Source organism: Mesorhizobium sp. CNPSo 4670 (genome assembly GCF_057784235.1).
Genome location: NZ_JBWJFQ010000015.1, coordinates 56,785 through 111,832, shown reverse-complemented (window position 1 = coordinate 111,832; position 55,048 = coordinate 56,785). Strand labels below are relative to the sequence as shown.

The window sequence follows — 55,048 nt, the reverse complement described above, 5'->3', positions numbered from 1 at the left end:
GCCGGAATGACCACGGCTGGTCCGTGATCGCCGCCCATGGCATCGATGGAAATCCTGATCACGCGGTATTCATCTCACGGTTAGGCGGCAGGTCGCTTTAGTGGTCGCGAAGGTTCGGCGAAAATAGCGGTTTTGGGCTGCCGCACAACCGACTTTTCCGTCGCGGGCATGGTTTTCAGGATTTTCCCAGCAAGGATCGCAGTTTTTGCTGAAATTCATTCTCCGCCGGTTCGCTCTCGCCGCCGGCATCCAGAGACGCGCCCTGCTTGCGCGGATATGGGTCGATCGCCAGTCCGAAGAACTGTTCGGCGAGCGCCCCGACATCGATCGTGTCGCCGGAAAATGTTTCGGGAGCGTCCGGTCCGTCCGCGTCGAGCAGGATCTCGCCGCCGTCATCGAAACCCTGCCGTCCGAGCTTGGAGTCCTCGGGCAGCAACAGCGCTTCGACCGGCTCGTCGATATGCGCTTCGACAGGATCGAGTGTGACGATGCAGGCCTGGGTGATGTCGGCTTCGACGCGACCGCTGACCTTCACGCCATTGCGCTTCCATGACGTCACCAGAAGCTCGGCGCGATAAGCTTCGACCGAAAGCAGCCCGTGCTCCTCGGCCAGCGCCGCGCGCTGCGCGGCGTCAGCCTCGATCACCACCGGCAACCCCTTCTGCGGCAGACGGGCGATGTTCGCGCGGAACGATACCGGGCTTTGCGGGTCAATGTGTTTCATCGATCAACCTCCGTTAGCGACCGGAAACGCCACCGTGCCGGAGACTATCGATTCGGACGGCTGGGCGGCCAGCTGATCGCGGGCGTCGGTGACATAGTTGGCCAGCAGCGACGCTTCCGGCCAGGCGCCGGTGTCGGGCCGGACATTGCGGGCAAGGGCCGCGGTGAGCCCGTCGTGGTCGTTTCTTTCCAGGGCATCGTCATAAGCGGCGGTTCGGCCATAGAACATTTTTGCCAGCTTTTTCATGCGTTTGGGCACGCCGACATCGCCAATACCCAATTCCCTCAGCGAATGATCGACATCGAGGAAGAACTCGTCGATCAGCACCTGCGCAACCTCTTGCGCCACGCCTTCCTCGCCGTGCAGCCGGTGCTGGAACAGGAACATGTGCAGCGACACCATCTCGAAGCGGCCAAGCGGCGTATCGGGCACATTCCAATGGGAATAAAACACAGTCTGCCGCGCCGCCGCCACGATTTGTGCGTAGAGCGCCTCGGTGATAGCGCGGTTGGCATGGCGTTCGCGGCCAAAAAAGCGCTGGAACATTGGGGATGGTCTCCCGGGGACCGTTTGTTGAAGTGGCCTTGTTGCATCGGCCTGCAAGCTGGTTTACCGGTTTTGCGGCCCAGCGCAAGTTGCGGCCAGCTAATGGAGTTGTTGTTGCGCGCGCTGAATTTCAAGTCGACCTTCTCGTCCCGGCCCGCCGGTGCGATCTCGCTGCTGGTGATTGTTTCGGCTCTGTCCGCCTGCCACACCTCCAAGATGATCGGTGACCTCAGCCCGAGTGAAACCCTCACCCAAGGCTACGTCATCGACCAGCAGGCGATCGATCTGGTGCCGGTCGGCTCGAGCCGCGAGCAGGTGCTTCTGGCGCTCGGCACGCCATCGACGACGGCAACCTTCGACAACGAGGCCTTCTATTACATTTCGCAGACGCGCAAGCGCTATGTCGCCTTCGACAAGCCGCACCTCATTGACCAGCATGTGCTGGCGGTCTATTTCGGCCCCGACAGTCGCGTCACCCAGATCGCCAATTACGGCTTGAAGGACGGCAAGGTGTTCGACTTCATCTCGCGCACCACGCCGACCGGCGGCAAGGACCAGAACTTCCTCAGCCAGATCATCAACGGCGCCAGCAAGCTGGCCCCCGGCATCCCGGGCGGCGGCACTCCCTGATCTCGGACCTGCCTTCCCTCGAGGAGAGCAGCACCATCTCAGGCGACCAAAAACCCGCGGGAGCGATCCTGCGGGTTTTTGTTATGGGAGATCAGTGGGCAAGGCTCGCAGCGAGGCCTCGCCAAAGGGACGAACTGAAGGGCGGCCGGCCATCGGCGCAACAAAAAACCCGCGGGGATCGCTCCCCGCGGGTTTTGTCTTGGGGCCAATGGCTCAGCCGTGCGCGAGCACGGCCAGCAGCAGCAACGCGACGATGTTGGTGATCTTGATCGCCGGGTTGACGGCCGGACCGGCGGTGTCCTTGTAGGGATCGCCGACCGTGTCACCGGTCACCGAAGCCTTGTGCGCTTCGGAACCCTTGAGGTGCTTGACGCCGTCCTTGTCGACAAAGCCGTCTTCGAAGGACTTCTTGGCGTTGTCCCAGGCGCCGCCGCCTGAGGTCATCGAGATGGCGACGAAGAGGCCGTTGACGATGACGCCGAGAAGTGAAGCGCCGAGGGCGGCAAAGGCGGACGCCTTCGAGCCCGAGATCAGCAGCACGCCGAAATAGACGACCAGCGGCGCCAGCACCGGCAACAGCGACGGGATGATCATCTCGCGGATCGCCGCCTTCGTCAGCAGATCGACCGCGCGGGCGTAGTTCGGCTTCGAGGTACCGGCCATGATGCCCGGATCCTCGCGGAACTGCTTGCGCACCTCCTCGACGATGGCGCCGGCCGCACGGCCGACGGCCGTCATGGCGATGCCGCCGAACAGATACGGGATCAGGCCGCCGAAGATCAGGCCGGCAACGACGTAGGGGTTGGAGAGATCGAAGGAGATCTCGCCCATGCCCTGGAAGTACGGATATTTGTCGCCATTGGCGGCAAAGAACTTCAGGTCGTTCGAGTAGGCGGCAAACAGCACCAGCGCGCCGAGACCGGCCGAACCGATGGCGTAGCCCTTGGTCACCGCCTTGGTGGTGTTGCCGACCGCGTCGAGAGCGTCGGTGGAGTGGCGCACTTCCTTGGGCAGACCGGCCATTTCGGCAATGCCGCCGGCATTGTCGGTGACCGGGCCGAAGGCGTCGAGCGCAACGATCATGCCGGCGAGGCCGAGCATTGTCGTGACCGCGATTGCCGTGCCGTAGAGGCCGGCGAGCTGATAGGTCGAGATGATGCCAGCGACGATGACGATCGCCGGCAGCGCCGTCGATTCCAGCGAGACTGCAAGGCCCTGGATGACGTTGGTGCCGTGACCGGTCACCGACGCCTGGGCGATGGAGTTGACCGGGCGCTTGTTGGTGCCGGTATAGTATTCGGTGATCACCACGATCAGACCGGTCACCACGAGGCCGACCAGGCCGCAGATGAACAGGTTCTTGCCGGTGATGGCCATGCCGGCAACCACGCCGATCTCGCCCCAGCCCAGGGTAACCGAGGTAGCGACGCCGAGGCCGACGATGGACAACAGGCCGGTGACGATCAAGCCCTTGTAGAGTGCGCCCATGATCGAGCCGTTGGAACCGAGCTTGACGAAGAAAGTGCCGACGATCGAGGTCAGGATGCAGGCGCCGCAGATAGCGAGCGGATAGAGCATCGCCGCCCCCAGAACGGCGGTGCCGCCGAAGAAGATGGCGCCGAGGACCATGGTGGCGACGACGGTCACCGCATAGGTTTCGAACAGGTCGGCGGCCATACCGGCGCAGTCGCCGACATTGTCGCCGACATTGTCGGCGATGGTGGCCGGGTTGCGCGGATCGTCTTCGGGAATACCGGCTTCGACCTTGCCGACCAGATCGCCGCCGACGTCGGCGCCCTTGGTGAAGATACCGCCGCCGAGACGGGCGAAGATCGAGATCAGCGAAGCGCCGAAGCCCAGCGAAACCAGCGAGTCGATGACGATGCGGTCATTGGGCTGAAGGCCCATGAAGTGGGTGAGTATGAGGTAGTAGATCGACACGCCGAGCAGCGCCAGGCCAGCGACCAGCATGCCGGTGATGGCGCCCGACTTGAATGCGATGTCGAGACCGGCGGCGAGGCTGTTGGAGGCCGCCTGCGCGGTGCGCACATTGGCTCGCACCGAAACGTGCATGCCGATGAAGCCGGCGGCGCCCGACAGGACGGCGCCGATCAGGAAGCCAACCGCGGCGGTGATGGAAAGCAGCCACCAGGCGAGTATGAGCACGACGACGCCGACGAGGGCGATCGTGGTGTACTGGCGCGCCAGATAGGCCTGCGCGCCCTCGCGGATGGCCGCGGAGATTTCCTGCATGCGTGCATTGCCCTGATCGGCCGCGAGGACCGAACGTGTCGCCCAGATGGCGTAGAGGACAGAAAGCAGACCGCAGGCGATGACGGCGGAAATAATTGTCATTGCCGGATTTTCCTCGATTGATGGCCCAAAAGAACCCCTCCCTGGGCCGTTGAGACAAAGACCGGACCCGTGCACGGAATCCGCCTCTTCGCAGCGGTGTATGCGAAACAGGGCTGCGAACGTCAAGATATTGTTCGGTTTTTGCCCGGCTTTCGCCCAAAAGGCATAGGGCCACGAGACCGTTGCCATCGGCATTGTCCTATTAGATCGATTGAAATCGATCTCGACGCGGCACTCGGCTACTCGACTTCGCGGCCCATGCGGCGCGCCGTGTAGCGTTCGACCGCCGAAAGACCGTCATAGATCAGCACGGCAAGGGCTGCCACGATCAGGCCGCCCTGCAGGACGAAGGCAAGGTTGTTGGACAACAGGCCGGCGATGATGACCTCGCCCAGCGTCTTGGCGGCAACGGTCGAGCCGATGGTGGCGGTGGCAAGGCCGATCACCACCGACAGCCTGATGCCGCCAAGGATGATCGGGGCGCTGAGCGGCAGTTCGACCTTGGTGAGCCTTTGCCAACCGGTCATGCCGGCGCCGCGCGCCGCCTCCATGACATTGGCCGGCAATGTCGTCAGGCCGGTCAGCGCATTCTCGAAGATCGGCAGCAGGCCGTAGAGAAACAACGCGATCAGCGTCGGTTTTTCGCCGAAGCCGACCGCCGGCACGGCGAGCGCCAGCACCGCCACCGGCGGAAAGGTCTGGCCGATGTTGACCAGGCTGCGCGACAGCGGCAGGAACTCGGCGCCGGCGGGCCTCGTGACCAGGATGGCCAGCGCGACAGCGACGATGGTTGCAGCCACAGTGGCGATCAGAACGATGCGTAAATGCAGCAAGGTCAGCGTCAGCAAGCTGCCCTGATTGTAGATCACCGGCGCATTGTTCTCGGTCAGCGGCTTCAGCAGCGGCTCGAACCAGCCGGGATTGGTGACGAAGGCAACGAGCAGCACCACCAAAGCCAGCCTGAGCAGCGAGGGAAGCCGGGCCTTCATGTCGGCCTCGCGGCGCGCTTCACCAGACCGTCCATGGTGACGCGGCCAAGCGGCTTACCGTCGGCGCCCTTGACCGGCAGCGCCGGCCGGCCCGACCACAACAATTCGGCCAGCGCATCGCGCTGGCTGGCGTCGCCCGGGATCGCCTCGCCTTCGGCGGAGCCCTTCTCCACGGCGTCGCGCACGCGGCCGAGCGAAAGCAATCGGAACGGTCTTTCGCTGGCGCCGACCAATGTCTCGACGAAGGCACTGGCCGGATTTGCCAGGATCTCCGCGGGTTTAGCGTACTGCACAAGCTTGCCGGCATCCATAACGGCGATCTTGTCGCCCATGTGCACGGCCTCTTCCATGTCGTGGGTGACGAGAATGATGGTGGTGCCGAAGCGCTTCTGGATCGACAGCAGATCTTCCTGCGCCTTGTTGCGGATGATCGGATCGAGCGCGCCGAACGGTTCGTCCATCAACAGCACGTTGGGCTCGGCGGCGAGCGCGCGGGCAACGCCGACGCGCTGCTGCTGGCCGCCGGACAGTTCGTGCGGGTAGCGTGGCCCGAAGGCTTCGGGATCGAGTTGGTAGAGCGTCATCAACTCGTCGACGCGGGCCTTGATGCGGGCCTTGTCCCAGCCGAGCAGCACCGGCACTGTGGCGATATTCTGCGCCACCGTGCGATGCGGAAACAGGCCGTGGCCCTGGATGGCGTAGCCGATGCTGCGGCGCAGTTCGTAACCGGGCAGCGAGCGATTGTCCGCGCCGTCGAGCTTGATGACCCCAGCCGTCGGCTCGACCAGCCGGTTGATCATGCGCAGCAGCGTCGTCTTGCCGGAACCCGACGTGCCGACAATGACGCAAACCGTGCGCGGCTCGATGACCATCGAGACGTCATCGACGACCGTTGTCGCATCGTAGCGCTTGGTAATGCCTTCGATCTCGATCATGCCGTTTCAACCCTGCGCTTGGTGGCGGTCATTTCGATCACTGCGTCGAGGATGATGGCGGCGGCGAAGGCGAGCGCGACCGTCGGCACGGCGCCGAGCAGCACCAGATCCATCGCCGTCTGGCCAACCCCCTGGAAAACGAACACGCCGAAACCACCGCCACCGATGAGCGCGGCGATGGTGGCGAGGCCGATGTTCTGCACCAGAACGATTCGGATGCCGGTGAGGATCACCGGAAATGCCAGCGGAAACTCGACGCCGAACAGGCGCTGCCGGTCGGTCATGCCCATGCCGCGCGCCGCGTCGTCGGCGGCGCGCGGTACGCCGGCGAGCCCGACCACCGTGTTGGCCACCACCGGTAGCAACGAATAGAGGAACAGAGCGACGAAAGCCGGTGCTGTGCCGATGCCGCGAATGCCGAGCGCGGCTGCCCCCGGCACATGCGTGGCGACCCAGCCGAGCGGCGCGATCAGCAGCCCGAACAGCGCGATCGAGGGAATGGTCTGGATGATGTTGAGCACGTTGAGGACGCCGGCGCGCAGCCTTTCGAAGCGATGGCAGAGGATGCCGAGCGGCAGGCCGATGATCACAGCCGCAGCCAGCGAACCGAGCGCCAGCGTCACATGCTTGGAGCCTTCGGCCCAAAAGCTGTCGGCGCGGTTGGCGTATTCCTTGAGGATCGACAGGTTATCCCAGCTTCCCGAAATCAACAGCAGGCCGATCGCCAAAGCCGCAACGACAAGCACGCCGATCCGTGCCAAGGGCGACAGGTTCAACCGTGTCAGCACATCGGCCAGCAGAAGCGTGAAGGCGAAGACCAGGATCCAGAAACCGGAGGCAGGCGACACTCTCGCAAGGGTGTTGCCGGCCGGCGTGAGAAATGTGCCGGCGACGCCAATCAGCAGCGCCAGCGCGGCAAGCACCACCACGCTGGCGGCAAGGCGCAGGACAAGCGGTGTCCTGAACAGCGCGACAAGTGCGGCGGCAACAATGATGGCGAGCAGCAGCGCCCCAGTCGCCGTCGGCAGCGCCTCGAGAATCGAGCGCGCCTGGCCGGGAACGATGCGGTTGGCGCGGAACGTGGCAAAGGGCGCAGCGAAAGCCGCGTAAGCTACTATCGCGGCGATGACCACGCCAAGCTTGTCGAACCGGATCTGCACGCCCTCCCCCGTCAGTCGATCCGGCGCACCACGGATGCGGCGCGCCGGAATCGTCCTACTTCAGGAAGCCGTTCTTTTTCAAAAAGTCCTCGGCCACGCCCTTGACCGGCTCACCGCCGACCTGCACGCGACCGTTCAGCTCTTGCAGCGTGACGAGGTCGAGCTTGGCGAAGACCGGCTTCAGCAGCGTCTCGATCTCGGGATGTTCCTTTAGCACCTTTTCGCGGATGATCGGCGCCGGCTGGTAGACCGGCTGCACGCCCTTGTCGTCCTCGAGCACGACCAAGCCGGACGGTGCGATGCCGCCATCGGTGCCGTAGACCATGGCGGCATTCGCCCCGCTGGTCTGATTGGCGGCGGCTGCGATGGTTGCCGCCGTGTCGCCACCGGAGAGTGTGATCAGCTGGTCCGGCTTCAGCGTGAAACCATACGTGGTCTGGAAGGCCGGCAGTGCGGCCGCCGAATTGACGAACTCGGCGGATGCCGCCAGCACCACCTGGCCGCCGCCCGTGACATACTTGCCGAAGTCGGTGAGCGTGGCGAGCTTGTTGGTCTCGGCGACCTCCTTGCGCAGCGCGATCGCCCAGGTGTTGTTGGCCGGCGACGGCGACAGCCAGACGATCTTGTTGGCGTCGTAGTCGAGCTTCTTGGCCGTCTCGTAGGCCTTGGCGGCATCCTTCCAGACCGGGTCGTCGGCCTTCTCGAAGAAGAAGGCGGCGTTGCCGGTGTATTCGGGATAGATGTCGATCTCGCCAGCGGTGATCGCCTTGCGGACAACCGGTGTGCCGCCGAGTTGGATACGGTCAGTGGTCTTGATGTTGTTGGCGTTGAGAACGAGCTGGATGATGTTGCCGAGCACACCGCCCTCGGTGTCTATCTTCGAGGAGACAACGACCTGGGCACTGGCGGAAGCCGCCGTGATGCCGAGCGCCAATGCCGCGCTGGCCAAAACCTTGACTGAAAACATTGTGAAATCCCTTGCTGTGAACCGGAATGCGGCGGCCGCATGTGAGCATGGCTTCAACGGCCAGTCGGGGCACACGGTTTCATAACATCTGGCACAGGCGCAATAATTTTGTTCGGGCGCGGCAGATTCGACCCGCACCATACTGACAGGGCGTGTCAGGCATGCGGCGACCGGGTCAGGCGTCGGCTTTGCGCAGACCCTTCAGCTTGAGCGCGCCGAGGGCGGCGAAGCACAGAACGGTGACCGGGAAGACCATCCAGTTCAGCATGGTCCAGCCCCAGGCGTTGTAAACCATGCCCGACATCAGGGACGCGCAAGCGACAGAGCCGAACAGGACGAAGTCGTGGAAGCCCTGGACCTTGCCCTTCTCCGACGGCCGGTAGCTGGCCGCCACCATCGCCGTGGCGCCGATGAAGCTGAAATTCCAGCCAAGGCCGAGCAGGATCAGCGACGTCCAGAATTGCCACAGCGCCAGGCCCGACAGCGCGACGATGGCGCAGCCGATGAGCAGGATCAGGCCGGCAGCGACGATGCGTTCGGCGCCGAAGCGATGGATCAGCGAGCCGGTGAAGAAGCTCGGCGCGAACATCGCCATGACGTGCCAGGAAATGCCGAGCGTCGCATCGTCCTCCGACAGGCCGCAGCCAACCATCGCCAGCGGCGCGCCGGTCATGACAAAGCTCATCAGCGCATAGCTGCCGACGGCGCAGAACAGCGCCGCGACGAAGCGCGGATGGGTGACGATTTCGACCAATGGTCTGGCGTCGCTGTCGACGGTCTCCACCTTGCCCGATACCTTCGCCGGCAAGCGCAGGAACGACAGGATGATGGCGCCGACCGCCGCCAGCGGCAGGATGGCGGCGAACGAACCGGCAAACATCACCGGCGCGAAAGATTCACGGGTGAAGATGACGATCTGCGGCCCGAGGACGGCGGTGACGATGCCGCCGGCCAGCACGAAGGAGATGGCGCGCGCCTTGAACTGCGGCGGCGCATTGTCGGCGGCGGCAAAACGGAACTGCTGGACGAAGGCGCCGCCGACGCCGATCACCAGCAGGCCGAAGGCGAACAGCCAGAAACTGCCGTGGAAAAGCGCTGCTGTCGCGACCAGCCCGCCAAGCGCAGTGACGATCGTGCCGGTCATGAAGCCGCCGCGCTGGCCCATGCTGCGGATGATGGCCGCAGCCGGCAACGCGCCGAGCGCCACGCCGATGTTGAAGCCGGTGATCGGCGCCGTTGCCAGCGACTTGTCGGGACCAAGCAGATACTGCCCGGCCAGCCCCCCCATGGATATGGCGATGGGAGCCGCAGAACCAATGATCGCCTGCGAGGCGGCGAGGATCAAAGCGGTACGCCGCGCATCCTTGCCTGCCTCGATGGCGATTGCCGTCATGATGCGTCCTTGCCGCGCCCCTCGCCACGCACCCGGCGAGACACACGGTCAAGCACAGCATTGACCAGCTTCGGCTCGTCTTCCTCGTAGAAGGCCTTGGCGATGTCGACATATTCGGAGACGATGACGGCGACGGGGACATCCTCGCGCTTCATCAGCTCGTAGACGCCGGCACGCAGAATGGCTCGCAACGTCGAGTCGAGCCTCGACAGCGGCCAGTCCTCGGTCAGGGCCTGGCGGATGATCGGATCGACCGTCTTCTGATTCTCGACGACACCGGCGAGGATGGCGCGAAACCATTGTGCGTCGGCCTCGCGATAAAGCGCGCCGTCGACTTCCTTGCCGAGACGAAACGCTTCGTATTCGGCGGTGATCTCGAAGACGCCGCTGCCGGCGACATCCATCTGATAGAGCGCCTGCACGGCGGCCAACCGGGCAGCGCCGCGCTTGTTGGCCTGGCGCACCGGTGGTCGGTCGTTGTCTCCGGATTGCGTCACGCCGATCAGGCTCCGAGCCGTTTCTTCACGGCGATCATGGACAGCGCGGCACGGGCGGCAAAGCCACCCTTGTCGCCCTCCGTGCGCCTGGCGCGAGTCCAGGCCTGTTCGTCGTTTTCGGTGGTCAGGATGCCGTTGCCGATGCAGATCGATTCCTGCACGGACATATCCATCAGGGCGCGTGCGGATTCATTGGCGACGATATCGAAATGATGCGTCTCGCCACGGATGACGGTGCCAAGCGCGACAAAGCCGTCATAATCGGTGCCCTCACCCTCGGCGGCATCGAGCGCGAAGGAGATCACGGCCGGAATTTCCAGCGCGCCCGGCACGGTGACGACATCGTATTTGGCGCCGGCTTCGTCGAGCGCACCCTTGGCGCCTTCGAGCAGCGCGTCCGCCAGATCATCATAGAAGCGAGCTTCGATGATCAGCAGCTTGAGTTTCTTGTTCCCTGGCATTTTGCGTCACGTCTCCGGCGGAGCCGGTGACTTAGGCCGAAGCCGACGAGTTCGCAAGCTTTGTCCGAAGGACAGGTCCAATTTCCGAACTGCGGCTCAATGCCCTACCGATCCTCTCGCGTGTGCCAAAGACGCAGCACGTAGATAGTCGATTTCTGGATCTCGTAGCGCATTTCATGATTGCCCACCAAAAGACGGCGGACTTCACGTGACTCGAACTCTTCCAGTCTCTCGCCGATCCGCGGATGTTCGATCAGTCGGGCGGGCGCAGCAGTCAGAGATTGTACCGTACGTGCCGCTGCCCGGTTATTTACCGGTGCGAGAAAATCGTGAAGGCGCACCAGATCGGACAAGGCCTTGCTGGTCCACTTCAGCTCCATCAGCGTGGTGACGGCAGTGGGTTTTCCTTGTCCAGGCTGTCCGCCCATGCCTGCACTGCCTGATGGTCGATAACGCGGCCAGCATCGACATCAGCAAGTGCTTCGAGCGTCAGTTGCCGGCGCTCTTCCTCTTGGTCAACCCAAGCGGCAAGGGCCTGCTTGACGATCCAGCCTCGCGGCCGCTCAAGGCGGGCCGCCAATTGGTCTACCTTTTCCGCCAGCAAAAGAGGCACATGCGCCGTGATCACTTTGGTGTCCATCACAACCTCCTAATCGGCATTAATCATAGTGATTGAAACTGATTAAGTCGAGGATGAAGGAATTTTGCGCGTCAAAGCCCCTCTTTCGCGGCCTCCACCAGCCGCGCCGCGTAGCGGGCCATGGTGTCGATCTCGAGATTGACGCGGTCGCCAACCCTGCGCTCGCCCCAGGTGGTCACGGTCAGCGAGTGGTGGATCAAGAGCACGTCGAAGCGCGTGCCTTCCACCTTGTTGACGGTGAGCGAGGTGCCGTCGAGCGCGACGGAGCCTTTCGGTGCAATGAACTTCGCCAGATCGCGCGGCGCTTCGAGGGTAAAACGCACCGCGTCCCCTTCATCCCTACGCTCGATGATCTCGGCCATGCCGTCGACATGGCCCGAAACGATGTGACCACCAAGTTCGTCGCCGATCTTCAGCGCTCGCTCCAGATTGATCCGCGTGCCCGATTTCCAATTCGTCGCCGTCGTCAGCCTGAGCGCCTCTTCCCAGGCCTCGACCTCAAACCAGCGGGCGTTCGTGCCGCTGTCGGGCAAGGCGGTGACCGTCAGGCAGACACCACCGCAGGAGATCGAGGCGCCGATGGCGATGGTTTCGGGATCGTAGGCGGTGTCGATGCGTAGCCCCACCCCTTCCCTCAGCGGCTTGACGGTCGCGACGGTGCCGACATCGGTGACAATTCCAGTAAACATCGGTGATCCTTCCGTTTGACCATGATCCTGTCCGAAAACCGGGCCCCACTTTTCAGGATCATGGTCTAAATGTCTCTGATCCACTCGGCGTAGCTGTCTTCACCGAAACGCATGTCGCGGAGCTTTCGAAATCCTGCCGGGATATGGTCGGCATCAATGGGCGATGCAATGCCATCAGCGCCGATTGCTTCCGACCCCTGGAACAGCACAATGCGATCGACCAGCCCCTCGGCCAGGAAAGCGCTGGCAACCTTGGCGCCACCCTCGACCAGAACACTGGCCATGCCGAGCGCGGCCAGATCCTCGAGCAGTTCCGGCAGTGCGACGCCTCCCTCATGCGTTTCGGTGCCGATGAAGCGCACCCCGGCGCGTTCCAGCATGGTCCGCCGCTGCGGATCGGCCTCCAGGCAAGCGGCGACATAGAGCGGCACCCGGTCCACCCCAGAAACCAGCTTCGAGGCCTCCGGCAACCTGATCTGCCGGTCGAGCACAATGCGTGCCGGCGACCGGTTCTCCAGTCCCGGCAAGCGTACCGTCAATGCCGGGTCATCCTCAAGGGCGGTGCCGATGCCGACCAATATGCCGTCGGCCTCGGCCCGCATCAGATACACTTCGCGACGGGCGACATCACCGGTGATTGACACTTGCCCGCCGCCTTGCCTGCCGATCTTGCCATCGTTGGAAAGCGCAAGCTTGAGAATCACTTCGGGGCGTTTTCTCAACGACCTGATCAAATAGCCGGCCATCTGTTCGGCTGCTTCCACCGCCAACACCTTCTCGACCACCTCGACCCCGGCGGCGCGCAGGATCGCATAGCCCTTGCCGGACACGCGCGGATCGGGATCGCTGGCGGCGCCGACGACGCGCGCGACACCGGCGCTGACCAGCGCATTGGCGCAAGGCGGCGTGCGGCCGTGGTGGGCGCAAGGTTCCAGCGTGACATAGGCGGTGGCGCCTCGCGCCAGCGCGCCGGCCTCGGCCAGCGCCTCAGTCTCGGCATGCGGGCGGCCACCGACAGCGGTGACGCCGGTGCCGACGATCATCGGGCCATCGCCGTCGTCGCGCACGATCAGCGTGCCCACGGAAGGGTTGGTCGCGGTGCGCCCGGCATGCTTTCGCGAAAGGCGGAGCGCCGCTGCCATGAAACGGCGATCAAGGCCGGCCTGTCTGTCGCTTGCGGTCATGCTCAGCCGGCGTCCTCTTCGCCCTTGATTTCGTCCCCCTTGAGCTCGCCGAGCAATTCGTGGAAATCCTTGGCCTCGCGAAAATTGCGGTAGACCGAGGCGAAGCGGACATAGGCGACATCGTCGAGCGACTTCAGCGCGTCCATGACCAGCCGGCCGACCTCGCCGGAGGCCACTTCGGTCTCGCCGGAGCTTTCGAGCTGGCGCACGATGCCGGTCACCGCGCGGTCGATGCGTTCGGGATCGACATTGCGCTTGCGAACGGCGATCTCCACCGAGCGCAGCAGCTTGTCGCGGTCGAACGGCACTTTGCGACCGGATTTCTTGACCACGACGAGGTCGCGCAGTTGCACACGCTCGAAGGTCGTGAAGCGGCCGCCGCAATCGGGGCAAACGCGCCGCCTGCGGATCGCGGCACCATCCTCGGCGGGGCGCGAATCCTTCACCTGCGTATCTTCTGACTGGCAATAGGGACAGCGCATGGAGAAGCCTTTGGTTGGCGAATCTGGTGAAGCGAAAGGCTTAGAGGTTTTTGCAACGATGGCAAAGCAGCCCCTCGCCCCTCAGAGCCGCTCGCCTGAGAGATAGCGAGCTGCAAGCAAGATTGCCAGCGCCGCCAAGCAGCCGGACAGCGATGCCGTCAGGGAGCAACGTCGGCGGTTGCAAACCCGCACGATGCGCCGAGGCTGCGATAGGCCTTGGTGAAGCCGTCCATCGATATGCTTCCAACCGGCGCGTCGCCAAAGGAGACATCAAGCACCGATGCACGGCGCATGACGCGCAAGAGCGCCAGGCTGGTCTTGGCCTGATTGTCCACGGTCCAGCTGAGCCGGCCGCCCACGGCGTCGGAATGGAGCTTGGCGGCGACGTGGCCCTTGTCATCGCCGAAGGTTGCCGCGACCGACTTGCCCGTTGGCAGCGCCGTGTTGTCGACCGCAATGGTCAGGGACGGATAGGCAGCCGGCGGCAGCGCATCGCCGTTCGTGATGATAAGCGTCAGAGTGCCGCTTTCGCCGCCGGCGCCGACAAAGGCGGTCGAGGCGGCACAGGTCTTGCGGATATCCTCGCCGGTATCGACTTCGTCGACCAGGGTCGACCATCTGCCGAAGGTTTCAAGCTTGGGCGCCGCCGGGGCGGGTGCCGCGGGTGCGGCCCGGGCGGGTGCCGGTTGCGCAGGAGCGGTTTGCGCCGAGGCGATGCCGGAGAGCGGCAAGACAACCAAGGCGGCCAGGACGCCGGCGATGGCAAGGTCGGCGAGACGGACAATTCGCATCAACAAGGCTCCTGTCGCAGCCTTGCCGCGAACGACGCTTGTCCGTCGCGGCAAGGTTATGAGACCTCCTATCTCGTCAGCCGAGATAGGGATAGAGCGGGAAGCGGTCGGTCAGCGCCACAACCTTGGCCTTGACCGCCGCTTCGACAGCGGCATTGCCCTCGTCGGAATTGGCGACCTTGAGACCATCCAGCACTTCGGCGATCAGCTTGCCGATCTCGCGGAACTCGGCCTGGCCGAAGCCGCGCGTTGTGCCCGCCGGGGTGCCGAGGCGCACGCCCGAGGTGACGAAAGGCTTTTCCGGGTCGAACGGAATGCCGTTCTTGTTGCAGGTGATGTTGGCGCGGCCGAGCGCTGCCTCGGCGCGCTTGCCGGTGGCGTTCTTAGGGCGCAGGTCGACCAGCATCAGATGGTTGTCGGTGCCGCCGGAGACGATATCGAGGCCGGTTTCCTTGAGGCTGGAGGCGAGCGCCTTGGCGTTGGCGGCGACGCTCTCGGCATAGACCTTGAAGCTCGGCTTCAGGGCTTCGCCGAAGGCCACCGCCTTGGCGGCGATGACATGCATCAGCGGGCCACCCTGCAGGCCGGGGAACACCGCAGAATTCATCTTCTTGGCGATGTCCTCGTCGTTGCACAGGATCATGCCGCCGCGCGGGCCGCGCAGCGACTTGTGCGTGGTGGTGGTCACCACATGGGCATGCGGCAGCGGCGACGGATGCACGCCTCCGGCGACGAGACCGGCGATGTGCGCCATGTCGACCATCAGATAGGCGCCAACCGCGTCGGCGATCTCGCGAAAACGCTTCCAGTCCCAGACACGCGAATAGGCGGTGCCACCGGCCAGGATCAGCTTCGGCTTGGTCTCATGGGCGGTCTTCTCGATGGCGTCCATGTCGAGCAAATGGTCGTCCTGGCGCACGCCATAGGAAACGACCTTGAACCATTTGCCGCTCATGTTGACCGGCGAACCGTGGGTCAGGTGGCCACCCGAATTGAGGTCGAGGCCCATGAAGGTGTCGCCGGGTTGCAAGAGCGCCAGGAACACCGCCTGGTTCATCTGGCTGCCGGAATTCGGCTGGACGTTGGCGAAGTTGCAGCCGAACAGCTTTTTCGCCCGCTCGATGGCAAGTTCCTCGGCGACGTCGACGAACTGGCAGCCGCCATAGTAGCGCTTGCCCGGATAACCCTCGGCGTACTTGTTGGTCATGATCGAGCCCTGCGCCTCGAGCACGGCGCGCGAGACGATGTTTTCAGAGGCGATCAGTTCGATCTCGTGGCGTTGGCGACCGAGTTCGTTGCGGATGGCGCCGAAAATCTCCGGGTCGGCATCTTCCAGCGTGGTTTCGAAGAAGGATTCAAATTTGTTCGACACTGCCGCTGCTGATGCCATGGCCTGAAATCCTTGGGTTCGGGGGCAATTTTGATTTATGCATGTCGATGTCCCAAAACCGCTGCACACTTTTGGGCGACATGCATTCGCCGCGCCATTAACACAGTTGTTTTCGCCCCGCCACGTTTGCGGCGCGAAATTTGCTGGCCGGTTTGCGCCAGCGAGGCAACGAGCGTGCTATTTTCACGCCTGCCGTCCCTTCAGCAAGGCCTCGGTAAGCGTGATCTCGGTGAACAGCGCCCGCGCCGCATGGTCGTTGATCTCGCCGCTGCGCAGCATGGCGCGCACGGCGCCGCGCTCGGCCTCGATGCCTGCGAGCCTGAGCTCGAGTTCCAGCCGGCCGGCCTCCCGCGCTTCGGCCCGCGCCTCGTCGGCTTCGTCGGAAGCGGCGATACGACGACGATAGGCTGCGACAATCCCGTCTGCCGCGGCAAGCCGGGCGCCGGGCACCTCGCCTCCCTCTTCGGTATCGGTCGCGGCGAGCAACTCGATGCGGGCGATTGCCGCCTTGGCCGCACCGACACGTGCCAGGCGCTCCTCCGCGGCACCGGCATCCCCACCGGGCTCGACCAGCCCCCTGGCGATCGTCGGCAAGGCGAGACTGGCGAAGACCAGAGAGCAGATGATGACACCGGTGGCGAGGAATATGACCAGGTCGCGCGCCGGGAACGGCGACCCGTCCGGCATGGCGAGCGGCAGCGACAGGATGCCGGCGAGCGTGATCGCGCCGCGCACGCCGGCCACCGACCCGGCGAGCCGTACACGCAGCCCGAACGGCTCAACCTTGCGCTTGCCCAGACGCGCCGCGATGCCCGCCGCGATATCGCCGACCCAGATCCACAGGAAGCGCAAGGCGACCAGACACAGCGTCAGCGCGATGACGGTCGCGACCGGCTGGATGACCGGATGCAGGATCATGAGTTCCGGCGGCACATGGCGGATGATGTCGGGAAGCTGCAGCCCGAGCACGATGAAGAGAGCGCCGTTGAAAACAAAGGAAAGCGTCGTCCATAGCGACATCGTCTGCATGCGCGCCGAGACGCCGAGGAACCGAAACACGCCGGAACCACCGGTGAGCAGGCCGGCGGTGACCGCCCCGAGGATGCCGGACGCTCCGATGTGTTCGGCGCCGAGGTAGGCGATGAACGGCAGCAGGATCATCACCAGCACCTGCGCCTCGGCCGGCACGCCGCCGATGCGGTTGAGCAATTGCAGCACCTTGGCGGCGACGAACAACGCCGCTACGCCGATGAGGATGCCGGCAGCGACGGCATAGAGAAAATTCAGCGATGCGGCGGCCAAGGAAAAGCTGCCGGTCAGCGCCGCCGCGACGGCAAAGCGGAACATGACCAGCCCGGAAGCGTCGTTGAGCAACGACTCGCCTTCCAGAATGTGCAGCAGCCGCGCCGGAACCAGGTTCCTGTCGACGATCGAGGACACGGCTACAGCATCGGTCGGCGACAGCACCGCGGCGAGCACGAAAGCGACGACCAGCGGGATGCTCGGCACCAGCCAGTGCAAGGCGTAGCCGAAGCCGACGATGGTGAAGAACACCAGCCCGATGGCAAGGTGCAGTATCGGTCCGCGCAGCGCGATCAATTGACGCTTCGGCGCGCGATAGGCATCGCCGAACAGCAGCGGCGGAATGAACACCAGCAGGAACAGTTCCGGATCGATCTCGACATGGATGCCGCGCACCGGCCAGGCGAGTGCGGCACCTAAGGCAATCTGCAGCACCGGCAACGGCACCCGCACCAGGCGCACCAAGGCGCCGGATACGGCGACGAAGACGAGCACAACCAGAATGAAGACGGCGACATCCATGGTCCGGTTCCAGACTTGTCCGCCGACCATGCGCAAAGTCGGCCGATCCGTCCAGCCGCCCTCCCGCGAAAAGGTGCAGGCAATCCGAGCAACGAAAAGGCCGCCTTAACCGGCGGCCTCTTCTGGTAAAAAAATCAGTTAGTTAAAGCGAAGACGTGATCTGCAGCTCGTTGGCACCGTCTAGCGCGTAGACGTCGTCGCGGAACTGCACGACGCCCGGGCCCGTCGACCAGGCCGAGAGATAGAGGAAATGCACCGGCACCGGGTTGGTCACCTGGACCGGCGTGTTTTCGCCGGTCTTGATCGCCGCCTCGAAATGCTGACGGTCCCAGCCGGGCGTGTCGCGCAGGATCCAGGTGACGAGATCGCGCACATTCTGCACGCGCACGCAGCCCGAGGAATCGAAACGCATCATCTTGCCGAACAGGCTCTGCTGCGGCGTGTCGTGCATGTAGACGCCGTCCGGGCTCGGGAAATTGATCTTCACCGACGCCATGGCGTTGCCCGCGCCGGGATCCTGGCGGAAGCGATACTTGGCAGCGTCGTCGGTCGACCAGTCGACATTGAGCGGGTCGACCTCGCTGCCGTCCGGAGCGAACAGCCGGATATGGCTGTCCTTCAAATAGTTGGGATCCTTCCGCATCAGCGGAATGATGTCCTTGCGGACGATCGAGACCGGCGCGTTCCAGTACGGATTGACGATGATCTCGTTGATCTTGGAATTGACGATCGGCGTCTGGCGATCGATCTTGCCGACGATCGCGGTGTGGCGAAGTACGACGCGGTCATTCTCGACGGCTTCGATCTGCGCCGCCGGAATGTCGACCAGCACGTAGCGGCTGCCAAGCGTGCCAGCCTTCTCCTTCAGCCGCTGCAGGTTGGTCTGCAGCTGGCCGAGCCGGATCTGCGCCGAAACGTTTATCGCCAAGTAGGTGTACTTGCCCATGGAGCCGTCGGCGGGCAGGCCGTGACGCAACTGGAAGCGCTTGACTGCCGAGTCGACATAGGAATCGAAGGACGTCGAAATGCCGGCACTTTGCGACAGGTCGCCAGAGACCATCAGCCGCTTGCGCAATGGCACGACATCGGGATCATCGACGCCAAGCTGCAATTTCTTGGTCGCGGGGACCTCTACCCAGCCGCCCTGGCTGACGATGTTCTGGTATTGCGCCACCGCCTGCTCGGTAAAGGCGACGGTCTGCGGGCTGAAGATCGGCAGCGTCGAGGCCACTTTGCCGCCCTCGCTGGCGCGGGCGTCGAATTGGTCGTCCCAATTGCCGCGCGCCGAGGATTTCAGGATGTCACCGATGACATCCTGCGCATTGGCGCCGCCGGCGACCATCGCGGCTGCGAGCGCGGAGGCTCCGGAAAGGAAAAAGCGGCGGCTGGTTCTCATGGACATTCCAGACATTCTTGTAGCGTTCGATCTGCTGCATTCGGTTTTCAGGGCGATGTTGCCCGCACTCTAAAGTTGGCAATCTTAACAATTAGCCAACCATGTCCGTATCGGTTCGGCCACAAACGCTTGAGCCGCGACACGGGTTCCGGGTGAACGCACGGCCTTCACCACAACATCACCGGCATCCTCGGTTCCATTTGAATATGGCGGCAACGTGGCCTTGGCCCGCGATTCGCGTCGGGCGATGCAGCGAAATGAAAAGCCCGTGCTTTTTCGGCACCGATCCGCGGTCGCCGGCCGCGATATCGACCGGTTACCACGAGCCCTTGATGCTACACTGACAAGCTAGTCCAACGCGAGGAACGAGACCATGCCTGGTGTCCTTTCAATCGTCGCGGCCTTCGCCTTGGCCGCAGGCCCGAACGGCAGCACCCCGACGCCGGAGGAAGCGGTTGCCTATTTCGTGCACGGCCTGGAACAGGGCGCGATCCCCAAATACGGGCAGCAGACCGACGAACCGCTGAAGCAGGTGTCCCGATCGCCGGCTGTCTTCACCAGGACTGGCCCGAACGAGGTCGGCGACAGAACCGAAACGCTGAGGTTCATCGTGACCCGGCTGGACGACTGCACCTACAGAGCCGAACAGCAGTTCGAGGAGGACGGCGCCATCTACTACCGCCTGAGCTACGAACTGCGGCTTAGCGGCGTGACCGGCCTGTCGTTCGACAATCCGCCGGCAACCATCGCGCTGAAGGGGCTGGTGAAGACATGCACGACCGACACCGAGGGCAGCTGCGACCTGACGCGCGAGCCCGAAGCAATCGGTCCGTTCTTCGGCGAGCCCGGCCAGGCCGAACAGGCGCTTGCCTATTTCCACGAGAAATTTTGCCCGCTGAAGCCGTGATCCTATCTCACGATCTCAGTGCGGATTTTCAACATTTGGGGCCGGACTTGGCTGCGCCCTCAATTCCGAACATCTTTGCAACACCTCATGCTGGGGATAGCGCAGAACCTTGTTGTCCTCCAGTTTGAGCAACAGTTCCCGTCTCTTGTCTGTGCTCTCACCATCGGTACACGACATGTCCAGGATGACGACATCCAGGCGGTTGATCTTCTGAATTTTGTCCAACTTACAGCCGACCTCCCACATCTCGACTGCGTTGTCGGTAAACGTCACGATCGAGTCATTGTTGTCACATGGGGCGCTGCCTTCCGCGGCGAAAGAATCCTTCCACCACTCCTCGGCGAAAGCCATTTGCGGGACCAACAAAAGCACTGCGGCAACCGAGCAGATCTTCGAGCGTTTTCCCAGACCCATCATGCGCCCCCTCCGGGCCGTGACATTAGGCACTGCTGCAGCGAAAGCAAACCTGGCGGAATAGTGCCGACCGGGCGCCTGGGCTTCTGAATCAGGAAAAGAAAAGGGCCGATGCCTCTTGGCACCGGCCTTGACCAGAGGTCGACATTTCGGCCGCGCTTCTGTGGCGCGGGCCAGATCCGATGCGCCGGCTTACATCCGGTAGGCGATGGTGTCGTTCCAGAAGCGATCGAGCCGCTGCAGCGCGCGGTTCATCTGCTTGAACTCGTCGGTGTTGATGCCGCCAACCTGCTCGATCGAGCCGACATGGCGCTCATAAAGACCTGCGACGACGTCCGCCACCTCGTTGCCCTTCGGCGTCAGCGAGACGCGAACCGACCGGCGGTCGATGCGCGAGCGCTGGTGGTTGATGAAGCCGAGATCGACCAGCTTCTTCAGATTGTAGGAGACGTTGGAGCCGAGATAGTAGCCGCGCGAACGCAGCTCGCCGGCGGTCAGCTCCGAATTGCCGATGTTGAACAGCAGCAGCGCCTGGATGGCATTGATATCGGAGCGGCCGTTGCGGTCGAATTCGTCCTTGATCACATCAAGCAGGCGGCGGTGCAGCCGCTCTACAAGCTGCAGCGATTCCATGTACAGCGAGCGGATAGCCTCGCGGCGGTCGTCGGATACGTTGGCGGTCTTCGCCGCCGGACGCGAATTGATCATTGTCTTTGCCTCTCGTTTGTCGCCCTGGTGATTTTTTGTTTTTCACCTTGATCGCGACACTATCGAATACTCATAAAATTCGACTTAAACGCTAGGGCTAACAAGAGCTTACCGGTAAGAGGTTTCGAAAGAGGCTTAACGAACGGTCTCCCGCGCAAGGATAATTAACCTAAAGATTTAGCCAACAATTGCGGGGCTGAATTGAGGCAGCCGCCAGGGCGCCAATGGCCTCAAGGGGTTAGTGCCGAACCGGTCGTTTCTGCAGCCAGATGATCACGCGGAAAGCGATATAAAGCAGCGCCACGACCGCATGCGAGACCACGATGAGCATGCGATGGCCGAAAAGCTCGGGAAATCCGGCATACATGACAGTCTCGGTCACCGCGCAGATGAACCAGATCACCGGCCCCCAGGACGCCAGCATCCACAGGCCGGCGGCGGCGAAGGGGAAAAACACGGCGAGCACCACTGCCGCCACCTGCCAGTGCACCGGCATGAGGTCGAAGCGCCACAACGAGCCCGGATAGAAGCCGATCAGCTTGATCCAGTAGAGAATGCCGAACAGCAGGCAGTAGCCGGCGACGACGCGCTGGAACCAGGCGAAGATCAGCTCCACGCCCGAGGGCTGCAGCACGACGCGTCTGGAGGTCACCTCGCTCACAGGTCAAGCTCCCGGTCGCCGAGCGAGGTGAAATAGGCGTCGACATCCGCCTCGCTGACCGCACCAAGGTTCGCCGGCCGCCATTGCGGCTTCGAGCCCTTGTCGATGATGGCGGCACGGATGCCTTCGTAGAAATCGTGGCCGGCCAGCATCCGGTTGAGGATGCGGAACTCCATCTTCATGCAGGCGTCCATGGACATGGTCAGCCCGGCGCTGATCTGGCGCCAGGCGACGCGCAGGCTGGTCGGAGAACGCGTCCGGATCGTCGCCAGCGTCTTGGCCGCAAATTCGTCGTCGTCTGCCGCCCGTTCCAGGCTGTCGATGACAGCCTTGAGGGACGGTTGCGAAAAATGACGCACGATCGCCTCCAGCGTCGGCCTGTCGGTTTCACGTCTTGCCTGGACGAAGAAACCGCGCAGCACCGATTCCGGATCGCCGGTCAGCGTCAGACGGTCGAGGAAGCCGCCCTGGTCGGCGGCCTTGATGGTGTGGGTGGCGAGCCCTGACCACAGCGCGTCGCCATAGCGGATGCGATTGCCGGTCAGCGCCAGATACATGCCGAAGGAGCCGCCGAGATCGGGCAGAAGATGGCTGGCGCCGACATCCGGGAAAAATCCGATGCCGACTTCCGGCATGGCGAACTGGGCATTCTCGGTCATCACCCGGTGCGAGCCGTGGAAGGAGATGCCGACGCCGCCGCCCATGACGATGCCGTCGATCAGCGCGACGTATGGTTTCTTGAAGCTGTTGATGCGGGCGTTGAGCCGGTATTCGTCGGCGAAGAACTCGACCGGCGGCTTTCCAGCCCGGCCGGCCTCGTAGATATGCAGGATGTCGCCGCCCGCCGAAAACGCCCTGCCCTCGGCCTTGACGATAACCACATCGACGCCCTGGTCGGTCTCCCAGGCGCAAAGAGCAGCGTCGAGCGCCCGGATCATGCGGTGCGTGACTGCATTGAGCGCCTGCGGTCGCGTCAACGTGACGACGCCGGCCCGGCCCAGATGTTCGAAGCGGATCTCGTCGCCTCCGCCAAAATCCATCGTGAAAGAATCCCTCCCCCGCGCCGTCGGGATTGAAGTGCTAAAGCGTGGCGCATGGGTGCGTCAATGCCAAGCCGGCTGGTGTCGGGTCAGTTTGCATTTCGAGAGAGGTAAGCGCCATCCTTTGCGTCGCGGCCAAATGGGTGCAACCATCCGTCGGTGAGGCTATCGGGAGACTATTTGGCGATGCCGCGGGAGTTCGACCCGGACGATGTTCTCAGTCGCCCGCTGATGGCGAATTTGGCGACCGTCAGCGCGGATGGCGCGCCGCGCAACGCGCCAGTATGGTTCCTCTGGGAGGACGGTGCGATCTGGCTTCTCGGGTCATCGGATGGAAGTGCGGTAAAGCATCTTGAAAGAGACCCGCGCTGCGCGGTGGAAATTGTTCACTTCGACAACAATGGCGGCATCTTGCTGCACCTCGGACTGCGCGGCACCGCAACCATCGAACCGATGTCGCCAGACCGCTTCAAACGGCTCCTTCACAAATATCTCGGCCCCGAAGCAAGCTGGAACGAGTGGTTCATCGACAACGTGGCCCAGATCGAACATCCGGACGGGCGCATGATCAGGCTTGCCCCAGCCAGCATTTTCACCAACAACGTATCGTTCTTCAGAACCGGCCCTGACCTTGCATGGCCGCCATATATCGACGACGGGTCTAGAAGCGAACGGTGAGCCATGCCGCGGTTTTTGCGCCTCACACTTGTTCTGGGCGGCCTGCTGACCTTCTGGGCCATCAATGGCCTGGCCAGGGCGGCCGATCTTGAGGATCTCTATCAGTCGCAGACCATCGTCAACGGTAAGTATGAAAAGCACCGCGAGGTCGGCTTCAAGTTCTGCCTCGACGCGGTCCTGGTCCGGGTTTCCGGCGATCAGCGCCTGCCGGCGAAACCAGAGATGACGGCCCTGCGCGACAAGGCCGGCAGCTTCGTCGCCAGCTTCCGCTACCGCGACCGCATGGAAGGCATTCCCAACCATGATGATCAAGGCACGTACGACCGGCCTCACAATCTCTATTGCCAGTACAGGCCGGAGGTGATCGATCCGGTGCTGGCTTCGCTCGGCAGCAGGCCGTGGCTGACCGAGCGGGCACGACTGGCGGTGTTTTTGGCAACCGAGCGCGACATCAGGCATTTCGCGCTCGATGCCGATGACGAGCGAGGCGTGCTGATGCGCGAATCGTTCAGCAATGCCGCTGCGCCGCTCGCCATGCGGGTGACTTTTCCCACGGCAGCGCTGCTGTCGGTGGCTGGACTGGACGACAGGACGCTGCGCGACGCGGACATGGCAATGCTGAACATGGTTGCGAAAAAGGCCGGCGCCGATCAAGCACTTTCCGGCAGCATCGTGTGGAGCGACAAGGAGTTCGGCTGGATTGCCGACTGGCGGCTGGCCATGGGCGGCAAGACCTACACCTGGCAAGTGCGCGGCGTTTCCTTCGACGAGGCTTTTCGCGTCGCCATGAGGGGCGCGGCGCAGATCCTGTCGGGCAATGGGCAACCGGAATAGACCTCGACCTGATCGCTGGCACAAACGTGTCGCATTGGTCAGCGGCAAGGGCTCGTGGTAAAAGCCGCCGAACGAGAGTTTTGGCGATGAACAAATTCACCCCGACGGCGATGAACAAATTCACACCGGCAAAGCCAGCCGGCGCGCGCAGCGTCGACGACATCACCGGCAGCCGCCGCTTGCGCCGTATGCGCAAGGCCGACTGGTCGCGCCGACTCGTGCAGGAGAACCGGCTTACGGTCGACGACCTGATCTGGCCGATCTTCGTTGTCGACGGCAGACAAGTGCGCGAGCCGATCGCCGCCATGCCGGGCGTCTTCCGCCTGTCGATCGATCTCGCCGTCAAGGAGGCCGAACGCGCGGCAAAGCTCGGCATTCCCGCACTCGCCACCTTCCCCAATGTCGATATCTCGCTGCGCGACCAGACCGGCTCGCACATTCTCGACCCAGACAACGTCATCAACCGCGCCACCCGGGCAATAAAGGACGCGGTGCCTGAGATCGGCATCATAACCGATGCCGCGCTCGATCCGTTCACCAGCCATGGCCATGACGGCATCCTGCGCGACGGCATCATCGTCAATGACGAGACGGTGGAACAGGTGGCCGCCGCGGCCGTCATCCAGGCGGCAGCCGGCGCCGACATCATCGCGCCGTCCGACATGATGGACGGCCGCATCGGCGCCATCCGCGACGCACTCGATGCCAACGGTTTCCAGGACGTGGCGATCATGTCCTATGCGACCAAGTTCGCCTCGGCCTTCTACGGTCCTTATCGCGAGGCGGTCGGCACCGCCGGCCTGCTCAAGGGCGACAAGAAGACCTATTACATCGACCACGCCAATTCCGACGAGGCGGTGCGCGAAGCCGAACAGGATATCGCCGAGGGCGCCGACATGCTGATGGTCAAGCCCGGCCTGCCCTATCTCGACATCATCCGGCGGCTGAAGGATGAATTCCAGATGCCGACCTTCGCCTACCAGGTGTCAGGCGAATATTCGATGATCAAGGCCGCCGGCGCCAATGGTTGGATCGATGGCGAGAAGGCGATGCTGGAATCCTTGCTCGCGTTCAAGCGTGCCGGGTGCGACGGCATTTTGACCTATTTCGCGCCCGAAGTGGCAACTATGCTGAAGGGATAGTTTTCTCTTCCCACCGATGGCCGGTCGCAGCGGGCAACGCCGGCGACCTCCTCGATATACATGAACAATTTCCGGCTTCCGGACGGGATCCCGAGCGAAGGTCGTTGGACCAATCGCCAGGGGTTTGCTGCATCCATATAAACCGCTTGCATTTCGCAATCAGTTTGCTACTCCTTTGCACGACTGGTTATGGAGGAGGCTTTCATGTCCAAACTTCGCGTCAATGCTTTCACACTGTCGCTCGACGGGTACGGCGCCGGTCCGGATCAGGATCTGCAAAATCCGCTCGGTGTCGGCGGGGAAGCCCTGCACAAATGGGCCTGGAGCACCCGCACCTTCCGCACGATGTTCGGCGAAGAGGGCGGCGCGACCGGCACTGACGAGGACTTTGCCGCGCGCAGCTTCGAGAATGTCGGCGCCTGGATCCTCGGCCGCAATATGTTCGGACCGATCCGGGGCGAATGGCCTGACGATAGCTGGAAGGGCTGGTGGGGTGATAACCCACCCTACCATGTGCCGGTTTTCGTGCTGACCCACCACAAGCGGGCATCCCTGCCCATGGAAGGCGGCACGACATTCCATTTCGTCACAGACGGCATCCATTCGGCGCTTGAACAGGCGAAAGCGGCGGCGGATGGCAAGGACGTGCGGGTTGGCGGTGGCGTCGCCACCATCCGGCAATATCTGCAGGAGAAACTGATCGACGAGATGCATCTGGCGATCTCGCCGCTGCTGCTCGGTTCGGGCGAGAATCTCTTTGCCGGCCTGGACATGCCCAAGCTTGGCTATCAATGCAGCGAGCAGGTGGCGACAGCGCTCGCCACGCATGTGATCGTCAAGCGGGCTTAGGTTTCAGACGCGTAGCCTACGCCGCGATCCTTCGCGTGCCCCTCTGTCCTGCCGGACATCTCCCCCACGAGAGGGGGAGATTTAGCAACCCCAGACAGTCAATACTTCTCAGGCACGTAGAGTTCGCGCGGCAGCGTCTGGCGTTCGTATTCAGGATTGAAGACGCGCTCGGGCAGCGTGATCTCCTCGTGCGGCACCTCCTCATACGGCAGCTGCTTGAGCAGATGGTCGATGCAGTTCAGCCGCGCCCGCTTCTTGTCGTTACCCTCGACGATGAACCATGGCGCCTCGGGAATGTTGGTGCGGGCGAAGGTCTCTTCCTTGGCCTTGGTGTACTGCTCCCAGCGCACGCGCGACTGCAGGTCCATCGGCGACAGTTTCCACTGCTTCATCGGATCGTGGATGCGCATCAGGAAGCGCATCTGCTGCTCCTCGTCGGTGATCGAGAACCAGTATTTGACCACGGTGACGCCCGAGCGGACCAGCATGCGCTCGAACTCCGGCACGTCGCGGAAGAATTCTTCGACCTGATCGGGCTCGGCAAAACCCATCACCCGTTCAACACCGGAGCGGTTGTACCAGGAGCGGTCGAACAGCACGATTTCGCCGCCAGCCGGCAGATGCGGCACATAGCGCTGGAAATACCATTGCGACTTCTCGCGCTCGGTCGGTGCCGGGAGGGCGACGACGCGGCAGATGCGCGGATTGAGCCGCTGCGTGATGCGCTTGATGACGCCACCCTTGCCGGCGGAGTCGCGGCCCTCGAAGATCACCACCAGCTTCTTCTTGTGATAGGCGACCCATGACTGCAGTTTGATCAGCTCGGACTGCAAGGTGATCAGGTCGCGAAAATACTGCATGCGATCAATCGATGGCGGATGCGAGTTCTTGTAGATCTTGGCGATCTCCATCGACAGCGCCGGCTCCGACATTTCGAGCTCATAGTCCTCGTCGAGCGTGTCGGCGAGCTCGGCTTCAAGCCAGTCCCTGGCTGGAGAATTCTGTTTTAGCTCGGTCATATCAGCTGCTCCGCTTGCAAGCCGTGTCAATCCACGTCCGGCGCCCCAACCCCTGGCCTGCGTCCCGGAGTCGCAACACCTGAGCCGACTTCAATATAGGCCGGCAATGACGGTTTTATTGCAGCCTGGAGCGAGACTGCCGCCACCGCAACTTCCGCGAGGCATGATCGATCCATCGTCGTGGCATGGCGACAAGCGGCTCGAATTGTCCTACAAATGTGGCAGGCCGTCCGGGCACTGCCTTTCAACAACAAATCGCGAGGACTTACATGGAATACCGCACCCTCGGCCGTTCCGGCTTGAAAGTTTCGACCTTGACCATGGGCACCATGACCTTCGGCGGTGCCGGCGCATTTTCGGCTGTCGGCAAGACCGACCTCGACGAGGCGCGCCGGATGATCGATCTCTGCATCGATGCCGGCATCAATGTCATCGACACCGCCAATGTCTATTCGAACGGTATCTCCGAAGAGATCATCGGCGAGGCGCTCGGCGGCAAGCGCAAGGGCGACGTGCTGATCGCCTCCAAGGCACGGATGCGGATCGGCAACGGTCCCAACGATGAAGGCCTGTCGCGCTATCATCTGATCCGCGAATGCGAGAAGAGCCTGAAGCGGTTGAAGACCGATGTCATCGACATCTACTTCCTGCACGAATGGGACGGCACGACACCGCTCGAGGAAACCATTGCCGCGCTCGATACGCTGGTTGCCCAGGGCAAGGTCCGCTATGTCGGCTGCTCCAACTATTCCGGTTGGCAGGTGATGAAGGCGCTCGGCATCAGCGACGGCCATCACCAGCCGCGCTTCGTCACCCAGCAGATCCACTACACGCTGGAAGCGCGCGAGGCGGAATATGAATTGCTGCCGATTTCGATCGACCAGGGGCTGGGCGTGCTGGTCTGGAGCCCGCTTGCCGGCGGATTGCTGTCCGGCAAATACCGACGCGACAGCCCGACTGCCCGCCAGCTTGCCGGCTGGTCGGAACCGCCGATCCGCGACGAGGACCGGCTCTGGCGGATCGTCGATGTTCTTGTCGAGATCGGCACGCAGCGCGGCGTGTCGGCGGCGCAGGTGGCGCTGGCCTGGCTGCTCGGCCGGCCGGCGGTCAGTTCGCTGGTGATCGGCGGCAGGACCGTAACGCAGTTTCGGGACAACATCGCGGCGGCAAGCCTGGTGCTGACCGGCGAAGAGCGTGACCGCCTCGACGCGGTCAGCCGGCCACCCGTGCTCTATCCCTACTGGCACCAGCAACTGACGGCAAAGGACCGTTTTGGTCCCGCCGATCTGGTGATTGACCGCAGCGGCGTGTGACCACGGAGATTTCCGGGCAGAGCTCGGCGGACGAAGTCCGCACTTAACCCGTGATATAGCGCCTGCGGCGCGATATCGCGCACGACGTTTCGCGCATAATAAAAAACCCTTTTCGTCGTTCGTTGTATGGTGGCCATGGTTTCACTTGATCAAAACAAACGCGCGGATTGCGACGCGTTGGCGCCCCCGGTCCCCTACACCATTGTGCCGCGCATCTTGCAAGCCCGGACCATCATCGACGCGAACGGCCGGGCACGATCGCTTCAGCTGTTGTATTTGACGGCTAATGCTCCTAGGCAGGGTCAGAGCCGCAAGGCAGTGAAAAGGAGCCGATATGGCGCGACCACCAAACTACGATCAGGAACGCAAGGAACGCGACCGCCAGAAGGCGGCCAAGAAGGCTGAAAAGCTGGCGGCCAAGGTTGCCGCGCGCGAGCGTTCGAAGCCTGAAGACGAGACTGAAACCGAAACCGAAACGGCAAAGTGACGGCAAAAGGCCCGCGCATGCGGGCCGTGCCTCATTCCAGATTGTCGCCTTGGATCAGGCCGGGGCCTTGTCGCTGACAAAGACGTCCACTTCGCGCGCTGCCGCAATGAAGGCGCGCCTGGCGTTCATCGCCGGCTTGTCGCCGGCCAGCGCATCGTGACAGGCCTGCAGGGCCGCGCGATGCTTGGGGCTGCGTTTGCCGGGCCAGCTGTTGAGCAGGTAATCGGAAGCCTCACGAGCCGTACGCAAGAGCTGAGTGCTCCCCGCCGTGACTGACTTGACGGTCACGGGTGTTTCAAATCGGTTGTTTTCCATCGCCGCTCTTACGCCATCGGTGTCCGCGAAGCGAGGCCGAAAGTGCACGGCGCGCCCGGACGTCGCCTTTTGCGCGGCGCGTACCGCATGCCTTAGGCAGCGATGACGGCAAAACCCCTGGCGCGAAGACCGCGCCGGTCGTTGGCGAGCGACGTCACCAGCCGGTCGCGACTGCCGACGATGTGGGCCGAAAGCAGGTGCGCGGCCTCATCGCCGTCGCCGAGGCGTGCCGCGGCCAGAATGGCGCGATGTTCGGCCCAGGCACGTGCAAGGGCCGCCTCGTCGCGAACCTCCAGCCAACGCGCCCGCGACAGGCGCGTCATGGCATCGCGGACCGCCCGGAACAGGAATTCGTTGCCTGACAGGCGCGCCAGCTCGATGTGAAAATCCATGCCGATACGATGCCATTCCTCGCGGGGTGTCTCGGTATCGCAGGAGTCGAGCATCGCCTCGATGACATCGACCGCGCTGCGATCCGCCAGGGCACATGTCAGGCGAAGGGCTGCAACCTCGACCGCCTCCCGGTAGACGGCGATCTGCTCGAGTTCGGCAAGGTTGATCGGCGACACCGTCCAGCCACGGCCGTCCCTGCCGACAAGACCCTCGGTCTCGAGCCGCAGCAGCGCGGCCCTGACGGGGGTTCGCGACGCGCCAAAGCGGCTTTCGATCCAGCGCTCGGTGAGTTTCTCGCCGGGACCGATCTCGAGCCCCAGGATCATCTGGCGAAGCTGTTTTTCGACGCTCTGCATCTGCGACATTGTCGTTCCCGTTTTTCTGACCGTTGGCTGGTGATCGGTTTTCTGGCCGCGTTTCCCGATCACGTTTGAGAGGGTCGCATTGACAGCACCCACGCTTGCGTCCATGACGGATACCATCTTGGTATCCCAAAATGGTATCCGCAGCAACCACCAACACGGCATTGCTCGGACAGGACTTATGACATGCAGAACACGCCCCCGACGACCGACAGCACCTATAATATCCACTGGCGGCGCAATCTGTTCGTTTGCTTTGCCGGTTCGTTCTCGACACTTATCGCCATGACGCTGCTTTTGCCGTTCCTGCCGCTCTATATCGAGCAGCTTGGCGCTGAAGGCCACGCGGCGATCGTGCAATGGTCGGGGATCGCCTATGGCGCGACCTTCTTCGCGGCGGCACTTGTGGCGCCGCTGTGGGGACGTCTCGGCGACCGCTACGGCCGCAAGGTGATGCTGGTTCGCGCCAGCTTCGGCATGGCCATATGCATGTCGCTGACCGGCATGGTGCAGACTGTCTGGCAGTTGGTGCTGCTGCGGCTGCTGATCGGGTTTGCCGGCGGCTATTCCTCGGGATCGACCATCCTGGTCGCCATGCAGACGCCCAAGGAGCGTTCCGGCTGGGCATTGGGCCTGCTGTCGGCCGGTATCACCGGTGGGGCACTGGTCGGTCCGCTGGTTGGTGGCGCCCTGCCGCCGCTGATCGGCATCCGCGCCACGTTCCTGCTGTCCGGCGGCGTCATCTTCCTGGCATTCCTGGCGACCACCTTTCTGATCAAGGAGAACCCCCGGCCGAAAGCGACGGACGCCGCATCGAAGGGCAAGCCGAAAGGCGGCTGGGCACAAATCCCCGACAAACGGCCTGTCATCGCCATGCTGGCGACCGGCATGCTGTTGAGTTTCGCCACCATGTCGATCGAGCCGATTATCACCATCTATGTGCAGCAGCTGATCGAAGACCAGAGCCACGTCACGCTGATATCCGGCGTCGTCATGTCGGCGGCGGCGCTGGGCGCCATCCTGTCGGCTTCACGCCTGGGCAAGCTCGCCGACCGCATCGGCCATTGGAACGTCATCATCGGCGCGCTTGCCGTCTCGGCGCTGCTGCTGATCCCGCAAGCCTTCGTCACGCAGAGCTGGCAACTCATCGGCCTGCGCTTCCTGATGGGCCTGGCGCTGGGCGGGCTCCTGCCCTGCATCACCAGCGTCATCCGCCACAATGTTCCCGACGGCGTCGGCGGCAATGTGCTCGGGCTCTCGATCTCCGCTCAATATGTCGGACAGGTCGCCGGCCCCTTGCTTGGCGGATTTGCCGGCGGCCATTTCGGCATGCGCTCGGTGTTTCTGGGCACATCCATCTTGATGGCCGGCGGCGCGGTCTATAACTGGCTGGCGCAATCGCGCCGCGAGCAGGACATGCTCGCCAATGCCGGCAAGCCCTGACTAGTTGGGTCGTATGCCTTGAACGTCACGGAGCCCCAGACATGAGCACGGCCGAGCAATCTTCCGTCAACAGCGGCCGGATCCTCGTCCTGGCCGGCGGCCTCTGTGGCGCCGCCGGCGTGGCGCTGTCGGCCGCGGCGGCGCATCTGGGCGGTGCCTTTGTCGGCACTGCCGCATCCTTCCTGCTCATGCACGCGCCGGTCTTCCTCGCGACCGGACTGCTTGGCGCGAACCGGACGCTGCGCATCGGCAGCCTGATCCTGCTGGTTGGGCTGCTGTTGTTCTGCGGCGACCTGCTGGCCCGCGATTTCCTCGGTTCGCGGCTGTTCCCGCTGTCGGCGCCGATCGGCGGCACCTTGCTCATCGCCGGCTGGCTGGTTATCGCTGGCTCGGCGCTGGTGCGCGCACGTTCCTGACAGCGCTGGACCCGCAGCCCTTATCGATGTCTCTGGGGGCGATGTCTCCGGGCGCCTTGCCCGGGACTGGCCCCATTCGCGAAAACCGACGTGATCCTGTCACACCGCGTTTGTCGATCGATCAATCCTGCCGGCGCTCGGGCTTATCGAGCACTTCGCGATCGTGCCGCCGCAGCTTCGCCAATAGACGCCTCTCCGGCCGTTTGGACGCCGGCGCGATGCCCCAGTAGTGGCGGTAGATGTCTTCGAACAGATAGCTCACGGGATGCATGATGCACTCCTTTCAAGATTTGAATCGATCCAATCGGTACCCACAAAAAAGCTATCCCGATTAGCTCCGTCTGCGCTCCACGAAGAACCGCAGTTCGCGAACCCATGGGCTGGCATTCTCTTGGCGCCTCTGTTTCGTGGCGGTCGAACCGATGCTCCAGTCGTTGCGGTAGATGTCTTGGAAGAGATAGTTGACGGGATGCATGACACATCTCCCTTTGCTGATATTGAATCGATCCAATCATATGGACCTTTGTTCCCTTGGATCGATTCAAAGATACACCTCGCCGAGTCGTTGTTCAAGGCAGAATTTGAACCGATCCAACGAAAGTGTTAGATGGGATGAATTCAGGAGACGAAGATGGCCCCGTTGAGCTCTGGAAAGACAAGACCGGTCCGGCTGGCAGACATTGCCAAAGCGGCCGGCGTGTCGCACGGCACGGCGTCCAACGTGTTCGCCCGCCCTGAGATCGTACGCGAGGAGGTCCGCGAACGCGTCAAGGCGGCAGCCGAGGCAATGGGATATGGCGGACCCGACCCCAAGGGTCGGCTGCTGCGCGCCGGCAAGGTCAATGCCATCGGTGTCGCGACCGCGGAACCGTTGTCCTATTTCTTCAACGACCCTTTCGCCCGGGTCATGATGGCAAGCATCTCGCAGGCTTGCGACGCGACTGGTGCGGGGATCTCGCTGGTCTCCGCCGCCAACAACGAACAGCTCGCCTGGAACATCCAGAGCGCGCTGGTCGACGGCTTCATTGTCTTTTGCATCGAAGGCGGCTCAAGGCTGGTAGAACTGGCGCGCGAACGCAAACTCCCCTTTGTCGCGCTCGATCTTGATTCGGACGACGACGATGCGGTCGCGGCGATCGGTGTCGACAACATCGCCGGCGCCGGTCTCGCGGCGCGCCATCTGACCGAGCTCGGGCATCGTCGCTTTGCCGTGCTTGCCCTGCCCTGTGCCGACGCCGGCTTCGGCCCAACCACGCAGGCGCAGGTGGAGAAGGCCCTCTATTCCGGGACGCGCGACCGCCTGCGCGGCTACTTCGCCGAACTCTCGCGCGTCGACATCGACGTCTCGAAGGTGCCGATCTACGAAACCGTCAATGACGAGGAGAGCGTCTGGGCGGGCCTCGATCATATTTTCGCCGGCGCCGAGACACCGACCGCCATCCTGGCAATGTCGGACAGGATCGCCTTGCATGCGCTGGACTGGCTGCGCCAGCACGACATCACTGTCCCGGGCGAGGTTTCGATCGTCGGCTTCGACGGTGTCCCGGAAGGAGCGGTTTCCAAGCCGCCGCTGACTACGATCGTCCAGCCGATCGCCGAGATGGGCCGCCTTGCCGTCAAGGCGATCCTCGAAAACGACGGCACATTCAGTCGGCAATCGCTGCCGGTCGACCTCGTGGTGCGGGCCTCATCCGGCCCCTCGCCCGCCTGACGCCTCAACGCCCCATTCTTGTTGCCATCGACGACATGACGAAGGACGCCTGGACCGGCAGTGCGGCGTTTTGCGCCGGTCTGCTTTTCCCGGACTTGTCAAGGCTCGAAAGCCATTCGAGATAGTAGGCAAGCGCAAACTGCATGGCGATGCCGGCGGCAATCAACAGGCTGTCATAGGCCAGCCCGCCCGGGTTGATCAGCTTCAGCACCTGCGCCGTCAGGGCGAGCACCGTGCCGGCAATGAAAACCGGCAACGATCGTTTGCCCAATATGGCAAGCGGATGATCGCGCCCGGTGCGGAATAGGTTGGAGACGGCCGGGAATGCCGCGATCAGATAGCTCACCGCCAGGATATGCAGCAGCCTCGGCAGCGCCAGAAACGTCTTGTCGAAGCCGGTCAGCACCGGAGGCAGGCCCAACCAGGAAATCTGCCCCCAGAGCGGACTGTGCACCCAGACCAGCGCCGTGGCGGTGTAGGCCAAAGCCGCGCCAACCAGCCAGCGATTGACCGGGATGGTGCCGCCACGACGGACATGCAGCGTACCCGCCAGGCCGATGTTGAACAGGAACTGCCACGACAGCGGGTTGAGAAACCAGAAGCCGGGCTCGGGATAGTTCGGCGGCGCGATCTGGTAGATCCCGGCGACCAGCCACAGCGCACCGGATGCGACCAGAGCCGGCAATGGCCGGTAGCTGACGAAGAGCAGGAAGACCGGCGCCAGCAAGAGCAGCACGGCATAGACCGGCAGGATGTTGTTGTAGCCGAGCTGATGGCCGAGCGTCACGATGCCGACCAGCACTTGCGGCGTATTCTTGATCAACGGCTCGATGTTGATCATCGTCAGCAGCTCAGGTCGGCGGGCGAACACCGCCGCCGCGCAAAAGATCGCCATCACCACCATGGTGGTAACGATGTGGGCGGCATAGAGCACGCCAGCGCGGCGCCACATCTTCAACGTTACCAGCAGCCGGTTTCCAGTCTGGAATTTCTTGCCATAGGCAAGCGCGACCGAGATTCCGGAAATCAGCACGAAGACCTCAGCCGCGTCTGAAAAGCCGAAATTCTTGTAGGTCAGATATTCGAAGGCGGTGCCCGGCACGTGGTCGACAAAGATGGTAAGCAGAGCGAGAGCACGCAGCACATCGATGCGCGTGTCACGCTCCGAGACGCGCTCGGCGCGATCCGGGATACGCATCTCGCGATCCGGGATACGCATATCGCGATCCGAGACGAGCGCATTGCGGTCTGGGACACGCGTGCCGCTGTCCGCGATACGCGTGCCGCGATCGGGGACACGCGTGCCGCGGTCCGGGGAAAGTTGGGTGGTCATCGACAAAAGGCCTCAAAGCTGGTTGTTCATGCCGGCAATGCGACCCCCGGCGCACCGCTTCGATTCCTCCCGCAGGAATATATCGGCGAAGAAACGGACGGTAATGCGCCCGGTTCAATCAACTTTCGCGGAGCTTGAAAATATTGCGTTTTGAAGCCGGCAAACTGACCGGAACCGTCATGAAATCAAAAGGATGAGGCCATGACCGAACAGACCTCACAACATGGTGCGTTGTTGCGTGATCTCGCCTTCCGCTACCGTCTTTGCAACCCTGCGGATTCAACTGGCGAATGCTTCTTCCTGCTGCATGGGTCGGGTGTCGACGAGACGACATTGGTGCCGCTGGCACGAGAGATCGCGCCGCGCGCCACACTGATCGCCGTGCGCGGCCGCATCGTCCAGGAGGATGGTTTCCGCTGGTTCGCGCGCATCACGCCGACGCGTTTCGAACAGCAGAGCATCCGCACCGAAACCAACGCTTTTGCGGGCTTCGTCACCGATGCGGCCAGACGCCACAATATCGACCTCTCCCGCACGGCGTTCCTCGGCTATTCGAACGGCGCCAATCTGGTTTCGAGCCTGATGCTGCTGCACCCGGGCCTTGTCGAACGCGCCGCGCTGCTGCGGCCGATGCCGGTGCTTGACGACGTGCCGGAGACGGATCTGTCAAGCGTGCGGGTGCTGATTGTCGCCGGCGCTGCCGACCTTACCTATGCGCCCTTCGCGCCGGCCCTGGTGACGTTGCTCAGTCAGCATGGCGCCGACCTCGACGCCCGGATTGTTCCATCGGGTCATGAATTCGGCAGCGCCGACGCGGCAATCGTCAGGCAATGGCTGAAGGCGGTTCCGGCAACAGCCGCCTAGCTGCTGACTGCCCTTGCTGACCAGCATGCCGGCGGCGGCGCTGACTACCCTACCCTCGCCCCATCCGGTTCCAGGCATCCAGCCCGGCGATCTTGTAAGCTTCGGCGAGCGTCGGATAGTTGAAGGTGTTGTTGACGAAGAAGTCGACGGTGCCGCCGAGATTGATCACCGCCTGGCCAATGTGGATAAGCTCTGTGGCGCCCTCGCCGATGATATGCGCGCCGAGCAGCCGGCGCGTTTCGATCGAGAACAGCAGCTTCAGGAAGCCGGTGTTGACGCCCATGATGTGGCCGCGCGAGGTCTCGCGGAAACGCGCCACGCCGACCTCATAGGCAGCGCCACTTTCACGCACCTGTTCCTCGGACTGGCCGACCGTCGAGATTTCCGGCACCGCGTAGATGCCGTAGGGAAAGGTTTCGGGTGGCGGCGGCAAGGGCACGCCGAAAGCATGACAGGCTGCCACCCTGCCCTGCTCCATCGAGGTCGAGGCCAGGCTCGGAAAGCCGATGACGTCGCCGGCGGCGTAGATGTTGGGCACGCTGGTCTGGAACGACTGGGGATCGACCTTGATTCGCCCCCTGGAGTCGGCGTCGATGCCGACGACATCCAACCCCAGGCTGCCGACATTGCCGGTGCGGCCGGCGGCGTAGAGCACCACCTCGGAGCGAATGGTACGGCCATCGGCCAGTTCAACCTCGGCGGCGTCCGGCTTGGACCGGATCTCCTTCACGGCGCTGCCGAGCCGGATCGTCATGCCGCGATCGCGCATCTGATGGATGAAATCGTCAACGATCTCGCGGTCGACGAAATCGAGGATGGAGTTGCGCGGCTCGACCAGCGTCACCGGCACGTCGAGCGCGGAAAAGATCGTCGCATATTCGACCCCGATGACGCCGGCGCCGATCACGGTCAATGTGCGCGGCAAACGGTCGAGCTCCAGCATCTCGTCGCTGTCGAAGATTCGGGTCCTGTCGAAAGGCACGTCGCGCGGCCGGTGCGGCCTTGTGCCGACCGCGATCAGCGCATTGGCAAAACCAACCTCGCTATAGTCTCCGGTGTCGGTGGTCAGGCTGACCTTGTTTGGGCCAAGAAACTTCACGTCGGCGCGGGCGCTCTTGACAGTGTTGCGCATGAACTGGTGCTGCAGCACCTCGACCTCGTGGTCGAGCGTCTTGTGCAGGCGCTCGACAAGATCGCCGACCGAAATATCCTGCTTGACCCGGTAGCCGCGCCCATAGAAGCCGCGCTCGCGCCAGCCCGAGAGGTTGAGCACGGTTTCGCGCAGCGTTTTCGATGGAATGGTGCCGGTATGCACCGAGACGCCACCAAGACGCCGGCCGCGGTCGACCACCAGTGCCGATTTTCCGAGCTTGGCCGACTGCACCGCAGCGCGCCGCCCTGAGGGACCGCTGCCGATGACCAGCATGTCGTAGTCCATAGTGCCCCGTCCCTCTGCCCCTGAGCGCTTTGTTGCGCCGCAGCAAGCTAATGCCATCCGCGCCGCAAATTCAACCGATTCGGATTGCGTCTTATGCAGCTCGCGCCTTGCGCGCCGCAAAAAGCTCGATCTTGATTCCGCCGCGGGCCTTCACCATTTCATTACCGAGCGGCTCGCACCCTATGTCGGGCCTTGTTACGAGGAAATGACATGAACGCGCGCGTTCTCGACGGCGAAATCATCCCGACCAGGCTCGACGATGTCAGGGCCTATGACGGCGTGCGCACGCGGCGCATCCTGGCCTTCGTGCTCGACTATATCATCGTCGCGCTGCTCACCATTCCGTTCGCCATCCTGGTGTTCTTCCTCGGCATCTTGACCCTCGGCCTTGGCTGGATGCTGTTTGGCGCCCTAGTGCCGGCCGTCGCCATCCTCTACATCTGGAACACGCTGGGCAGCGCCGACCAGGCCACCACGGGCATGAAGCTGATGGGCATCCGGCTCGACCGGCTCGACGGCAGGCCGATCGACGGTCTCACCGCCGTGGTCCATTCGGTGCTGTTCTGGGCCGGCAACGTCATCCTGTCGCCGCTGGTCCTGCTGGTGACCTTGTTTGCCGATCGCAAGCGCACGCTGCACGACCTTTTGCTCGGCACCGTGGTCAGCCGTACCGACCGCTGAAACGGCCCCCTAGAGCGCAGTCACGGCCGATTGAGTGTAAATGTGAAGGCGTCTAGTCAACCACGCCCTCACAATCCTGTTGAATTTTTCGCCATCCGCGCCAAAGGTAGAGCGATTCGAAGGAGTGTTTCCAAGGCTCGATGACGCAGCATCCGACCCAGTCGCCGCAGTTCTTCCTGACCGCGCCGTCGCCGTGCCCGTATCTCGACGGCCAATTCGAGCGCAAGGTGTTCACGCATCTGGTCGGCGACAAGGCGGCGGAGATGAACGACCTGCTGACGCAAGGCGGCTTCCGGCGCTCGCAGAACATCGCCTACAGGCCGGCATGCGAGACCTGCCGTGCCTGTGTTTCGGTACGCATCCTCGCCCAGGAATTTGCCGCCAGCCGCAACATGAAGCGGGTGCTGCAGCACAATGCCGACCTCATCGGCCACATGCACAATGCCGAGCCCTCGACCGAACAATATTCTCTGTTTCGCAGCTACCTCGACGCCCGCCACCGGCGTGGCGGCATGTCCGACATGACGGTGCTCGACTATGCCATGATGGTCGAGGATACCCATGTCGACACCAAGGTGATCGAATACCGGCGGCGCGGGCCTGATACTTTCATCACCGGCAAGGGACAGGGCGAGCTGATCGCGGTGGCGCTCACCGACAAGATGGCCGACGGCCTGTCTATGGTCTATTCCTATTTCAATCCCGATTTCGAGGAGCGTTCGCTCGGCACGTTCATGATCCTCGATCACATCGCCCGCGCCCGGGCGATGGGCCTGCCCCATGTCTACCTCGGCTACTGGGTCAACGGCTCGCGCAAGATGAATTATAAGATGCGCTTCATGCCGCAGGAGCATCTCGGCCCGAAAGGCTGGGAGCGCTACACCAACGAAGCGGTTTCACGCTGAGTTTTCCCACGATCCACCCATAACTGTTTCAAGGCGGGGGATGCTGGTCTTTCAGCCGCTTGGCTGGAGAGTGCGCCATTGCGCCGGTCCACCTGCATTTCATTGCGAAAGTCGCTGCATGTCCTCCCACAATGACCACCAGAAGGGCCTTCTGATAACTGCCATCGGCGGCTTGACGCTGACCGTCGACATCCCGCTGATCCGGCTCGCCGACGGCGGCGCTTGGACGATCCTGTTGCTGCGCACCGGCACCACCTTCCTCGCGGCCATGATCATCTGGTCGATCTGGCGCGCGCTCAGCCGGAACGCCCCGCAACTCATCCCCGGCTGGTCCGGCCTTGCCGTGGCGATATGCTACGGGCTGACCTCGATCACCTTCATCACCGCCGTCTTCCACACCTCGACCGCTAACCTGGTGTTCATCCTGGCCTTCAACACCGTGTTCGCGGCGTTGCTGTCCTGGATATTCCTGAAAGAGAAGCCGCGGCTGATGACGATCGTGGCGATGCTGGTCATGATCCTTGGCGTGCTGGTCATCGTCGGCGGCTCGGTCGGCACCGGGCACCTGTTCGGCGATTTCATGGCGCTGTGCTCAGCCTTCTTCATCGCGGTCGCCATCACCATCTCGCGCGCCAGCGGCAAGGATATGGGATTCACGGCTCTGGTCGGCGTCCTCCTGCCGCTGGCGCTGGCGGCTTTCATGGTCACCGGCGAAGGGTTTCAGGTGAACGCGCCATGGTGGATCATCTTCAACGGCGCGGTGATCATGCCGATCTCGTTCTTCTGCCTAGCCAACGGTCCGAAATACATTTCAGGTCCCGAAGTGGCGATGTTCTATCTGCTCGAAACCGTGCTGGCGCCGGTCTGGGTGTGGATGATCTTTGCCGAGACACCGACCCGCAACAGCCTGATCGGCGGCGTGATACTGATCGTCACCCTGATCGCGCATTCGCTCTGGCAGTTGCACGACGGACGCAAGCGCCGTGGCGACCTTGCGGTGCATCATCCGGCCTAAGGTATGTCGATATTCAGGTGATGCCGGCCTGCAGACGGGGCTTCCTGCGCTTCCGGTTCTCACGTGTGAAAAGTACGCTCCGCTCCGGTTCTCGAAAGCCGCCGTTTTCGGCTCGGCCTAACCTGAATCTCAACACACCTTAACGCGAACCGGATCGCAGAATCAGGCGCTGGCTTTCTTCGCCACGCTGGGTTCGGGCAGAACCTCGATCTGTGGGCCAGCTTCGATTTCAGCCGGCGAACCCGGCAGGATTTCGTCGGTCAGTTCCACCTCGCGCAGCCACTCGCGCCAGATCGCGACCAGCAGGGCCATCAGCACCGGGCCGATGAACAGGCCGAGAAATCCCATGGTCTTGACGCCGCCGATCAGGCCGAAAAAGGTCGGCAGAAAGGGTAGCTTTATCGGTCCACCGACGAGCTTAGGGCGCAGCGTCTTGTCGACGATGAACAGCTCGACCGCACCCCACAGGAACAGCGCCAATCCGGCCATCGGCGACCCGCTGGCGGCGAGATAGATCGAGACCAGCGTGAAGGACAGTGGTGCGCCGCCGGGGATGAGCGCCATCACACCGGTCAGAGCGCCGAGCGTTACCGGCGACGGCACGCCGGCCAGCCAGTAGGCAATGCCCAGCACCAGCCCTTCGCCAATAGCGATGACGGTCATGCCGGTCACGGTCGAAGAGATCGTCGCCGGCACGACACGCGAGATCCGTTCCCACCGAGCCGGCAGGATGCGCTCGCCGAGGCGGTCGATCTGGCCGGCGAAATGTTCGCCGTCGCGATAGGCGAAGAACAGCGCGATCATCATGAACAGCAGCGTCAGGAGCAGGCCGAAGGCACTACCGCCGGCGGCAAGCACGCCGCGATAGATACTGCCGATGTTGGCGCCGCTGACCAGTTGGATCAGTTCGCCGATGCCGCCAGGATGGCCAAAATTGGTCGTCCATTGCTCATTCAGCCACTCGCCCACGACAGGCATGGTGGCGATCCAGTGCGGCGTCACGGCACCGTGCCGGTTGGTCTCGATCGCCCAGCCGACCCACTCGCGCACCTCGTTGATGGCGTAGGTGCCGGCAAGCGCGATCGGCACCACCAGAAAGGCGAGGATGAACAGGATGGCAAAGGTCGCGGCGATGGTGCGGTTGCCGCCAACCGCGACAAGCAGGCGCCGGTAGAGCGGCCAGCTGGCAAAGGCGATGACCAGCGCCGCCAGCACCGGAAACAGGAAGCCGTGGAAGAAGTAGACACCGGCGGCGACGATCAGCACCAGCAGCCAGCGCGCCGCCGACAGCGGCGGAATGACGGCCGACCGCAGCGGCGTCGACAGGCCGAACAGGCGCTGCTGCCGTTCCGGTTTCTGGATTTGTGCTTCCTTCAAACGCCTGCCTCTCCCGAACACCTTTCCTGCTTATGCACTGGCATAGTGCAGCAATCGTGACGATAGTCCAAATGATGAAGCTGCCGATCTTCGGGGAGGTGGCCGGCAGGCCAGAGGGGGCGCGAAGGAATGCCGTTCTTGGGCGTTGACTGTGACCAGCCGAGAACTGAGACGAATACTTAGTTGTGATTGATTGAGGGACGGCGCCCCCTTCTGCCCTGCCGGGCATCTCCCCCACAAGGGGGGAGATCGGCAGCTTTATCCAAACTTCCCCGTCCTCGGAAAGCCCTTCGGCACCATACGGCCGGCCGAGGCACGGGCGCCGATCCATTCGGCCAGCTCCTCACGCGACCGGATGAAGGTGCGGTCGGCCGAATCCTGCCAGGACAGGCCGCTCTCGAGCATGAACGGCTTGAGATCGAGAAGGCCGCCGTCCTTGTATTTCTGCAGGCGAACGCCCTTGCCGCGTCCCATCTCCGGGATGTCGGAGAGCGCGAACACAAGCATCTTGCGATTCTCGCCGACGATGGCGAGATGGTCGCCGGTGACCGGGATGCAGCGCTTGGCCTCGTCGGGCGCCTTGACGTTCATCACCTGCTTGCCCTTGCGGGTGTTGGCGACGACTTCCTCCTCCGGCACGATGAAGCCATTGGCGTCATACGAAGCCAGCAGAAGCTTGCGCTTCGGCTCGTGGACGAAGGCGGTAACGATGTCCTGGTCGTTGTCCATATCGACGATGATGCGGATCGGCTCGCCATGGCCACGGCCACCGGGCAGCCGGTCGGCGCCGATGGTGTAGAACTTGCCGCCGGTGGTGAAGACCAGCACCTTGTCGGTGGTCTGGGCATGGAAGGCGAGCTTGAGGCTGTCGCCCTCCTTGAAGGTCAGGGTCGAGAGATCGGCAAGATGCCCCTTCATCGCGCGCAGCCAACCCTTTTCCGAGACGACCACGGTGACCGGCTCGCGCTCGATCATTGCGTGTGCGATGTCGGTCAAGTCATGCTCGGGCGCATCGGCGAACTGGGTGCGGCGTTTGCCGAGCTCGGTCTCCGGGCCGAACTTGTCGCGGATGTTGGTGACTTCCCACTTGATCGTCGCCCATTGCTTTTCGTTTGAAGCAAGCAACGCCTCGATCTGCTTCTTCTCGGCGCTCAGACCGTCGAATTCCTTGCGGATTTCGAATTCTTCCAGCTTGCGCAGAGCGCGCAGCCGCATGTTGAGGATGGCTTCGGCCTGGGTATCGGTGAGCGACCAGCGGGCCATCATCACCTGCTTGGGCTCATCCTCCTCGCGAATGATCCTGATCACTTCGTCGATGTTGAGATAGGCGATCAGGTAGCCGGCGAGGATCTCCAGCCGTCTTTCGATCTCGCCGAGGCGATGTTTCGAGCGGCGAACAAGCACGTCGCGGCGATGCTCGAGCCATTCCTGCAGCACGCCTTTCAACGACAGGACGTTGGGCACCTTGCCGCGCGATAGGACGTTCATGTTGAGCGGGAAGCGGCTTTCGAGCTCGGTGAGCTTGAACAGCGATTCCATCAGGATGCCCGGGTCGACAGAGCGGCTCTTCGGTACCAGCACGACGCGGATGTCTTCCGCACTTTCGTCGCGGATGTCCTCGAGCAGCGGGAGCTTGCGCGCCATCAGCAGCTCGGCGATCTTCTCGATCAGCCGCGCCTTCTGCACGCCGTAAGGGATTTCGGTGACGACGATGCTCCAGGTGCCCCTGCCCTGGTCCTCCTGGATCCACTTCGACCTGACGCGGAAGCCGCCGCGGCCGGTTTCATAGGCTTCGAGGATAGAGGCGCGGCTGTCGACAATGATGCCGCCGGTCGGAAAATCCGGGCCCTGGACAAAGTCCATCAGCTTGGCCACCGGCGCATCTCGATGTTCGATCAGGTGGAGTGCCGCATCGCAAAGCTCGGCCGCGTTGTGAGGCGGGATCGATGTCGCCATGCCCACGGCAATGCCGGACGAGCCGTTGGCCAGCAGGTTCGGAAAGGCGCCGGGCAAAACCACCGGCTCCTCGTCTTCTTCATTGTAGGTCGGCCGGTAGTCGACGGCATCCTCGGTGATGCCGGACAACAGCTCGGTCGCCACATCGGTCATGCGCGCTTCGGTGTAGCGCATGGCGGCGGCGTTATCGCCGTCGATGTTGCCGAAATTGCCCTGCCCGTCGACCAAGGGGTAGCGCATCGAAAAATCCTGCGCCAGCCGCACGAGCGCGTCATAGATCGACTGGTCGCCATGCGGGTGGAACTTGCCCATCACCTCGCCGACGATGCGGGCGCATTTGGCGAAGCCCTGGTCGGGGTTCAGCCGCAGCAGACGCATCGCGTGCATGATGCGGCGATGGACCGGTTTTAGGCCGTCGCGCACGTCCGGCAGCGCCCGGTGCATGATGGTCGACAGCGCATAGGCCAGATAGCGCTCTTCCAGCGCCTTCTTTAGATCGACCGGTTCGACATGATCGCCACCGCCATTTTCAGGCGGCAAAAGCCTTTTTCCCATGGGCTGGACCTAGCCGAGCGGGTGATTCGCGGCAAGGGGCCGGCAGATGTACCGGCGCTTCTGCAACATGAAACCGCAGACCAACGGATGTCGACCAACATCAGCCCGTTACATCAGGCCTCTATGGCCAAGCGTGATGATATCAGGCAACCGGCTCTTCATTACAAATTCACCGGTTTGCGCAAAGACGGTGGGATCGAGTTTGCCTTTCACCGCGATTTTCGACCATTGTGCCGGGACACGCCTTTTTCCCGTCCAGTTCGTCACGGAATGGTGATGGCGCAAAGAATTGAAAAATAATTTCAGGACACTCTCAGGGACCTTGCGATGACAATCAAACGCTCAACTCTCCAGAAGTTCGCCTTTTCGACCTTTTTGCTCACGCTGCCGCTGAACGCGGCCCTCGCCCAGGACGCAGCGGTCGCCGACCGGCTGAAGGCTGCACTTTCCGCCCAGGGCGTCGACATCTCCTGGACCGGCGTGACCGGCGACAACAGCAGCATGGTGCTGCAGGGCGTTGCCATCAAGCCGGCGGCGGAAAAGGAAGCGCTCCCCATCGGCGACGTCAAGCTCGAGGGCGTCACCGAGGCAAATGGCGGCTATGATATCGCCACCGTTTCGACGTCGGCATTCGAACACTCAAAGGACGGCGTCACCCTCAACCTCAGCCCCTTCGTCATCCACGACATGACGGTTCCGGCCGACGGCTCCACCGGTCCGCTGGGCTCGCTGATGATGTACAAGTCGGCCGAACTCTCAAACATTACCGTCAAGGTCGCCGACAAGACCGCCTTCTCGATGGACGGGCTTGCCGTCGAGATTACGCCGCCCGCGGACGGCAAGGCGATGGAATTCACCGCCACCACGGAAAAGTTCAATGCCGACCTGACGCTGGTCGACGACCCCAAGTCCAAGGAAGTCATCAACGCGCTCGGCTACCAGAACATCGCGGGCAATCTCGAGATGGCCGGCACCTGGCAGCCCACCGACGGCAAGATGGAATTGTCGAAATACGACATTTCCGTCGAGAACGCCGGCACGCTCGGCATGACCTTCGACCTCGGCGGCTACACGATGGACTTCATCAAGTCGCTGCAGGAAATGCAGAAGAAGATGGCGGCACAGCCCGAAGGTGCCGACAATTCGGCGCAAGGCATGGCCATGCTCGGCCTGTTGCAGCAGCTTTCGTTCAACAGCGCCTCGATCCGTTTCGACGACGATTCGCTGACCAACAAGGTGCTGGAATATGTCGGCAAGCAGCAAGGCATGTCGGCCAAGGACATCGCCAACCAGGCAAAGGCGATCGTGCCGTTCGGCATGGCGCAGCTCAACAATCCGGAACTGACGGCGCAAGTCACGGCCGCCGTCGGCAAATATCTCGACGATCCGAAGAGCCTCGAAATCTCGGCCGAACCGCCGGCATCTGTGCCGTTCGCGCTGATCATGGCGGGCGCCATGTCCAACCCGCTTGAGTTGCCGAAGACGCTCGGCGTCGCCGTCAAGGCCAACGAAGACTGATCGAAGCGACCTCAATACGCGAAAAAGCCCGGCAGGGATGCCGGGCTTTTTTGTGGGATTTGTGAATGGAAAGAATCGGTACGGGCGGTTCTTTAAAGCATCGCCCGAAGCGCGCGATCAGGCGTCCTTCTTGGGCGCGGCGACGCGCAGCGCCAGTTCGCGAAGCTGCTGCGGGCTTGCTTCCGAAGGCGCGTTCATCAACAGATCGTAGGCCTGCTGGTTCATCGGGAACATGGTGATCTCCCGCAGGTTCTTCGCACCGACCAGGAGCATGACGACACGATCGACGCCGGCGGCCATGCCGCCATGCGGCGGCGCGCCATACTGGAAGGCGCGGTAGAGGCCGCCGAAGCGCTCCTCGACCGTGGCGCGATCCAGCCCGACCGTCTCGAACGCCTTGACCATGGTTTCAGGCAAGTGATTGCGAATACCGCCGGAGGCGATTTCGAAGCCATTGCAGACCATGTCGTACTGGAACGCCTTGATGCCGAGCAGATCCTCGCCATTCAGCGCATCGATGCCGCCCTGCGGCATCGAGAACGGGTTGTGGGCGAAGTCGATCTTCTTCTCTTCCTCGTTCCATTCGAAGAACGGGAAATCGACGATCCAGCACAGTTCGAAACGCTCGCGGTCGACGAGGCTCAGCTCCTCGCCGGCGCGGGTGCGTGCGGCACCGGCGAAAGACACGAACTTCTTCGGGTCGCCGGCGACAAAGAAGGCGGCGTCGCCGTCGGCAAGGCCGAGCTGTTGGCGGATCGCCTCCGTGCGCTCCTCGCCGATGTTCTTGGCCAGCGGACCGGCGCCTTCGATCTTGTCACCTTCCTTGCGCCAGAAGATGTAGCCCAGACCCGGCTGGCCCTCGCCTTGCGCCCAGGAGTTCATGCGGTCGCAGAAGGCGCGGCTGCCGCCGGTCTTTGCCGGAATGCCCCACACCTCGGCCTTCGCGTCGTTGGCCAGGATATTGGCGAACACCTTGAAGCCGGAATCGCGAAAGTGATCGGAGACGGCCTGCATCTCGATGGGGTTGCGAAGGTCCGGCTTGTCGGAACCGTATTTGCGCATGGCGACGTCATAGGGGATGCGCTGGAATTTCTGCGTCACCGGCTTGCCGTTGGCGAAGCTCTCGAAGACCCCGCGCATGACCGGTTCCATGGTCGACAACACGTCGTCCTGCTCGACGAAGCTCATTTCGAGGTCGAGCTGGTAGAATTCGCCCGGCAGCCGGTCGGCGCGCGGGTCCTCGTCGCGGAAGCATGGCGCGATCTGGAAGTAACGGTCGAAGCCCGACACCATGATCAGCTGCTTGTACTGCTGCGGCGCCTGCGGCAGCGCATAGAAGGTGCCGGGATGGATGCGCGACGGCACCAGGAAGTCGCGCGCGCCTTCCGGCGACGAGGCGGTCAGGATCGGCGTCGAGAATTCGGTGAAGCCGACCTCGCCCATGCGCCTGCGCATTTCAGCGATGATTTTTGTCCGCGCGATGATGTTCTTGTGCAGAGTCTCACGGCGCAGGTCGAGGAAACGGTATTTCAGCCTTATATCCTCGGGATAGTCAGGCTCGCCGAACACCGGCAGCGGCAACTCCTTGGCCGCCGACAGCACCTCGATCTCGCGCGCGAAAATCTCGATCTCGCCGGTCGGCAGGTTGGCGTTCGTGGTCTCGGGCAAGCGCGCCTTGACCTCGCCGTCGACGCGGATGACCCACTCGCCACGCACGGTCTCGGCGACCTTGAAGGCCGGCGAATCCGGATCGGCGACGATCTGGGTCAGGCCATAATTGTCGCGCAGGTCGATGAAGAGCAGGCCGCCATGATCGCGCACGCGATGCACCCAGCCAGACAAGCGAACGGTCGAGCCGACGTCGCTCTTCCTCAACTGGGCACAGGTATGGCTGCGGTAACGGTGCATTGTCATTGGTAAGTCCGGGGTGCTGGGTTGCGGGCCGAAGCATCACAGCCCGGCCTGAAAATTTGCGCGAAAAGCGCATGGGAGGCCGGATTTGTCAAGGCAAGCGGCGCCGGGCGCCGCCCAACGGCCGCAGCGAGCCCTTTGGCTACCCACGGCGCAACGGATTCAGGCGGCGTCGCCACGGCAGGCCGCGTCGTAATCGGCCAGCACCTGGTCGATCGCGGCATGAAGAGTAGCCTCGGGATTCCCGGCGGGGCCGAGTTCGGCCGGCACCATCGGCAGGAATTGCCGCATCAGCGTTTCGGGAATGCCGACGCCGTTGAGCACGTCGCGCAGGCGGCTGACGGCAACGCCGGCAGTGGGGTTGCTCCAGTAATAGCGGATGCGGTCGCTGTAGCTGTAGTGCCGCTGGAGGTAGAGGCTCGCGTCACTGCCGTGATAGTGACTGTGCCAATGGCCAGGCGCCGCCAGCATCACGCGTTCCATCGTGTGGGCCAGCGACCTGTCTCCATAATCGGCGACCATTTCGGACGCGATCAGGTCAAGCCCATAAAGCGCCTCGCGCAAGGCAAATGTCAGGCCCGGGCCGACCTTGAGGATGGGAAAGCCGTTGCCGACAAGTGCCGTCAGCGCCGCGCGGCTCTGATAGTCGGTGGAATGCGCCTCGTAGACTAGCGACCGTTCCTCATCAAGCAATCCGGTCAGCGCCTTGGACGCCTCCGGCCTGTAGGCGACGACGTTCTGGCTGCCGAATTCGACACCCGGCTGCACGACCACGGCGATGGCGCGGCCAAACGCTTCGGCCAGGCCTTCCCGGGCAAAGATCTGGCGATGCACGTCGATCGTGCGGCGCGCCGCCGCCGCTTCGGTGGGCTTCAGGTCGCTGATCGTGTGATCGACGCCGCCGGGGGCGGGAACCTCGGTGCCGATGATGTAGACCGGCAATGCACCACCGCGCGCGCGCGCCGCCTTTTCTGCGGCCTTGGCCAACCGTGCCGCCCGCATGGCGATCGTCTCGTCATCCAGGGCAGCCGGCTCGCCGGCGCATCCCATCGACGCGTCGAGATGGATCTTGCTGAAGCCGGCCCAGACATAGGCGGTGACCATGGCTTCGGCCTTGCTCATCGCCTGTGCGGCCGGCTCGGCACGCCACGGGTTCGGTCCAAGATGGTCACCGCCGAAGATGATGCGTGAGGCCTCCAGGCCCTCCCTGCTGGCGATCTCCTGCACGAAGGCGATGAACAGGTCCGGGGTCATCCCGGTGTAGCCGCCGAATTGGTTGACCTGGTTGCAGGTCGCCTCGATCAGCAGCGTGGTTTCCTTGTCCTGGACGGCGCGCCTTATGGCCGTCTGGATCACCAGCGGATGGGCCGAGCAGATCGAGGTGATGCCGTAAGGCGATCCGTTTCTGCGGGCGGCGGCGAGGCCTGCAAGGGGGTTGGCCATCATGTCGCCCTCTGTGTCCCGGCGATGAAACCGTCAAGCACATCGAAGCCGGTGACCCCCTCCATGGGTCCGCGTCGCGTGACGTTGCGGGCGCCGGCGGCATTGGCATAGAACAGCGCCTTGCCGGGCTCCATCCCCTGGCGCCGGCAAGTCAGGTAGGTTGCACCGAAACAGTCGCCAGCTCCGGTCGGGTCCACTTCCTCCACCAGGAAGCCGGCGCAGTCGATCCTGCTGCCATCGGCGGCGAACCGGGACGAGCCGGCCGCCCCTCGCTTCAGCACGATCTCGCCGACGCCCCTGGCGATCAACGCCTTCACCGCCTGGCATTCATCGTCGACGCCTGCCGCGGTGAGCAACTCTTCGCCGGAGGGAAGCAGCAGATCGGCATCGTCGACCAGGGCTGAAAATTGCGTGCCGTCGGCGCCGTCGATCAGTTCCTTGCGCACATTCGGATCGAAGGAGGTCGAGCCGCCGCGGGCGCGCACCGCCTTGGTGGCATAGGCAACGATGTCCCTCAACCCGGCCACGGACAAAGTGGATCCCATGACATGCAGGTGGCCGGCCCTGTCCGCCAGTTGGCGCGCCTCAGGCGTGAGGCGGATTTGCCCGGCGGCGGATTCGGCGATGTTGTAGACGAAGTCGCGACCGCCATCGGGCCTGTAACGAACGAAGGCGCTTCCCGTCGGGTAGCGGTCACTGACGGCGACGGCGGACACGTCGACATCGTCGCGCTGGAGCCTTTCCAGATTGATCGTGCCAAAATCGTCGCGACCGACGCAGCCGATCAGCCCGGCGCTGCCGCCCAGCCTTGCGACCTGGTCGATGAAGATGGCAGGCGCACCGCTCGGGTAAGGGCCGACCAGCGCCAACGGTTCGAGGAACCCCAGACCCCGGTCCGTCGCCATGATCTCAACCAGGATTTCGCCGGCGGCAATGGTCGGACCCACGGATTCGGACGCGATCTCCCTTCGGCGGGAAAGGCTCATTCCTGTAATTCCTTCTCTCCCCAGCCGGAGCGGACGCGGATCGCGTCGGCGTGCGGGTTGCACGAACGCCCCCTGACTGTAGCCGAGGTAATTCGCATCGAGGGTGAAGTCAACACAAACTGCACGTACGTTCACTTTATTTGCTACGCACGCGCCTTTCCTGATACGCCAAACGGCGAGATGAGATGCGTCGGGCTCGGTCCAGACGGCAAATATCAGGTTCTATGCAGCTTGACTTGAGTGTTCTCAAGCGCAATAAAATATATACGCATGTTCACTTACACATGCGCATTCGTAAAGGAGGAGACGAAATGCCAATTGGTAAGCGTATTGGAATTCTCGCCGCGTCGGTCACCGCTTGCGCACTGACTGCGGGTGCCGCCTTGGCCACGGAGATCACGGTTGCGACGGTCAACAATGGCGACATGATCATCATGCAGAAGCTGTCGCCGGAATGGGAGAAGGCGACAGGAAACAAGGTCAACTGGGTGGTGCTCGAGGAGAACGTCCTGCGCGAGCGGGTCACCACCGACATCGCGACCAAGGGTGGACAGTTCGATGTCCTGACCATCGGCGGCTATGAGACGCCGATCTGGGGCAAGAGCGGCTGGCTGACATCGCTCAACGATCTTGGCGACGACTATGACTATGACGATCTCATCGCGCCGGTGCGCAGCGGCCTGACGGTCGACGGCAAGCTGTATGCCGTGCCCTTCTACGCCGAAAGCTCATTCACGCTCTACCGCAAGGATCTGTTCGACGCCGCCGGCCTGAAGATGCCGGAGCAGCCCACCTATGACCAGATCACCGAATTCGCCGACAAACTCACCGACAAGTCGAAGGAGCAATACGGCCTGTGCCTGCGCGGCAAGCCGGGCTGGGGCGAAAACATGGCCTTTGTCGGCACGCTGGTGAACACGTTCGGCGGCCGCTGGTTCGACATGGACTGGAAGCCGCAGATCAATTCGGATGCATGGAAGAAGGCGATCGGCTGGTATGTCGACACGATGAAGAAGGATGGCCCTCCGGGAATAAGCTCCAACGGCTTCAACGAGAACCAGACCTTGTTCGCCTCCGGCCACTGCGCCATGTGGATCGACGCCACGTCGGCGGCGGGTCGTGTCTATGATCCGAAGCAGAGCAAGGTTGCCGACAAGGTCGCCTTCGCCAAGGCGCCGGTGGCGGTCACGCCCAACGGTTCGGCCTGGGGTTGGGCTTGGAGCCTGGCCATCCCGACGAGTTCCACCAAGGCGGACGCCGCGAAGTCGTTCGTGAAATGGGCGACCTCGAAAGCCTACGTCCAGCGCGTCGGCGAGACCGAAGGCTGGGTCGCGGCACCTCCGGGAACGCGCAAATCCACCTATGCCAGCCCGGACTACCAGAAAGCAGCCCCCTTCGCCGCAACGGTGCTTTCGGCGATCGAATCCGCCGATCCGACCAAGCAGACCAAGGATCCGGTCCCCTATACCGGCATCCAGTTCGTCGCCATCCCCGAATTCCAGGGCATCGGCACCGAGGTCGGTCAGGCGATCGCCGCCGCGGTCACCGGTCAGCAGTCGGTCGACGATGTGCTCAATGGCGCCCAGACCGCCGTGGAGAAGACGATGACGGAGGCAGGCTACATCAAATAGGCGGGTTCAAGCCCAGACAGGTGAGCCAGGAGGCGGAATGAGCACACGCCTCCTGGTAATCCGGGCCTGAAAAGACCTCCCGTTGCAGCAGGCCTGGAGGATGCACGGATCCGCCGCAGCGGGTCCGTGCATTTCTCGGGAAGACGTCGCGCCGGTCGCCGACTGGCCGCTCTGCCGTTTCAAAAAATTCACGGAATTGGAATTGAACATGAAACTGAACAACAAGATTGCCCTCATAACAGGCGGTGCGCGCGGCATTGGCCTGGGTTTCGCGCAAGCCTATGTGCGCGAAGGCGCCAAGGTGGTGATTGCCGATATCGACATCGAGCGGGCCACGCGGGCCGCCGCCGCGATCGGTGCGGCGGCCAGAGCCATCCAGCTTGACGTCACCGACCTCGGTGCGATCGACAGGGTCGTGGCGGCGGTCGACCGCGATTTCGGCGGCATCGATATCCTCGTCAACAATGCAGCCATCTTCGACATGGCGCCGATAACCGACATTACCGAAGCGAGCTATGACCGGGTGTTCGCCATCAATCTCAAGGCGCCGCTGTTCATGATGAAGGCCGTGGCCAATGTGATGATCGCGCGCGGCCGCGGCGGCAAGATCATCAACATGGCGAGCCAGGCCGGTCGCCGCGGCGAAGCGCTGGTGACGCTCTACTGCGCCTCCAAGGCAGCCATCATTTCGGCCACGCAGTCGGCGGCGCTGGCGCTGGTCAAACACGGCATCAATGTCAACGCGATTGCACCCGGCGTCGTCGACGGCGAGCACTGGGATGTTGTCGATGCGCACTTCGCCCGCTGGGAAGGCCTGAAGCCAGGCGAGAAGAAGGCGGCCGTGGCCAGATCGGTTCCGATCGGCCGCTTCGCGCAGCCCGAGGATATTGCGGGGCTTGCCGTGTTCCTGGCCTCGCCCGACAGCGACTACATCCTTGCGCAGACCTACAATGTCGACGGTGGCAACTGGATGAGCTGACGCGTCCGAGTCGCGTCATCCGGGATAAGGTCGTCCAAGCAGGGGAGACTCACATGAAGGCCATCCGATTTACCGCCGCAGGCGTTGCCGGCATGGCAGAGCTTGAGATGCCCGCGATCAAACCGGGGCACGCGCTGGTACGGGTCCGCGCGGCCGGCCTTTGCCATACCGACATCGAGGTGCTGCATGGCCGCTACGGCGAAGGCGCGTTTCCACTGGTCCCCGGCCACGAATATGCGGGCACCGTCGAGGCGGTCGCCAGCGATGTCACCACCGTCAAGCCGGGCGATCGGGTCGCTGTCGATCCCAACATCCCGTGCGGGCACTGCCCCGCCTGCAGGAAGGGCCTGACCAATCTGTGCGCCAGCCTGAAAGCCTATGGCGTGACCGAGAATGGCGGCTTCGCCGAGTTCAGCATGGTTGCCGTCGACCACCTGCATGGGATCGGCGATCTCGGTTTCGCCACGGCGGCGCTCGCCGAGCCGCTCGCCTGTGTCCTCAATGGTCTCGGTGCCGCCGGGCTCGGAGCCGGCACCAGCACGCCCGGCACCGCGCTGGTCTTCGGCGCCGGGCCGATCGGCCTGCTGCTTGCCCTCTCGCTCAGGGCCAAGGGCGTCGCTAGCGTGGCGGTCGCCGATATCAGCGAACAGCGCCTCGCCTTCGCCGAAACGCTCGGGCTGGAGCCGCTGGTATCCGGATCGCAGGCGCTGTCAGCGCGGGCGCGGGGCTTCGATTTCGTCGCCGACGCCACCGGTGTCGCCAAGGTGGTCGAAGGCATGATCGGTCTCACCGCCGATGGCGGCACGGCGCTCATTTTCGGTGTCTGCGCACCCGATGCCAGGATCTCCATCGCCCCGTTCGAGATTTTCCGCCGGCAGATCAGATTGGCGGGGTCGCACTCATTGAACCGCAACATCCCGCAGGCGCTCGACATTCTCAGCCGAGACGACGGCACGATGGCGCGACTTGTCAGCCACCAGCTGCCGCTTTCCGAACTGCTGCCGTTCTTCGCCAAAGCCGGCGGCGACCCAACGACGATGAAAGTACAGTTTTCCTCCGAGCCGTAATTTCAAACAGTACAGCCGCGCCCATCGACCACAGGTGGTCTCCCGCGCTCGGAAAGAACATCCCGCCTCCTTTCCGCGAAAAGGTGACTCAAGTAGACAGTGGCGACGGCAGTTCGAGCAGGGAGCCAGTGAATGGCCAAGACGATCAGGACGATGGAGGACTTCTCGGCCTTTGTCGGCTTGTCCCGCACGACGGTATCCAAATATTTCAACGACCCCAGTTCGGTACGGAAAAACACTCGAAACGTGATCGAGGCCGCGCAAAGGAAGTCCGGCTTTCGGCCGAGCATGTTCGCGGTCAATCTCAATCGCCGGCGCAGCAACATTCTCGGTGTCATCATTCCGAATTCGACGGATCCGTTCTACATGGCGCTGACGCGTCGCATTGAAACAATCGCCAACGAGGCCGGTTTCCTGGCGTTTGTGCTGTCTTCCGACGGACGCGCCGAAATGGAAGACCAGGCGATCCAGACGTTCAAGTCGATGAACATTGCCGGCGCCATCATTGCGCCGCTCGGCGTGCAGTCCCATCACCGGATCCTGGCCGAACTCGGATCGAGCATCCCGCTGATCTATGTCGATTCGCCGCTCGACGAGACCTCGTCGTTCGTCGGCACCGACAACAGGCAGAGTTTTAGGCTCATCGTCGACTATCTCTGCAGGTCCGGCGAGCCCCCCTGCTACTTCGCCATGCCGCTGGTCAACAACAACGCCCAGGCCAGACAGGTCGCCTATGTCGAGGCCATGCAGCAGTTCAAAATGACACCCGAAATCGTGCCCGTCGTCGACGTGCGGTCATGGGATTTCGAGAAATTCGGCTTTGACGAAGCGCTTCGTATCCTCAAGGGGCAAGGTTTTCCGACCAGGACCGTGCTTTGCGCCAACGACCGTGTGGCCTTCGGGGTGATCGCGGCCGCCTATCAGTTGGGCCTGAAGGTGGGACATGGGGCGGATTGCGACATGCGGGTTGCGGGACACGACGACCATCCCCTGTCGCGATACGCCTGCCCGCCGATCACGACGGTAGCGCAGAACTACAACGAGATCGGCCGCCTGGCCATCGAACTTCTGTTGGAGAGGCTGGATGAAAAATCCTCGGCCAAACCAGACGGCGGGCGTATCCTGCTCAACGCGGAACTGATGCTGCGAAGCTCGGCTTGAGCAGCGGCGGCCTGAACACCACACCAAGGGCCGATGATCTTCCTTTTTTGCAACCCGGTTATCCGCGTGGATGAGCTCCGCTGGAATTGCCGCTGGCATTGAAGGAAGCGATGGTTCAAGAAGGTTCAACGACAAGCGGTTGTTTTCCTTCATGTCCTCCATCCGCCCGCTGATCCCGCTCCTGCTCGCCGCCGGCATCCTGCTTGGCGGCAATGGGCTGCAGAGCACGTTGATCGCGCTGCGCGGCGCGCAGGAAGGGTTTTCCGCCTCCGACATCGGGTTGATGGGCACCTTCTATTTCGCCGGCTTCCTGCTCGGCTGCCTGGCCATCACCCGCATCTTGAAGGCGGTTGGCCATATCAGAGCCTTTTCGGCACTGGCGGCAATCGCCTCGGTCGGCACCCTGCTGCTGGTGCTGGTTCTCGATCCGGTGATGTGGTGCGCGGTGCGCTTTGCCGGCGGGTTCTGCTTTGCCGGGCTGTT

At 63.1% G+C, this 55,048-nt stretch carries 57 protein-coding genes (2 of these 57 running past the window's edge); 22 read left to right on the top strand and 35 right to left on the bottom strand.

Annotation, left to right across the window (positions count from 1 at the left end; all coding sequences use genetic code 11):
* From plsX to AC0ZT5_RS23420, 3 genes are all read right to left on the bottom strand, one after another.
* A protein-coding gene (plsX, locus tag AC0ZT5_RS23430) for a phosphate acyltransferase PlsX (RefSeq protein WP_095081177.1) crosses the window boundary here: on the bottom strand, positions 1-62 show its start. 1,009 nt of this gene lie to the left of the window's left edge; only the first 62 of its 1,071 coding nucleotides appear in the window; its start codon is at positions 60-62; the stop codon falls past the left edge of the window.
* 113 nt (positions 63-175) lie between these two features.
* Complete coding sequence (locus AC0ZT5_RS23425) at positions 176-724, bottom strand: YceD family protein (RefSeq protein WP_095081175.1); 549 nt, start codon at positions 722-724, stop codon at positions 176-178.
* Positions 725-727: 3 nt separating this feature from the next.
* On the bottom strand, positions 728-1,270 hold the full coding sequence (locus AC0ZT5_RS23420; RefSeq protein WP_488498362.1) for a ubiquinol-cytochrome C chaperone family protein: 543 nt from the start codon (positions 1,268-1,270) through the stop codon (positions 728-730).
* A gap of 114 nt (positions 1,271-1,384) precedes the next feature.
* On the opposite strand from AC0ZT5_RS23420, the gene AC0ZT5_RS23415 reads away from it, so the two are divergent.
* Entirely contained in the window at positions 1,385-1,900 is a 516-nt protein-coding gene (locus AC0ZT5_RS23415; RefSeq protein ID WP_457152675.1) for an outer membrane protein assembly factor BamE, read from the top strand.
* Positions 1,901-2,113: 213 nt separating this feature from the next.
* Here AC0ZT5_RS23415 and AC0ZT5_RS23410 read toward each other — a convergent pair whose 3' ends face one another.
* The 17 genes from AC0ZT5_RS23410 to AC0ZT5_RS23330 all read right to left on the bottom strand — a co-directional run bounded on the left by AC0ZT5_RS23410 (position 2,114) and on the right by AC0ZT5_RS23330 (position 19,053).
* Positions 2,114-4,255 carry a sodium-translocating pyrophosphatase gene (locus tag AC0ZT5_RS23410; protein WP_095081313.1) on the bottom strand — a complete coding sequence of 714 codons (2,142 nt, stop codon included), beginning with the start codon at positions 4,253-4,255 and terminating at the stop codon, positions 2,114-2,116.
* 239 nt (positions 4,256-4,494) lie between these two features.
* Positions 4,495-5,244 (bottom strand): ABC transporter permease, encoded by a 750-nt coding sequence (locus AC0ZT5_RS23405; RefSeq protein WP_488498361.1) that lies wholly within the window; start codon positions 5,242-5,244, stop codon positions 4,495-4,497.
* Positions 5,241-6,179 (bottom strand): ABC transporter ATP-binding protein, encoded by a 939-nt coding sequence (locus tag AC0ZT5_RS23400; RefSeq protein ID WP_488498360.1) that lies wholly within the window; start codon positions 6,177-6,179, stop codon positions 5,241-5,243. The genes AC0ZT5_RS23405 and AC0ZT5_RS23400 overlap by 4 nt, the downstream gene beginning before the upstream one ends.
* Complete coding sequence (locus tag AC0ZT5_RS23395) at positions 6,176-7,339, bottom strand: ABC transporter permease (protein ID WP_488498359.1); 1,164 nt, start codon at positions 7,337-7,339, stop codon at positions 6,176-6,178. The genes AC0ZT5_RS23400 and AC0ZT5_RS23395 overlap by 4 nt, the downstream gene beginning before the upstream one ends.
* 55 nt (positions 7,340-7,394) lie before the next feature.
* On the bottom strand, positions 7,395-8,306 hold the full coding sequence (gene osmF, locus AC0ZT5_RS23390) for a glycine betaine ABC transporter substrate-binding protein OsmF (RefSeq protein WP_488498358.1): 912 nt from the start codon (positions 8,304-8,306) through the stop codon (positions 7,395-7,397).
* Between the two features lie 175 nt (positions 8,307-8,481).
* The gene (locus tag AC0ZT5_RS23385; protein ID WP_488498357.1) at positions 8,482-9,699 is read right to left on the bottom strand and encodes an MFS transporter; all 1,218 of its coding nucleotides are present in this window, start codon (positions 9,697-9,699) and stop codon (positions 8,482-8,484) included.
* A complete protein-coding gene (gene nusB / locus AC0ZT5_RS23380; RefSeq protein ID WP_095081158.1) occupies positions 9,696-10,196 on the bottom strand; it encodes a transcription antitermination factor NusB in 501 nt (166 codons plus the stop codon). Before nusB ends, AC0ZT5_RS23385 begins: the two co-directional genes overlap by 4 nt.
* A gap of 5 nt (positions 10,197-10,201) precedes the next feature.
* Complete coding sequence (gene ribH, locus AC0ZT5_RS23375) at positions 10,202-10,657, bottom strand: 6,7-dimethyl-8-ribityllumazine synthase (RefSeq protein ID WP_488498356.1); 456 nt, start codon at positions 10,655-10,657, stop codon at positions 10,202-10,204.
* A 104-nt stretch (positions 10,658-10,761) separates the two neighbouring features.
* Positions 10,762-11,037, bottom strand: a complete 276-nt coding sequence (locus AC0ZT5_RS23370; protein WP_488498420.1) for a type II toxin-antitoxin system RelE/ParE family toxin — start codon at positions 11,035-11,037, stop codon at positions 10,762-10,764.
* Positions 11,037-11,297, bottom strand: a complete 261-nt coding sequence (locus AC0ZT5_RS23365; RefSeq protein ID WP_477286309.1) for a CopG family ribbon-helix-helix protein — start codon at positions 11,295-11,297, stop codon at positions 11,037-11,039. Before AC0ZT5_RS23365 ends, AC0ZT5_RS23370 begins: the two co-directional genes overlap by 1 nt.
* A gap of 71 nt (positions 11,298-11,368) precedes the next feature.
* On the bottom strand, positions 11,369-11,986 hold the full coding sequence (locus tag AC0ZT5_RS23360) for a riboflavin synthase (protein ID WP_095081155.1): 618 nt from the start codon (positions 11,984-11,986) through the stop codon (positions 11,369-11,371).
* Positions 11,987-12,051: 65 nt separating this feature from the next.
* Entirely contained in the window at positions 12,052-13,170 is a 1,119-nt protein-coding gene (gene ribD, locus AC0ZT5_RS23355) for a bifunctional diaminohydroxyphosphoribosylaminopyrimidine deaminase/5-amino-6-(5-phosphoribosylamino)uracil reductase RibD (protein WP_488498355.1), read from the bottom strand.
* Positions 13,171-13,172: 2 nt separating this feature from the next.
* Positions 13,173-13,652, bottom strand: a complete 480-nt coding sequence (gene nrdR, locus AC0ZT5_RS23350) for a transcriptional regulator NrdR (RefSeq protein ID WP_095081151.1) — start codon at positions 13,650-13,652, stop codon at positions 13,173-13,175.
* A 158-nt stretch (positions 13,653-13,810) separates the two neighbouring features.
* Entirely contained in the window at positions 13,811-14,443 is a 633-nt protein-coding gene (locus tag AC0ZT5_RS23345) for a hypothetical protein (protein ID WP_488498354.1), read from the bottom strand.
* Between the two features lie 76 nt (positions 14,444-14,519).
* Positions 14,520-15,833, bottom strand: coding sequence for a serine hydroxymethyltransferase (gene glyA, locus AC0ZT5_RS23340; RefSeq protein ID WP_477228844.1), 1,314 nt, complete (start codon positions 15,831-15,833; stop codon positions 14,520-14,522).
* Between the two features lie 183 nt (positions 15,834-16,016).
* On the bottom strand, positions 16,017-17,657 hold the full coding sequence (locus AC0ZT5_RS23335; protein ID WP_488498353.1) for a Na+/H+ antiporter: 1,641 nt from the start codon (positions 17,655-17,657) through the stop codon (positions 16,017-16,019).
* A 142-nt stretch (positions 17,658-17,799) separates the two neighbouring features.
* Entirely contained in the window at positions 17,800-19,053 is a 1,254-nt protein-coding gene (locus AC0ZT5_RS23330; protein ID WP_477286320.1) for a L,D-transpeptidase family protein, read from the bottom strand.
* Positions 19,054-19,426: 373 nt separating this feature from the next.
* Between AC0ZT5_RS23330 and AC0ZT5_RS23325 the strand changes: the two genes are divergently transcribed.
* A complete protein-coding gene (locus tag AC0ZT5_RS23325) occupies positions 19,427-19,960 on the top strand; it encodes a hypothetical protein (protein WP_488498352.1) in 534 nt (177 codons plus the stop codon).
* A 15-nt stretch (positions 19,961-19,975) separates the two neighbouring features.
* On the opposite strand, the gene AC0ZT5_RS23320 is transcribed toward AC0ZT5_RS23325, so the two are convergent.
* From AC0ZT5_RS23320 to AC0ZT5_RS23305, 4 genes are all read right to left on the bottom strand, one after another.
* Positions 19,976-20,377, bottom strand: coding sequence for a hypothetical protein (locus AC0ZT5_RS23320; RefSeq protein WP_488498351.1), 402 nt, complete (start codon positions 20,375-20,377; stop codon positions 19,976-19,978).
* A 189-nt stretch (positions 20,378-20,566) separates the two neighbouring features.
* Positions 20,567-21,082 (bottom strand): transcriptional regulator LdtR, encoded by a 516-nt coding sequence (ldtR, locus tag AC0ZT5_RS23315; RefSeq protein WP_013896002.1) that lies wholly within the window; start codon positions 21,080-21,082, stop codon positions 20,567-20,569.
* 238 nt (positions 21,083-21,320) lie between these two features.
* Positions 21,321-21,743, bottom strand: a complete 423-nt coding sequence (locus tag AC0ZT5_RS23310) for a DUF6163 family protein (RefSeq protein ID WP_477286325.1) — start codon at positions 21,741-21,743, stop codon at positions 21,321-21,323.
* Entirely contained in the window at positions 21,740-22,783 is a 1,044-nt protein-coding gene (locus tag AC0ZT5_RS23305) for an enoyl-CoA hydratase/isomerase family protein (RefSeq protein WP_488498350.1), read from the bottom strand. The genes AC0ZT5_RS23310 and AC0ZT5_RS23305 overlap by 4 nt, the downstream gene beginning before the upstream one ends.
* A 186-nt stretch (positions 22,784-22,969) precedes the next feature.
* Between AC0ZT5_RS23305 and AC0ZT5_RS23300 the strand changes: the two genes are divergently transcribed.
* The 4 genes from AC0ZT5_RS23300 (at position 22,970) to AC0ZT5_RS23285 (ending at position 26,286) form a co-directional block, all read left to right on the top strand.
* On the top strand, positions 22,970-23,461 hold the full coding sequence (locus AC0ZT5_RS23300; protein WP_488498419.1) for a pyridoxamine 5'-phosphate oxidase family protein: 492 nt from the start codon (positions 22,970-22,972) through the stop codon (positions 23,459-23,461).
* Between the two features lie 3 nt (positions 23,462-23,464).
* A complete protein-coding gene (locus tag AC0ZT5_RS23295) occupies positions 23,465-24,295 on the top strand; it encodes a DUF2066 domain-containing protein (RefSeq protein ID WP_488498349.1) in 831 nt (276 codons plus the stop codon).
* A 110-nt stretch (positions 24,296-24,405) separates the two neighbouring features.
* Positions 24,406-25,437, top strand: a complete 1,032-nt coding sequence (gene hemB / locus AC0ZT5_RS23290; protein ID WP_488498418.1) for a porphobilinogen synthase — start codon at positions 24,406-24,408, stop codon at positions 25,435-25,437.
* A 204-nt stretch (positions 25,438-25,641) separates the two neighbouring features.
* Positions 25,642-26,286 (top strand): dihydrofolate reductase family protein, encoded by a 645-nt coding sequence (locus tag AC0ZT5_RS23285; protein WP_477286333.1) that lies wholly within the window; start codon positions 25,642-25,644, stop codon positions 26,284-26,286.
* A gap of 98 nt (positions 26,287-26,384) precedes the next feature.
* On the opposite strand, the gene ppk2 is transcribed toward AC0ZT5_RS23285, so the two are convergent.
* Positions 26,385-27,305: a polyphosphate kinase 2 gene (gene ppk2, locus AC0ZT5_RS23280; protein ID WP_095085714.1), complete on the bottom strand. Its 921-nt coding sequence runs from the start codon at positions 27,303-27,305 to the stop codon at positions 26,385-26,387.
* A 269-nt stretch (positions 27,306-27,574) separates the two neighbouring features.
* Here ppk2 and AC0ZT5_RS23275 point away from each other — a divergent pair, with 269 nt between their 5' ends.
* Complete coding sequence (locus AC0ZT5_RS23275) at positions 27,575-28,618, top strand: aldo/keto reductase (protein WP_488498348.1); 1,044 nt, start codon at positions 27,575-27,577, stop codon at positions 28,616-28,618.
* A gap of 334 nt (positions 28,619-28,952) precedes the next feature.
* Complete coding sequence (locus AC0ZT5_RS23270; protein ID WP_095085720.1) at positions 28,953-29,105, top strand: hypothetical protein; 153 nt, start codon at positions 28,953-28,955, stop codon at positions 29,103-29,105.
* 54 nt (positions 29,106-29,159) lie between these two features.
* On the opposite strand, the gene AC0ZT5_RS23265 is transcribed toward AC0ZT5_RS23270, so the two are convergent.
* Positions 29,160-29,420 (bottom strand): DUF982 domain-containing protein, encoded by a 261-nt coding sequence (locus AC0ZT5_RS23265; RefSeq protein ID WP_027028494.1) that lies wholly within the window; start codon positions 29,418-29,420, stop codon positions 29,160-29,162.
* A gap of 92 nt (positions 29,421-29,512) precedes the next feature.
* A complete protein-coding gene (locus AC0ZT5_RS23260) occupies positions 29,513-30,178 on the bottom strand; it encodes a GntR family transcriptional regulator (protein ID WP_488498347.1) in 666 nt (221 codons plus the stop codon).
* 183 nt (positions 30,179-30,361) lie between these two features.
* On the opposite strand from AC0ZT5_RS23260, the gene AC0ZT5_RS23255 reads away from it, so the two are divergent.
* Together AC0ZT5_RS23255 and AC0ZT5_RS23250 are read left to right on the top strand one after the other, a co-directional pair.
* The gene (locus tag AC0ZT5_RS23255) at positions 30,362-31,618 is read left to right on the top strand and encodes a multidrug efflux MFS transporter (RefSeq protein ID WP_488498346.1); all 1,257 of its coding nucleotides are present in this window, start codon (positions 30,362-30,364) and stop codon (positions 31,616-31,618) included.
* 41 nt (positions 31,619-31,659) lie between these two features.
* A complete protein-coding gene (locus tag AC0ZT5_RS23250) occupies positions 31,660-32,034 on the top strand; it encodes a DUF423 domain-containing protein (RefSeq protein WP_488498345.1) in 375 nt (124 codons plus the stop codon).
* Positions 32,035-32,155: 121 nt separating this feature from the next.
* Here the strand turns inward: AC0ZT5_RS23250 and AC0ZT5_RS23245 are convergent, their stop codons facing one another.
* Positions 32,156-32,305 carry a hypothetical protein gene (locus AC0ZT5_RS23245; RefSeq protein ID WP_488498344.1) on the bottom strand — a complete coding sequence of 50 codons (150 nt, stop codon included), beginning with the start codon at positions 32,303-32,305 and terminating at the stop codon, positions 32,156-32,158.
* Between the two features lie 360 nt (positions 32,306-32,665).
* Here AC0ZT5_RS23245 and AC0ZT5_RS23240 point away from each other — a divergent pair, with 360 nt between their 5' ends.
* Positions 32,666-33,745, top strand: coding sequence for a LacI family DNA-binding transcriptional regulator (locus AC0ZT5_RS23240; protein WP_488498343.1), 1,080 nt, complete (start codon positions 32,666-32,668; stop codon positions 33,743-33,745).
* Between the two features lie 4 nt (positions 33,746-33,749).
* Here AC0ZT5_RS23240 and AC0ZT5_RS23235 read toward each other — a convergent pair whose 3' ends face one another.
* Positions 33,750-34,964: an OpgC family protein gene (locus AC0ZT5_RS23235; RefSeq protein ID WP_488498417.1), complete on the bottom strand. Its 1,215-nt coding sequence runs from the start codon at positions 34,962-34,964 to the stop codon at positions 33,750-33,752.
* 315 nt (positions 34,965-35,279) lie between these two features.
* On the opposite strand from AC0ZT5_RS23235, the gene AC0ZT5_RS23230 reads away from it, so the two are divergent.
* Positions 35,280-35,942: an alpha/beta hydrolase gene (locus tag AC0ZT5_RS23230; protein WP_488498342.1), complete on the top strand. Its 663-nt coding sequence runs from the start codon at positions 35,280-35,282 to the stop codon at positions 35,940-35,942.
* A gap of 49 nt (positions 35,943-35,991) precedes the next feature.
* Here the strand turns inward: AC0ZT5_RS23230 and sthA are convergent, their stop codons facing one another.
* On the bottom strand, positions 35,992-37,380 hold the full coding sequence (gene sthA, locus AC0ZT5_RS23225; RefSeq protein WP_488498341.1) for a Si-specific NAD(P)(+) transhydrogenase: 1,389 nt from the start codon (positions 37,378-37,380) through the stop codon (positions 35,992-35,994).
* A gap of 210 nt (positions 37,381-37,590) precedes the next feature.
* Here sthA and AC0ZT5_RS23220 point away from each other — a divergent pair, with 210 nt between their 5' ends.
* The 3 genes from AC0ZT5_RS23220 to AC0ZT5_RS23210 all read left to right on the top strand — a co-directional run bounded on the left by AC0ZT5_RS23220 (position 37,591) and on the right by AC0ZT5_RS23210 (position 39,981).
* Positions 37,591-38,061 (top strand): RDD family protein, encoded by a 471-nt coding sequence (locus AC0ZT5_RS23220; protein WP_488498340.1) that lies wholly within the window; start codon positions 37,591-37,593, stop codon positions 38,059-38,061.
* 140 nt (positions 38,062-38,201) lie between these two features.
* Positions 38,202-38,966 carry an arginyltransferase gene (locus tag AC0ZT5_RS23215; RefSeq protein ID WP_477286364.1) on the top strand — a complete coding sequence of 255 codons (765 nt, stop codon included), beginning with the start codon at positions 38,202-38,204 and terminating at the stop codon, positions 38,964-38,966.
* A gap of 118 nt (positions 38,967-39,084) precedes the next feature.
* Positions 39,085-39,981 carry a DMT family transporter gene (locus AC0ZT5_RS23210; protein ID WP_488498339.1) on the top strand — a complete coding sequence of 299 codons (897 nt, stop codon included), beginning with the start codon at positions 39,085-39,087 and terminating at the stop codon, positions 39,979-39,981.
* A gap of 162 nt (positions 39,982-40,143) precedes the next feature.
* Here AC0ZT5_RS23210 and AC0ZT5_RS23205 read toward each other — a convergent pair whose 3' ends face one another.
* Entirely contained in the window at positions 40,144-41,358 is a 1,215-nt protein-coding gene (locus AC0ZT5_RS23205) for an AI-2E family transporter (RefSeq protein WP_488498338.1), read from the bottom strand.
* 258 nt (positions 41,359-41,616) lie between these two features.
* Complete coding sequence (parC, locus tag AC0ZT5_RS23200; RefSeq protein ID WP_488498337.1) at positions 41,617-43,869, bottom strand: DNA topoisomerase IV subunit A; 2,253 nt, start codon at positions 43,867-43,869, stop codon at positions 41,617-41,619.
* Here parC and AC0ZT5_RS23195 point away from each other — a divergent pair.
* Positions 43,825-44,169 (top strand): hypothetical protein, encoded by a 345-nt coding sequence (locus AC0ZT5_RS23195; RefSeq protein ID WP_488498336.1) that lies wholly within the window; start codon positions 43,825-43,827, stop codon positions 44,167-44,169. The two genes, parC and AC0ZT5_RS23195, sit on opposite strands and share 45 nt — an antisense overlap.
* A 27-nt stretch (positions 44,170-44,196) precedes the next feature.
* Complete coding sequence (locus AC0ZT5_RS23190; RefSeq protein ID WP_488498335.1) at positions 44,197-45,387, top strand: hypothetical protein; 1,191 nt, start codon at positions 44,197-44,199, stop codon at positions 45,385-45,387.
* 117 nt (positions 45,388-45,504) lie between these two features.
* Here AC0ZT5_RS23190 and aspS read toward each other — a convergent pair whose 3' ends face one another.
* From aspS to AC0ZT5_RS23175, 3 genes are all read right to left on the bottom strand, one after another.
* The gene (gene aspS / locus AC0ZT5_RS23185) at positions 45,505-47,295 is read right to left on the bottom strand and encodes an aspartate--tRNA ligase (RefSeq protein ID WP_488498416.1); all 1,791 of its coding nucleotides are present in this window, start codon (positions 47,293-47,295) and stop codon (positions 45,505-45,507) included.
* Between the two features lie 165 nt (positions 47,296-47,460).
* Positions 47,461-48,741, bottom strand: a complete 1,281-nt coding sequence (locus AC0ZT5_RS23180) for a D-tagatose-bisphosphate aldolase, class II, non-catalytic subunit (protein ID WP_488498415.1) — start codon at positions 48,739-48,741, stop codon at positions 47,461-47,463.
* Complete coding sequence (locus tag AC0ZT5_RS23175; RefSeq protein ID WP_488498334.1) at positions 48,741-49,727, bottom strand: tagatose kinase; 987 nt, start codon at positions 49,725-49,727, stop codon at positions 48,741-48,743. Before AC0ZT5_RS23175 ends, AC0ZT5_RS23180 begins: the two co-directional genes overlap by 1 nt.
* A 311-nt stretch (positions 49,728-50,038) precedes the next feature.
* On the opposite strand from AC0ZT5_RS23175, the gene AC0ZT5_RS23170 reads away from it, so the two are divergent.
* The 5 genes from AC0ZT5_RS23170 to AC0ZT5_RS23150 all read left to right on the top strand — a co-directional run.
* Positions 50,039-51,358: an ABC transporter substrate-binding protein gene (locus AC0ZT5_RS23170; RefSeq protein WP_488498333.1), complete on the top strand. Its 1,320-nt coding sequence runs from the start codon at positions 50,039-50,041 to the stop codon at positions 51,356-51,358.
* Positions 51,359-51,566: 208 nt separating this feature from the next.
* Positions 51,567-52,337, top strand: a complete 771-nt coding sequence (locus AC0ZT5_RS23165; RefSeq protein ID WP_488498332.1) for an L-iditol 2-dehydrogenase — start codon at positions 51,567-51,569, stop codon at positions 52,335-52,337.
* Positions 52,338-52,390: 53 nt separating this feature from the next.
* On the top strand, positions 52,391-53,404 hold the full coding sequence (locus tag AC0ZT5_RS23160) for a zinc-dependent alcohol dehydrogenase family protein (RefSeq protein ID WP_488498331.1): 1,014 nt from the start codon (positions 52,391-52,393) through the stop codon (positions 53,402-53,404).
* A 153-nt stretch (positions 53,405-53,557) separates the two neighbouring features.
* On the top strand, positions 53,558-54,565 hold the full coding sequence (locus AC0ZT5_RS23155; protein WP_477286500.1) for a LacI family DNA-binding transcriptional regulator: 1,008 nt from the start codon (positions 53,558-53,560) through the stop codon (positions 54,563-54,565).
* A gap of 151 nt (positions 54,566-54,716) precedes the next feature.
* A protein-coding gene (locus tag AC0ZT5_RS23150) for an MFS transporter (RefSeq protein WP_488498330.1) crosses the window boundary here: on the top strand, positions 54,717-55,048 show its start. 913 nt of this gene lie beyond the right edge of the window; only the first 332 of its 1,245 coding nucleotides appear in the window; it begins with the start codon at positions 54,717-54,719; its stop codon lies off the right edge, out of view.

What these genes read in the sequence shown, in the direction of transcription:
- AC0ZT5_RS23230 (WP_488498342.1), top strand. Translation starts at nt 35,280, where the DNA reads ATGACCGAACAGACCTCACAACATGGTGCGTTGTTGCGTGATCTCGCC.
- ribD (WP_488498355.1), bottom strand. Translation starts at nt 13,170, where the DNA reads ATGACCGCAAGCGACAGACAGGCCGGCCTTGATCGCCGTTTCATGGCA.
- AC0ZT5_RS23320 (WP_488498351.1), bottom strand. Translation starts at nt 20,377, where the DNA reads ATGATGGGTCTGGGAAAACGCTCGAAGATCTGCTCGGTTGCCGCAGTG.
- AC0ZT5_RS23295 (WP_488498349.1), top strand. Translation starts at nt 23,465, where the DNA reads ATGCCGCGGTTTTTGCGCCTCACACTTGTTCTGGGCGGCCTGCTGACC.
- AC0ZT5_RS23400 (WP_488498360.1), bottom strand. Translation starts at nt 6,179, where the DNA reads ATGATCGAGATCGAAGGCATTACCAAGCGCTACGATGCGACAACGGTC.
- AC0ZT5_RS23235 (WP_488498417.1), bottom strand. Translation starts at nt 34,964, where the DNA reads ATGCGTATCCCGGATCGCGAGATGCGTATCCCGGATCGCGCCGAGCGC.
- AC0ZT5_RS23345 (WP_488498354.1), bottom strand. Translation starts at nt 14,443, where the DNA reads ATGCGAATTGTCCGTCTCGCCGACCTTGCCATCGCCGGCGTCCTGGCC.
- AC0ZT5_RS23330 (WP_477286320.1), bottom strand. Translation starts at nt 19,053, where the DNA reads ATGAGAACCAGCCGCCGCTTTTTCCTTTCCGGAGCCTCCGCGCTCGCA.
- AC0ZT5_RS23300 (WP_488498419.1), top strand. Translation starts at nt 22,970, where the DNA reads ATGCCGCGGGAGTTCGACCCGGACGATGTTCTCAGTCGCCCGCTGATG.
- AC0ZT5_RS23175 (WP_488498334.1), bottom strand. Translation starts at nt 49,727, where the DNA reads ATGAGCCTTTCCCGCCGAAGGGAGATCGCGTCCGAATCCGTGGGTCCG.
- AC0ZT5_RS23370 (WP_488498420.1), bottom strand. Translation starts at nt 11,037, where the DNA reads ATGGAGCTGAAGTGGACCAGCAAGGCCTTGTCCGATCTGGTGCGCCTT.
- AC0ZT5_RS23155 (WP_477286500.1), top strand. Translation starts at nt 53,558, where the DNA reads ATGGAGGACTTCTCGGCCTTTGTCGGCTTGTCCCGCACGACGGTATCC.
- AC0ZT5_RS23260 (WP_488498347.1), bottom strand. Translation starts at nt 30,178, where the DNA reads ATGTCGCAGATGCAGAGCGTCGAAAAACAGCTTCGCCAGATGATCCTG.
- AC0ZT5_RS23240 (WP_488498343.1), top strand. Translation starts at nt 32,666, where the DNA reads ATGGCCCCGTTGAGCTCTGGAAAGACAAGACCGGTCCGGCTGGCAGAC.
- AC0ZT5_RS23160 (WP_488498331.1), top strand. Translation starts at nt 52,391, where the DNA reads ATGAAGGCCATCCGATTTACCGCCGCAGGCGTTGCCGGCATGGCAGAG.
- AC0ZT5_RS23210 (WP_488498339.1), top strand. Translation starts at nt 39,085, where the DNA reads ATGTCCTCCCACAATGACCACCAGAAGGGCCTTCTGATAACTGCCATC.
- AC0ZT5_RS23250 (WP_488498345.1), top strand. Translation starts at nt 31,660, where the DNA reads ATGAGCACGGCCGAGCAATCTTCCGTCAACAGCGGCCGGATCCTCGTC.
- AC0ZT5_RS23190 (WP_488498335.1), top strand. Translation starts at nt 44,197, where the DNA reads ATGACAATCAAACGCTCAACTCTCCAGAAGTTCGCCTTTTCGACCTTT.
- AC0ZT5_RS23410 (WP_095081313.1), bottom strand. Translation starts at nt 4,255, where the DNA reads ATGACAATTATTTCCGCCGTCATCGCCTGCGGTCTGCTTTCTGTCCTC.
- sthA (WP_488498341.1), bottom strand. Translation starts at nt 37,380, where the DNA reads ATGGACTACGACATGCTGGTCATCGGCAGCGGTCCCTCAGGGCGGCGC.
- AC0ZT5_RS23335 (WP_488498353.1), bottom strand. Translation starts at nt 17,657, where the DNA reads ATGGATGTCGCCGTCTTCATTCTGGTTGTGCTCGTCTTCGTCGCCGTA.
- AC0ZT5_RS23165 (WP_488498332.1), top strand. Translation starts at nt 51,567, where the DNA reads ATGAAACTGAACAACAAGATTGCCCTCATAACAGGCGGTGCGCGCGGC.
- glyA (WP_477228844.1), bottom strand. Translation starts at nt 15,833, where the DNA reads ATGGCATCAGCAGCGGCAGTGTCGAACAAATTTGAATCCTTCTTCGAA.
- parC (WP_488498337.1), bottom strand. Translation starts at nt 43,869, where the DNA reads ATGGGAAAAAGGCTTTTGCCGCCTGAAAATGGCGGTGGCGATCATGTC.
- AC0ZT5_RS23255 (WP_488498346.1), top strand. Translation starts at nt 30,362, where the DNA reads ATGCAGAACACGCCCCCGACGACCGACAGCACCTATAATATCCACTGG.
- AC0ZT5_RS23215 (WP_477286364.1), top strand. Translation starts at nt 38,202, where the DNA reads ATGACGCAGCATCCGACCCAGTCGCCGCAGTTCTTCCTGACCGCGCCG.
- aspS (WP_488498416.1), bottom strand. Translation starts at nt 47,295, where the DNA reads ATGCACCGTTACCGCAGCCATACCTGTGCCCAGTTGAGGAAGAGCGAC.
- AC0ZT5_RS23420 (WP_488498362.1), bottom strand. Translation starts at nt 1,270, where the DNA reads ATGTTCCAGCGCTTTTTTGGCCGCGAACGCCATGCCAACCGCGCTATC.
- AC0ZT5_RS23405 (WP_488498361.1), bottom strand. Translation starts at nt 5,244, where the DNA reads ATGAAGGCCCGGCTTCCCTCGCTGCTCAGGCTGGCTTTGGTGGTGCTG.
- osmF (WP_488498358.1), bottom strand. Translation starts at nt 8,306, where the DNA reads ATGTTTTCAGTCAAGGTTTTGGCCAGCGCGGCATTGGCGCTCGGCATC.
- AC0ZT5_RS23220 (WP_488498340.1), top strand. Translation starts at nt 37,591, where the DNA reads ATGAACGCGCGCGTTCTCGACGGCGAAATCATCCCGACCAGGCTCGAC.
- AC0ZT5_RS23425 (WP_095081175.1), bottom strand. Translation starts at nt 724, where the DNA reads ATGAAACACATTGACCCGCAAAGCCCGGTATCGTTCCGCGCGAACATC.
- AC0ZT5_RS23180 (WP_488498415.1), bottom strand. Translation starts at nt 48,741, where the DNA reads ATGGCCAACCCCCTTGCAGGCCTCGCCGCCGCCCGCAGAAACGGATCG.
- AC0ZT5_RS23275 (WP_488498348.1), top strand. Translation starts at nt 27,575, where the DNA reads ATGGAATACCGCACCCTCGGCCGTTCCGGCTTGAAAGTTTCGACCTTG.
- AC0ZT5_RS23325 (WP_488498352.1), top strand. Translation starts at nt 19,427, where the DNA reads ATGCCTGGTGTCCTTTCAATCGTCGCGGCCTTCGCCTTGGCCGCAGGC.
- hemB (WP_488498418.1), top strand. Translation starts at nt 24,406, where the DNA reads ATGAACAAATTCACACCGGCAAAGCCAGCCGGCGCGCGCAGCGTCGAC.
- AC0ZT5_RS23365 (WP_477286309.1), bottom strand. Translation starts at nt 11,297, where the DNA reads ATGGACACCAAAGTGATCACGGCGCATGTGCCTCTTTTGCTGGCGGAA.
- AC0ZT5_RS23245 (WP_488498344.1), bottom strand. Translation starts at nt 32,305, where the DNA reads ATGCATCCCGTGAGCTATCTGTTCGAAGACATCTACCGCCACTACTGG.
- ribH (WP_488498356.1), bottom strand. Translation starts at nt 10,657, where the DNA reads ATGCCAGGGAACAAGAAACTCAAGCTGCTGATCATCGAAGCTCGCTTC.
- AC0ZT5_RS23385 (WP_488498357.1), bottom strand. Translation starts at nt 9,699, where the DNA reads ATGACGGCAATCGCCATCGAGGCAGGCAAGGATGCGCGGCGTACCGCT.
- AC0ZT5_RS23170 (WP_488498333.1), top strand. Translation starts at nt 50,039, where the DNA reads ATGCCAATTGGTAAGCGTATTGGAATTCTCGCCGCGTCGGTCACCGCT.
- AC0ZT5_RS23195 (WP_488498336.1), top strand. Translation starts at nt 43,825, where the DNA reads ATGATCGCCACCGCCATTTTCAGGCGGCAAAAGCCTTTTTCCCATGGG.
- AC0ZT5_RS23360 (WP_095081155.1), bottom strand. Translation starts at nt 11,986, where the DNA reads ATGTTTACTGGAATTGTCACCGATGTCGGCACCGTCGCGACCGTCAAG.
- ldtR (WP_013896002.1), bottom strand. Translation starts at nt 21,082, where the DNA reads ATGATCAATTCGCGTCCGGCGGCGAAGACCGCCAACGTATCCGACGAC.
- AC0ZT5_RS23305 (WP_488498350.1), bottom strand. Translation starts at nt 22,783, where the DNA reads ATGGATTTTGGCGGAGGCGACGAGATCCGCTTCGAACATCTGGGCCGG.
- AC0ZT5_RS23285 (WP_477286333.1), top strand. Translation starts at nt 25,642, where the DNA reads ATGTCCAAACTTCGCGTCAATGCTTTCACACTGTCGCTCGACGGGTAC.
- ppk2 (WP_095085714.1), bottom strand. Translation starts at nt 27,305, where the DNA reads ATGACCGAGCTAAAACAGAATTCTCCAGCCAGGGACTGGCTTGAAGCC.
- AC0ZT5_RS23270 (WP_095085720.1), top strand. Translation starts at nt 28,953, where the DNA reads ATGGCGCGACCACCAAACTACGATCAGGAACGCAAGGAACGCGACCGC.
- AC0ZT5_RS23265 (WP_027028494.1), bottom strand. Translation starts at nt 29,420, where the DNA reads ATGGAAAACAACCGATTTGAAACACCCGTGACCGTCAAGTCAGTCACG.
- nrdR (WP_095081151.1), bottom strand. Translation starts at nt 13,652, where the DNA reads ATGCGCTGTCCCTATTGCCAGTCAGAAGATACGCAGGTGAAGGATTCG.